The 55,786-nt window shown below is 72.6% G+C and carries 52 protein-coding genes and 2 pseudogenes (1 of these 54 cut by a window edge); 30 read left to right on the top strand and 24 right to left on the bottom strand.

Translation table 11 applies throughout. From position 1 onward, the window contains the following. The 3 genes in view from ACZ4VT_RS22490 to ACZ4VT_RS22480 are tightly spaced (at most 35 nt apart) and all read right to left on the bottom strand, a layout consistent with a single transcriptional unit that may run on beyond the window. Positions 1–147, bottom strand: partial view of a sensor histidine kinase gene (locus ACZ4VT_RS22490; protein WP_467952075.1) — the beginning only. Its footprint begins 1,275 nt before the window's first position; only the first 147 of its 1,422 coding nucleotides appear in the window; its start codon is at positions 145–147; the stop codon falls past the left edge of the window. Then, positions 144–887 (bottom strand): response regulator transcription factor, encoded by a 744-nt coding sequence (locus tag ACZ4VT_RS22485; RefSeq protein WP_467952074.1) that lies wholly within the window; start codon positions 885–887, stop codon positions 144–146. Before ACZ4VT_RS22485 ends, ACZ4VT_RS22490 begins: the two co-directional genes overlap by 4 nt. 35 nt (positions 888–922) lie before the next feature. Beyond that, positions 923–2,344, bottom strand: coding sequence for an MFS transporter (locus ACZ4VT_RS22480; RefSeq protein ID WP_467952198.1), 1,422 nt, complete (start codon positions 2,342–2,344; stop codon positions 923–925). A gap of 312 nt (positions 2,345–2,656) precedes the next feature. On the opposite strand from ACZ4VT_RS22480, the gene ACZ4VT_RS22475 reads away from it, so the two are divergent. Next, positions 2,657–4,000: a phytase gene (locus ACZ4VT_RS22475; protein WP_467952073.1), complete on the top strand. Its 1,344-nt coding sequence runs from the start codon at positions 2,657–2,659 to the stop codon at positions 3,998–4,000. Positions 4,001–4,215: 215 nt separating this feature from the next. Beyond that, the gene (locus tag ACZ4VT_RS22470; RefSeq protein WP_467952071.1) at positions 4,216–5,064 is read left to right on the top strand and encodes a PaaX family transcriptional regulator; all 849 of its coding nucleotides are present in this window, start codon (positions 4,216–4,218) and stop codon (positions 5,062–5,064) included. Between the two features lie 69 nt (positions 5,065–5,133). Here ACZ4VT_RS22470 and ACZ4VT_RS22465 read toward each other — a convergent pair whose 3' ends face one another. After that, positions 5,134–6,762 (bottom strand): carboxylesterase/lipase family protein, encoded by a 1,629-nt coding sequence (locus ACZ4VT_RS22465; RefSeq protein ID WP_467952069.1) that lies wholly within the window; start codon positions 6,760–6,762, stop codon positions 5,134–5,136. A 263-nt stretch (positions 6,763–7,025) separates the two neighbouring features. On the opposite strand from ACZ4VT_RS22465, the gene ACZ4VT_RS22460 reads away from it, so the two are divergent. The 7 genes from ACZ4VT_RS22460 to ACZ4VT_RS22430 all read left to right on the top strand — a co-directional run bounded on the left by ACZ4VT_RS22460 (position 7,026) and on the right by ACZ4VT_RS22430 (position 12,632). After that, the gene (locus ACZ4VT_RS22460) at positions 7,026–8,201 is read left to right on the top strand and encodes an ABC transporter substrate-binding protein (protein ID WP_467952067.1); all 1,176 of its coding nucleotides are present in this window, start codon (positions 7,026–7,028) and stop codon (positions 8,199–8,201) included. 1 nt (position 8,202) lies between these two features. Further along, entirely contained in the window at positions 8,203–9,081 is an 879-nt protein-coding gene (locus ACZ4VT_RS22455) for a branched-chain amino acid ABC transporter permease (RefSeq protein WP_467952065.1), read from the top strand. After that, a complete protein-coding gene (locus ACZ4VT_RS22450; protein WP_467952063.1) occupies positions 9,078–10,076 on the top strand; it encodes a branched-chain amino acid ABC transporter permease in 999 nt (332 codons plus the stop codon). Before ACZ4VT_RS22455 ends, ACZ4VT_RS22450 begins: the two co-directional genes overlap by 4 nt. Further along, a complete protein-coding gene (locus ACZ4VT_RS22445) occupies positions 10,073–10,864 on the top strand; it encodes an ABC transporter ATP-binding protein (RefSeq protein WP_467952061.1) in 792 nt (263 codons plus the stop codon). Before ACZ4VT_RS22450 ends, ACZ4VT_RS22445 begins: the two co-directional genes overlap by 4 nt. Beyond that, complete coding sequence (locus tag ACZ4VT_RS22440) at positions 10,861–11,571, top strand: ABC transporter ATP-binding protein (RefSeq protein WP_467952059.1); 711 nt, start codon at positions 10,861–10,863, stop codon at positions 11,569–11,571. Before ACZ4VT_RS22445 ends, ACZ4VT_RS22440 begins: the two co-directional genes overlap by 4 nt. A gap of 129 nt (positions 11,572–11,700) precedes the next feature. Continuing rightward, entirely contained in the window at positions 11,701–12,126 is a 426-nt protein-coding gene (locus ACZ4VT_RS22435; RefSeq protein WP_467952058.1) for a YjbQ family protein, read from the top strand. Between the two features lie 131 nt (positions 12,127–12,257). Next, the gene (locus ACZ4VT_RS22430) at positions 12,258–12,632 is read left to right on the top strand and encodes a hypothetical protein (RefSeq protein WP_467952056.1); all 375 of its coding nucleotides are present in this window, start codon (positions 12,258–12,260) and stop codon (positions 12,630–12,632) included. A 412-nt stretch (positions 12,633–13,044) separates the two neighbouring features. Here ACZ4VT_RS22430 and katG read toward each other — a convergent pair whose 3' ends face one another. Beyond that, entirely contained in the window at positions 13,045–15,276 is a 2,232-nt protein-coding gene (katG, locus tag ACZ4VT_RS22425; RefSeq protein ID WP_467952054.1) for a catalase/peroxidase HPI, read from the bottom strand. A gap of 300 nt (positions 15,277–15,576) precedes the next feature. Between katG and ACZ4VT_RS22420 the strand changes: the two genes are divergently transcribed. The 5 genes and pseudogenes from ACZ4VT_RS22420 to ACZ4VT_RS22400 all read left to right on the top strand — a co-directional run bounded on the left by ACZ4VT_RS22420 (position 15,577) and on the right by ACZ4VT_RS22400 (position 22,494). Next, a complete protein-coding gene (locus ACZ4VT_RS22420; RefSeq protein WP_467952052.1) occupies positions 15,577–15,999 on the top strand; it encodes a Fur family transcriptional regulator in 423 nt (140 codons plus the stop codon). Between the two features lie 97 nt (positions 16,000–16,096). Beyond that, positions 16,097–16,315, top strand: a pseudogene (locus ACZ4VT_RS22415) (plasmid stabilization protein); the annotation flags it as partial. A 44-nt stretch (positions 16,316–16,359) separates the two neighbouring features. Next, on the top strand, positions 16,360–16,851 hold the full coding sequence (locus ACZ4VT_RS22410) for a DUF6328 family protein (protein WP_467952050.1): 492 nt from the start codon (positions 16,360–16,362) through the stop codon (positions 16,849–16,851). A 206-nt stretch (positions 16,852–17,057) separates the two neighbouring features. Then, positions 17,058–20,999, top strand: a complete 3,942-nt coding sequence (locus tag ACZ4VT_RS22405) for a Pls/PosA family non-ribosomal peptide synthetase (protein ID WP_467952048.1) — start codon at positions 17,058–17,060, stop codon at positions 20,997–20,999. A gap of 91 nt (positions 21,000–21,090) precedes the next feature. Next, entirely contained in the window at positions 21,091–22,494 is a 1,404-nt protein-coding gene (locus tag ACZ4VT_RS22400; RefSeq protein ID WP_467952046.1) for a M1 family metallopeptidase, read from the top strand. Here the strand turns inward: ACZ4VT_RS22400 and ACZ4VT_RS22395 are convergent. Both ACZ4VT_RS22395 and ACZ4VT_RS22390 read right to left on the bottom strand, forming a co-directional pair. Then, positions 22,491–24,392, bottom strand: coding sequence for a serine/threonine-protein kinase (locus tag ACZ4VT_RS22395; protein WP_467952044.1), 1,902 nt, complete (start codon positions 24,390–24,392; stop codon positions 22,491–22,493). The genes ACZ4VT_RS22400 and ACZ4VT_RS22395 overlap by 4 nt on opposite strands. A gap of 100 nt (positions 24,393–24,492) precedes the next feature. Next, positions 24,493–25,449 (bottom strand): GlxA family transcriptional regulator, encoded by a 957-nt coding sequence (locus tag ACZ4VT_RS22390; protein ID WP_467952042.1) that lies wholly within the window; start codon positions 25,447–25,449, stop codon positions 24,493–24,495. A 109-nt stretch (positions 25,450–25,558) separates the two neighbouring features. Here ACZ4VT_RS22390 and ACZ4VT_RS22385 point away from each other — a divergent pair, with 109 nt between their 5' ends. The 4 genes from ACZ4VT_RS22385 (at position 25,559) to ACZ4VT_RS22370 (ending at position 31,635) form a co-directional block, all read left to right on the top strand. After that, positions 25,559–26,491, top strand: coding sequence for an NADP-dependent oxidoreductase (locus tag ACZ4VT_RS22385; RefSeq protein ID WP_467952040.1), 933 nt, complete (start codon positions 25,559–25,561; stop codon positions 26,489–26,491). A 52-nt stretch (positions 26,492–26,543) separates the two neighbouring features. Beyond that, positions 26,544–26,708: a hypothetical protein gene (locus ACZ4VT_RS22380; protein WP_467952039.1), complete on the top strand. Its 165-nt coding sequence runs from the start codon at positions 26,544–26,546 to the stop codon at positions 26,706–26,708. Between the two features lie 136 nt (positions 26,709–26,844). Beyond that, positions 26,845–28,752, top strand: coding sequence for a VanW family protein (locus tag ACZ4VT_RS22375; RefSeq protein ID WP_467952037.1), 1,908 nt, complete (start codon positions 26,845–26,847; stop codon positions 28,750–28,752). 243 nt (positions 28,753–28,995) lie between these two features. Continuing rightward, complete coding sequence (locus ACZ4VT_RS22370; RefSeq protein WP_467952036.1) at positions 28,996–31,635, top strand: SpoIIE family protein phosphatase; 2,640 nt, start codon at positions 28,996–28,998, stop codon at positions 31,633–31,635. Positions 31,636–31,647: 12 nt separating this feature from the next. Here ACZ4VT_RS22370 and ACZ4VT_RS22365 read toward each other — a convergent pair whose 3' ends face one another. After that, the gene (locus ACZ4VT_RS22365; RefSeq protein ID WP_467952034.1) at positions 31,648–31,914 is read right to left on the bottom strand and encodes a GNAT family N-acetyltransferase; all 267 of its coding nucleotides are present in this window, start codon (positions 31,912–31,914) and stop codon (positions 31,648–31,650) included. A gap of 27 nt (positions 31,915–31,941) precedes the next feature. Continuing rightward, positions 31,942–32,310, bottom strand: coding sequence for an antibiotic biosynthesis monooxygenase family protein (locus tag ACZ4VT_RS22360; protein ID WP_467952032.1), 369 nt, complete (start codon positions 32,308–32,310; stop codon positions 31,942–31,944). 146 nt (positions 32,311–32,456) lie between these two features. Between ACZ4VT_RS22360 and ACZ4VT_RS22355 the strand changes: the two genes are divergently transcribed. From ACZ4VT_RS22355 to ACZ4VT_RS22345, 3 genes are all read left to right on the top strand, one after another. Next, positions 32,457–33,476 carry an RNA ligase family protein gene (locus ACZ4VT_RS22355; RefSeq protein WP_467952030.1) on the top strand — a complete coding sequence of 340 codons (1,020 nt, stop codon included), beginning with the start codon at positions 32,457–32,459 and terminating at the stop codon, positions 33,474–33,476. Positions 33,477–33,496: 20 nt separating this feature from the next. Then, the gene (locus ACZ4VT_RS22350; RefSeq protein WP_467952028.1) at positions 33,497–34,000 is read left to right on the top strand and encodes a hypothetical protein; all 504 of its coding nucleotides are present in this window, start codon (positions 33,497–33,499) and stop codon (positions 33,998–34,000) included. Positions 34,001–34,347: 347 nt separating this feature from the next. Beyond that, positions 34,348–34,698, top strand: a complete 351-nt coding sequence (locus ACZ4VT_RS22345) for a hypothetical protein (RefSeq protein ID WP_467952027.1) — start codon at positions 34,348–34,350, stop codon at positions 34,696–34,698. A gap of 63 nt (positions 34,699–34,761) precedes the next feature. On the opposite strand, the gene ACZ4VT_RS22340 is transcribed toward ACZ4VT_RS22345, so the two are convergent. Then, complete coding sequence (locus ACZ4VT_RS22340; protein ID WP_467952025.1) at positions 34,762–35,259, bottom strand: hypothetical protein; 498 nt, start codon at positions 35,257–35,259, stop codon at positions 34,762–34,764. A gap of 140 nt (positions 35,260–35,399) precedes the next feature. On the opposite strand from ACZ4VT_RS22340, the gene ACZ4VT_RS22335 reads away from it, so the two are divergent. Continuing rightward, complete coding sequence (locus ACZ4VT_RS22335; protein ID WP_467952023.1) at positions 35,400–36,188, top strand: NADPH-dependent F420 reductase; 789 nt, start codon at positions 35,400–35,402, stop codon at positions 36,186–36,188. Positions 36,189–36,351: 163 nt separating this feature from the next. Here the strand turns inward: ACZ4VT_RS22335 and ACZ4VT_RS22330 are convergent, their stop codons facing one another. Both ACZ4VT_RS22330 and ACZ4VT_RS22325 read right to left on the bottom strand, forming a co-directional pair. Then, positions 36,352–36,825, bottom strand: coding sequence for a hypothetical protein (locus ACZ4VT_RS22330; protein WP_467952022.1), 474 nt, complete (start codon positions 36,823–36,825; stop codon positions 36,352–36,354). 194 nt (positions 36,826–37,019) lie between these two features. Beyond that, a complete protein-coding gene (locus ACZ4VT_RS22325; RefSeq protein ID WP_467952020.1) occupies positions 37,020–38,387 on the bottom strand; it encodes a pyridoxal phosphate-dependent decarboxylase family protein in 1,368 nt (455 codons plus the stop codon). A gap of 123 nt (positions 38,388–38,510) precedes the next feature. Here ACZ4VT_RS22325 and ACZ4VT_RS22320 point away from each other — a divergent pair, with 123 nt between their 5' ends. Together ACZ4VT_RS22320 and ACZ4VT_RS22315 are read left to right on the top strand one after the other, a co-directional pair. Next, a complete protein-coding gene (locus ACZ4VT_RS22320) occupies positions 38,511–39,044 on the top strand; it encodes a GNAT family N-acetyltransferase (protein WP_467952018.1) in 534 nt (177 codons plus the stop codon). 28 nt (positions 39,045–39,072) lie between these two features. Beyond that, entirely contained in the window at positions 39,073–39,645 is a 573-nt protein-coding gene (locus ACZ4VT_RS22315; RefSeq protein ID WP_467952016.1) for a GNAT family N-acetyltransferase, read from the top strand. 39 nt (positions 39,646–39,684) lie between these two features. Here ACZ4VT_RS22315 and ACZ4VT_RS22310 read toward each other — a convergent pair whose 3' ends face one another. The 11 genes and pseudogenes from ACZ4VT_RS22310 to ACZ4VT_RS22260 form a co-directional block, all read right to left on the bottom strand. Continuing rightward, positions 39,685–40,215: an EF-hand domain-containing protein gene (locus ACZ4VT_RS22310; RefSeq protein WP_467952014.1), complete on the bottom strand. Its 531-nt coding sequence runs from the start codon at positions 40,213–40,215 to the stop codon at positions 39,685–39,687. A 70-nt stretch (positions 40,216–40,285) separates the two neighbouring features. Continuing rightward, positions 40,286–40,588, bottom strand: a complete 303-nt coding sequence (locus ACZ4VT_RS22305; RefSeq protein WP_467952012.1) for a hypothetical protein — start codon at positions 40,586–40,588, stop codon at positions 40,286–40,288. Positions 40,589–40,720: 132 nt separating this feature from the next. After that, positions 40,721–40,882: a hypothetical protein gene (locus ACZ4VT_RS22300; RefSeq protein ID WP_467952011.1), complete on the bottom strand. Its 162-nt coding sequence runs from the start codon at positions 40,880–40,882 to the stop codon at positions 40,721–40,723. A gap of 55 nt (positions 40,883–40,937) precedes the next feature. Beyond that, on the bottom strand, positions 40,938–41,510 hold the full coding sequence (locus tag ACZ4VT_RS22295) for an NADPH-dependent FMN reductase (RefSeq protein WP_467952009.1): 573 nt from the start codon (positions 41,508–41,510) through the stop codon (positions 40,938–40,940). A 45-nt stretch (positions 41,511–41,555) separates the two neighbouring features. Continuing rightward, positions 41,556–43,103, bottom strand: a complete 1,548-nt coding sequence (locus ACZ4VT_RS22290; protein WP_467952008.1) for a serine/threonine-protein kinase — start codon at positions 43,101–43,103, stop codon at positions 41,556–41,558. 121 nt (positions 43,104–43,224) lie between these two features. After that, the gene (locus tag ACZ4VT_RS22285) at positions 43,225–43,518 is read right to left on the bottom strand and encodes a calcium-binding protein (RefSeq protein ID WP_467952196.1); all 294 of its coding nucleotides are present in this window, start codon (positions 43,516–43,518) and stop codon (positions 43,225–43,227) included. Next, the gene (locus ACZ4VT_RS22280; protein ID WP_467952006.1) at positions 43,491–43,850 is read right to left on the bottom strand and encodes a hypothetical protein; all 360 of its coding nucleotides are present in this window, start codon (positions 43,848–43,850) and stop codon (positions 43,491–43,493) included. The genes ACZ4VT_RS22285 and ACZ4VT_RS22280 overlap by 28 nt, the downstream gene beginning before the upstream one ends. A gap of 40 nt (positions 43,851–43,890) precedes the next feature. After that, positions 43,891–44,144 (bottom strand): annotated as a pseudogene (locus ACZ4VT_RS22275) (MarR family transcriptional regulator); the annotation flags it as partial. A gap of 80 nt (positions 44,145–44,224) precedes the next feature. Further along, positions 44,225–46,993 carry a glycoside hydrolase family 2 protein gene (locus ACZ4VT_RS22270; protein ID WP_467952194.1) on the bottom strand — a complete coding sequence of 923 codons (2,769 nt, stop codon included), beginning with the start codon at positions 46,991–46,993 and terminating at the stop codon, positions 44,225–44,227. Between the two features lie 245 nt (positions 46,994–47,238). Beyond that, on the bottom strand, positions 47,239–48,420 hold the full coding sequence (locus ACZ4VT_RS22265; protein ID WP_467952004.1) for a GDSL-type esterase/lipase family protein: 1,182 nt from the start codon (positions 48,418–48,420) through the stop codon (positions 47,239–47,241). Between the two features lie 71 nt (positions 48,421–48,491). Next, a complete protein-coding gene (locus ACZ4VT_RS22260; RefSeq protein ID WP_467952002.1) occupies positions 48,492–49,094 on the bottom strand; it encodes a TetR/AcrR family transcriptional regulator in 603 nt (200 codons plus the stop codon). 140 nt (positions 49,095–49,234) lie between these two features. Here ACZ4VT_RS22260 and ACZ4VT_RS22255 point away from each other — a divergent pair, with 140 nt between their 5' ends. The 5 genes from ACZ4VT_RS22255 to ACZ4VT_RS22235 all read left to right on the top strand — a co-directional run bounded on the left by ACZ4VT_RS22255 (position 49,235) and on the right by ACZ4VT_RS22235 (position 53,921). Continuing rightward, on the top strand, positions 49,235–50,077 hold the full coding sequence (locus ACZ4VT_RS22255) for a class I SAM-dependent methyltransferase (RefSeq protein WP_467951999.1): 843 nt from the start codon (positions 49,235–49,237) through the stop codon (positions 50,075–50,077). A 20-nt stretch (positions 50,078–50,097) separates the two neighbouring features. Then, on the top strand, positions 50,098–50,754 hold the full coding sequence (locus ACZ4VT_RS22250) for a nucleoside/nucleotide kinase family protein (RefSeq protein ID WP_467951997.1): 657 nt from the start codon (positions 50,098–50,100) through the stop codon (positions 50,752–50,754). A gap of 138 nt (positions 50,755–50,892) precedes the next feature. Then, on the top strand, positions 50,893–51,795 hold the full coding sequence (locus ACZ4VT_RS22245; RefSeq protein WP_467951995.1) for an arginase family protein: 903 nt from the start codon (positions 50,893–50,895) through the stop codon (positions 51,793–51,795). A gap of 109 nt (positions 51,796–51,904) precedes the next feature. Continuing rightward, positions 51,905–52,522 carry a flavodoxin family protein gene (locus ACZ4VT_RS22240; protein ID WP_467951993.1) on the top strand — a complete coding sequence of 206 codons (618 nt, stop codon included), beginning with the start codon at positions 51,905–51,907 and terminating at the stop codon, positions 52,520–52,522. A gap of 172 nt (positions 52,523–52,694) precedes the next feature. After that, a complete protein-coding gene (locus ACZ4VT_RS22235) occupies positions 52,695–53,921 on the top strand; it encodes a hypothetical protein (protein WP_467951991.1) in 1,227 nt (408 codons plus the stop codon). Between the two features lie 9 nt (positions 53,922–53,930). On the opposite strand, the gene ACZ4VT_RS22230 is transcribed toward ACZ4VT_RS22235, so the two are convergent. Beyond that, on the bottom strand, positions 53,931–54,896 hold the full coding sequence (locus tag ACZ4VT_RS22230) for a glycosyltransferase family 2 protein (RefSeq protein ID WP_467951990.1): 966 nt from the start codon (positions 54,894–54,896) through the stop codon (positions 53,931–53,933). A 166-nt stretch (positions 54,897–55,062) separates the two neighbouring features. Between ACZ4VT_RS22230 and ACZ4VT_RS22225 the strand changes: the two genes are divergently transcribed. Further along, positions 55,063–55,590: a hypothetical protein gene (locus tag ACZ4VT_RS22225; RefSeq protein ID WP_467951988.1), complete on the top strand. Its 528-nt coding sequence runs from the start codon at positions 55,063–55,065 to the stop codon at positions 55,588–55,590. Positions 55,591–55,786 lie beyond the last annotated feature (196 nt).

Below are 55,786 nucleotides of genomic sequence, written 5' to 3'. Positions count from 1 at the left end.
ATCGGCGAACCGTACGGCCTCCGAACGCCGTTGCAGCAGCAGGTGCTCGGTGCGGCCGCGCGCGTAGGCATCGGCCAGGGGAACGCAGAGCAGCAGCGCCGCGGCCCCCATGAGCACCATCAGCACGGCGAGGAGCCTGCGCCTCACCGCGCGCCGTCCCCTTGCGCGGGGGCGGTGGGGGAGCCGAGCTGGTAGCCGAACCCGCGGACCGTGCGGACCAGGTGGGAGCGGCCGGTCTTGGCGCGGATGCCCGCCACGTGCACGTCCAGGGAGCGGGAGGCGGCGAGGAAGACGTCCCCCCAGATCCGGTCCAGGATCACCTCGCGGGAATGGACCTCGTCGGGGCGGGCGGCGAGGAAGGCGAGGACATCGAACTCGCGCCGGGTCAGCCGTACTTCGACGCCGGCCACGGTGACGGTACGGCCCGCCAGGTCGACCTCGACGTCTCCGGTGCGCACGGGCCGGCCACCGAAGCCGCCGGCACCGCCGGGGTCGGCCGGGTGCGCGGGGTGGGCGCCCGAACGGCCGGACCGCGCGTCGGTGCGGCGGCGTACGGTGTCGATACGGGCCATCAGCTCGGCCATCCGGAACGGCTTGACCACGTAGTCGTCGGCGCCCGCCCGCAGCCCCTGCACGATGTCGCGTTCCTCGCAGCGCGCGGTCACCACGATCAGGGGCGCGTCGCAGACCGCCCGCAGCCGCCGCAGCAGTTCGAGCCCGTCGAGGTCGGGCAGGCCCAGGTCCAGCAGGACGAACCCGACCTCGTGCACGTACCGCAGGGCGTCCAGGGCGCGGCCCACCCGGCGCACCGTGTGCCCGCGTTGGGCGAGGGCGGTGCCGAGGGCCCGTGCCATCCGGTCGTCGTCCTCGACGAGAAGCGCGTGCATAGACAGTTCCCTCGCGACCTGTGACCCCGGTCGGCTCAGCTTACGGGAGCCGCGGCCGGACGCTCCGGTGCTTCACCGGAGCCGGCACCACCACCGGCACCACCACCGGCACCGCCACCGGCACCTGAAACGACGCCGGCGTCGGACTCGGCCTCGGCGCGGCTGAGCGCGGCGTTGCGGGTGTCCGGCATCAGGACGTACGTCACCAGGGAGACGAGGGCGCACCCGGAGACGTACCAGAAGAACGTCTTCTCGTGGCCGCTGTTCTTGAACCACAGCGCCACGTACTCCGCCGTGCCGCCGAAGAGCGCGTTGGCGATCGCGTACGGCAGCGCCACGCCCAGGGCGCGCACCCGGGTCGGGAACAGCTCCGCCTTCACCGCGGCGTTGATCGAGGTGTACCCGGTGATGATCACGAGGGCCAGCAGGGACAGGCCCAGCGCGGACCAGTAGGAGGACGCCGACCCGAGGGCGGTCATGATCGGGTACGTGCCCACGGTGCAGCCCACGGCGAAGGTGATCAGCAGCGGGCGGCGGCCGATCCGGTCGGACAGCATCCCGGCGAAGGGCTGCAGCACGGCGAAGAGCGTCAGAGCGGTGAAGCTGACCAGGGTGGCGGTCGTCTTCGGCATGCCCGCGCTGCCGACCAGGTACTTGGTGAGGTAGGTGGTGTACGTGTAGTAGGCCACGGTGCCGCCGAGGGTGAGCGCCATGACCAGACCGGCCTGCCGCCGGTAGAGCCACAGGGCCTTCAGCGTGCCGCGGGTGCTGTCGTCGTGGGCGTCCTCGCCCGCCGACTCCTCCTTGAAGGCGTCGGTCTCCTGGAGCCGGCGCCGCAGCCAGAAGACGACCACCGCGAACAACGCCCCGAGGACGAAGGGGATCCGCCACCCCCAGCTCTCCAACTGTGCGGTGGTGAGGGTGTGCTGCATCGTGATCAGGATGCCCAGGCCGAGCAGCTGGCCGCAGGTCATCGACACGTACTGGAAGGAGGAGCCGAGGCCGCGCCGGTCGCGGGCCGAGGCCTCGGTCAGGTAGGTGGCGCTGGCCGCGTACTCGCCGCCGATGCTCATCCCCTGGAGCAGGCGCGCGAGCAGCAGCACCAGAGCGCCGAAGTAGCCGGCCTGCCCGTAGGTCGGGGCCACCGCGATCAGCAGGGCGGCCACCGACATCATCGTGACGGTGAGGGTGAGGGCGCTCTTGCGGCCGTGCCGGTCGGCGGCGCGGCCGAGGATCCACCCGCCGACGGGGCGCATCAGGAAGCCGACGGCGAAGATGCCCGCCGTGTTCATCAGCTGCGTGGTCGGATTGTCGCCGGGGAAGAAGGAGTCGGCGAAGTAGATCGCGAAGCTGGCGTAGACGAACCAGTCGTACCACTCGACGAGATTGCCGAGCGACCCGCCGATCAGGGCGAGACGGCGCTTCTTGCGCTCGTCCCCGGGTGGTGAAGCGGGCATGACGGCGGACGCGGGCATGGCGGCTCCTGACGGATGTCCCCGAGGGGAGAGGGAGAAATGCCCCGGTGGCGGGGAAGTGTCCCGAGCATGCGTCGGCCGTTGTACCCGGACAAGCTCCGGCACGCAGATCTAACGTTCCGCTAAGAAAGCCGCCCGGCTGCGGGGATTTCACAGCTCGGTCATGTGCACGTCATGTCCGCTCCATGGCGGCCACTCGCGGGTGGACCACGGTGGTGGCGCCGGCCCAGGAGCACCCCCAGGGGTTCGCACCGCGGCCAGGCCCCCCACCCCATACGATGAGCAGGAGGCAGGATGAGCGTGATCAGGAGAAGGCGGACACCGGTCGTGGCAGTGGCGACCCTCGTGGCCCTGGGAGTGGTCGCCGGGCCGGCGCACGCCCGCGGTGACCACGGCGCGCCGCCGTCGCTGCCCCAGGTGCAGGCCTCCCTGGAGACGCCCTCCCTGTTCGACGACGAGGCCGGCGGCAACGCGAACGCCGACGACCCCGCGATCTGGCGCAACGAGAAGGACCCGAACCGCAGTCTGGTCATCGCCACCGCCAAGGAGGGCGGCCTGCGCGTGTACGACCTGGACGGACGCCAGGTGCAGTCGCTGCCGGCCCCGCCGCCGCCGCGGGACGGCGACGCACCCGGGCGCTTCAACAACGTCGACCTGATCACCGGGCTCCGCTTCCCCGGCGGCGGCCGCCACGACGTGGCCGTCGTCTCCGACCGGGGCCGCGACCAGCTGCGCGTCTACCGGATCGATCCCCGCCGGCCCTCGGCCCCGCTGGTCGACGTCACCGACGAGTCGGCGGCCCCGCGGGTCTTCTCCGCCGACCAGGACGAGGTCAACGACCAGCGCACCGTCTACGGCCTGGCCGCGTACACCGACCGCCGCAACGGCCGCTCCTTCGCCGTCACCAGCCGGCGCCACGCCACCGCCCTCGCCCTCGCCGAACTCCTGCCCAACGCGCAGGGGAAGGTCGGCTACCGCACCGTCCGCACCACCTCGCTGCCGTCCTCCTTCACCCTCCCCGACGGGAAGGCGTGGACCCCGTGCGGTGAACCGGGCGAACTCCCGCAGCTCGAGGGCATGGTCATCGATCCGGACACCGGTGACCTGTACGCGGGCCAGGAGGACGTCGGCATCTGGAAGCTCGACGCCGACCTGCGTTCCCCCGCCCGCCTGATCGAGAAGGTCCGCTCCTTCGGGGTGCCCGGCACCTGGAATCCCGGCACCGAGGAATGCGACGCGGGCGCCGACCCCGGCTTCGGCGGCCGGCACGTCTCCGCCGACGTGGAGGGCCTGACCATCTGGCGCGACCCCGAGCACCCCGGCCACGGCGGCTACCTGCTCGCCTCCAGCCAGGGCGACGACACCTTCGCCGTCTTCGAGCGCGAGCGCGGCAACGCGTACGTCCGCAGCTTCCGCATCGCGGCGGGCACCCGGCCCGGCGCGCCCGACGGGTCCCAGGAGTGCGACGGCGCCGCCGTCACCAGCGCGCCGCTGGGCACGAAGTTCCCGAACGGCCTGCTGGTCGTCCAGGACGGCGCCAACACCCCCGGGACCACAGGTCCCGACGGGGAGGCCCGCACCGACACCGACTTCAAGTTCGTGGACCTCGGCCGCCTCGAACGGGCCGCGCGCCTCTGACCCCCGAGCCTCGCCCGGGCCCGGCCGCCTCCCCGAGGCGCGCCGGGCCCGGCAAGGGCGGGACAGGGCGGGACAGGGCGGGACAGGGCGGGACAGGGCGGGACAGGGCGGGACAGGGCGGGAGAGGGCGGGAGAGGGCGGGAGGGGCCGGGACTGGACGCCGCCCCGTTCGCGCGGCTCGGTAGGATCGCGACCGCATACGACGGAAGGCGATCATGGCGGACAGTCCCCTCAGGCCCAGCTCGTTGATCAACACGGTCTACGGGGCGTTCCTGCGACGCCTCGGAGGCTGGATCTCCGTAGCCGACCTGGTCACCCTGATGTCCGAACTGGACGTCGACGGCCCGGCGGCGCGCTCGGCGATCTCCCGGCTCAAGAAGAAGGGCGTCCTCGAACCGGAACGCCGCGGCGCCACCGGGTACCGGCTCAGCCCGGCCGCCCAGCCCGTCTTCGACGAGGGCGACCGCCGCATCTTCGGCAGCCTGGAACCGGCGAAGCTGAGCGACGGCTGGGCCATGGCCGTCTTCTCCGTGCCGGAGTCCGAGCGGTCGTACCGCTACCAGCTGCGCACCCGGCTGACCTGGCTGGGCTTCGGCAACATCGCCCCCGGTGTGTGGCTGGCACCCGGCCGCCTGCTCGGCGACGCCCGCGACATGCTCGTCCGCCTCGGACTCAGCGACTACGTACACCTCTTCGCGGCCGACTACGCCGCCTTCAGCGAGCTGCCCGAGACCGTCAGCTCCTGGTGGGACTTCCCCGCGATCGAGGAGCAGTACGCCGGCTTCACCCAGGCCTACGGACCCCTCGCCGCGCAGCTGACCGAGCAGCGCGAGATCGACGGCGCCGAGGCCTTCCGCGCCTACGTCCCGATGCTCACCCAGTGGCGCCGCCTGCCCTACCTCGACCCGGGTCTGCCCGCCGAGCTGCTCCCCGCCGACTGGAACGCCGTCGCCGCACGGCAGATCTTCCAGCAGCTGAACGACGTACTGGCCACGCCCGGGCTGCGCCACGTACAGGAGGTCACCGGCCTGGCGGAGGAGCCCCCCGGTCCCGGAACGCTCTAGTGCCCCGCCGCATGCGACCTCCCGGCCGGGTCCTGCTCCGGGAGACCGCTCGGCCCGGGCTCGCGCCGTTCAGCGCCCGGCCGGCTGGTGCAGGCGCCGCCAGTATCCGGCGAGGTCGTCCACGGCCGAGGTGACCGAGTCCAGCCGCATCGTGGTGCGCGAACCCCGTTCGTAGCGCGCCCACTTCGGCATGGGGGCGTGGTGGGGGTCGCCGGTGCGGATGAAGGAGATCCAGGACGCGTGCATGGTCGAGGCCAGCCCGTCACGGACCCGGGGGTTCAGCCCCGCCAGGAACGGCGCCTGCGACCACTTGTCGAAGTTGTCGAACACGAACGGCAGCTCCAGGCAGTGCGCCGCCCGCAGTTGGCCGTCGTAGGCGGGCGTCGGCAGGTCGAACTGGTACGCCCAGACCGGCCGCCCCCGGGCCGCCCGCCGCTCCGCCAGCGACACGGCCGGCATGCGGAACAGGTCGTCGCCGACCAGGTCCATGAGCACGTCGAGCGGGCGGGCACCCGGCCGGGCCTCCTCGTACGCGGTGTAGGCCTCGCCCGCCCGCGCTCCGAAGGTGTTCCGCACCCTCGCGAGCACCTGGTCCTTGGTCACGTCGGCGTAGGCCCGGTTGAGCGCGAAGGAGAGGTTGGCCTCCTCCCGGGTCCAGCCGATGAGGACCTCGATGTCCGCCCCGGGGCCGCTGAGCAGCAGGTCGGCCGGGTTGCGGTCCAGCGTCCCCTCGTCGATCACCGGCAGGTAGGGGGTCGACCAGTACCCCCACTGCTCGGTGCGCCCGAACATCTCGAAGGTGGCGGCGACCAGCTGGGGCCAGGGCACGGCGCGCGCGGCGGCCACGTCCCGCACCTTGAGGATCTCGAGATAGGCGGCGCTGCGCTGGAGCGACTCCGCCCGGGTGGGGATCTGCAGCCCGAGCGGCGGACTCTGCAGGATGGCCCGCCGGAACAGCGGGCGGCCGGCGGGCCGGGCGCCGGCGAGCGCCGCCACCGAGAAGGCGCCGCCGGACTGCCCGGCGAGGGTGATGTTGTCCGGGTCGCCGCCGAACCTCGCGATGTTGTCCCGTACCCAGCGCAGCGCCGCGAGCTGGTCGGTGAACCAGAAGTTTCCGCCGGCGCCGTCCTCGCCGAAGTAGAGGTATCCCAGCGGTCCCAGACGGTAGTTGAGGGTCACGACGACGAGATCGCCGTCGCGGGCGAAGGTATCGCCGGAGTAGTTGGGCAGTGAACCCGAACCGGAGATGAAGCCGCCGCCGTGGATCCAGACCAGCACGGGGCGCCTGGCGGCATCGGCCGCGGGGGTCCAGACGTTGAGCGTGAGGCAGTCCTCGCTGAACGGCGGCGCGCCGTGGTTGCCGAGCGGCCCGGCGGCCCCTTCCTGGTAGGGCTGTGGTGCGCTCGGGCCGAAGGCGGTCGCCTCGCGCGTCCCCTGCCATGCGGGGTGCGGCTGCGCGGGCCGCCATCGGAGGGCGCCGACGGGGGGCGCCGCGTAGGGCACGCCCTTGAACACGGCGAGCCCGCCCTCGATGACTCCGCGCAGCCGGCCCGCGGGCAGCTCCACGACGGGCGAGGGCTCGTTCGCCCGGGGCGCGGCCTGCGCCGGGTGGCCGCCCGGGAGGCCGGAGAGGAATGCGGCGCCGGCCAACACCCCGCTGTTCCTGAGGACTTTGCGCCGCGATGGATCGTCGGTCATGGTGCTTCACTCCTGACGTATCGGGGGCCCCGCTGCCGTGAGTGGCATGGCGTGAAAATGACGAGGGTCAGTGCTACGGCATACCGGAGACCCGGGTCAAGGGCTGCGGTGCATCCGCCGTACATATCTTGCGAACTATTGACGTGCGTCGCTGAAGCGCGATAGACACGTGTCACCTCCCCCACCCCGCCGTCCCTTCCCGCACCCCATCGGCACCATCCGGTCCGCCAGGGCCGGGCCGGGTCACAACGTACGGAGTCCCCATGGCAGGTCGGTTTCGCCCCGCAGGTCTGATCACCGCCGTCACCGGCCTCTTGCTGGCCACGGCATGCGGCGGCGCCAGCCTCGGCAACGGCGAAGGCAACAAGCAGAGCGGGCCCGTGAAGATCGGGCTCCTGGTCCCGCAGTCCGGGACCTACAAGGCGCTCGGCGACGACATGAAGCAGGGCTTCGAGCTCTACATCGCCCAGCACGGCGGCAAGCTCGGCGGCCGCGAGGTCCAGATCGTGGTCGCCGACGAGGGGGAGACCGCCGACTCCGGCAAGGCGGCGGCCGAGAAGCTCGTCAAGCAGGACCGGGTGCTCGCGGTCAGCGGGGTGGTCAGCTCGGCCACCATCAACGGGGTCAAGGACCTCTTCGAGACCAGCAAGGTCCCGCTCGTCGGCTCCAACGCCTCACCGACGACCCTGACCGGCACCCAGTACGTCTGGCGCACCTCCTACGTCAACGACGAGCCGGGCAGGGCCCTGGGCAAGTACGTCGCCGAGAAGGCCGGCGGCCCGGTCTTCCTCGTCGCCGCGGGCTACCAGGCGGGCAAGGACGAGATCGAGGGCTTCAAGTCCACCTTCCTCCCCGCCGGCGGCAAGATCGCGGGGGAGGAGGTCTACACCCCGTTCCCGGCCACCAAGAACTTCCAGCCCTACCTCGCGCAGATCGAGAACTCCGGCGCCAAGGCCGTCTTCTGCTTCTACGCCGGCGGCGCGGCCGTCGACTTCGTGAAGCAGTACCGGGACTTCGGACTGGCCGGCAGGATCCCGCTCTACGCGCCCGGCTTCCTCACCGAGGGCGGCGTACTGAAGGGCCAGGGAGAGGCGGCCGACGGCATCCTCACCGCGCTCAACTACAGCGCCGACCTGGACAACGCCGCCAACAAGCAGTTCGCGCCGGCCTACCGCACCGCCTACGGGGCCGACCCGACCACCTACGCGATGGCCTCCTGGGACGCGGCGCAGGTCCTCGACAAGGCGATCAGGGCGGCCGGTGGCGCCGTGACCCCGGAAACGGTCAACGCCGCCATCGCCACGGTGGGGGACATCGACAGCCCGCGCGGCACCTGGCGGTTCAACAGCGGCGGCACCCCCGAGCAGCCCTGGTACCTGCGCGAGGTCCGGCAGGGTGCCAACACCGTCGCCGGCGACCTCGGCCGACTGGGCGGCTGACATGGGCGGATGGCTGGACGGCAACGTCGTCAGCGTCGTCGACGGAATCGCCTTCGGACTGCTGCTGTTCACGATCGCGGTGGGCCTCTCCCTGGTCTTCGGCATGATGGACGTCCTCAACCTGGCGCACGGCACGCTCTACCTCGCGGGCGCCTACACCGCCTACGCGCTCTCCGACGGGACCCTGCCGGGCCTCCTCCTCGCCCTGGCGGCCGGGGCCCTGGTGGGCGCCCTCGGGGGAGCGGCGCTGACGGCGCTCACCCAGCCGCTGGCCCGGCGCGGACACCTGGACCAGGCCGTGCTCACGCTCGGCATCACCTTCATCGTCGCCGACCTCCTCGCCGCCGCCTTCGGCGGCGAGGTGCTCCCCACCGATCCGCCGACCTCGCTCCGCGGGACGGTGGACCTCCTCGGCCATACCTATCCCGTGTACCGGCTCGTGTTCATCGGCGTCGCCGCCTGCCTCGCGACCGTCGTGTACCTCGTCTTCGAACGCAGCTCGCTCGGAGCCCTGGTCAGGGCCACCGTCGCGGACCGGGACATGGTCCGCGCCCAGGGCGTCGACATCCGCAAGGTGCTCTACGGGGTCTTCGCGTCCGGCGCGGCCCTGGCAGCGGTCGGCGGAGTCCTCGGCGCCCCCATCCTGGGACCCGGACCGGGCGTCGACGAGAGCGTGCTCGTCCTCTCGCTCGTCGTCGTGGTCGTCGGCGGTCTCGGCTCCGTGCGCGGCGCACTCGCCGGCGCCCTGCTCATCGGCCAGGTCCAGACGCTCGGCGTGGCCCTGCTCCCGGAGTACGCGCCCTTCCTCCTCTTCGGCACCATGCTCCTGGTACTCGTCGTCCGCCCGCACGGCCTGGTCGCGTCGGCGGTGCGCACATGAGCCACTCCGCAAGGTCGACGTCCGGTTCGGCACGGCCGGGCTCCACCACCCGGCGACTGCTGGTCACCGCCGTGGTCACCGCACTCGCCCTGGCCCCCTTCCTCCTCGGCTCGTACGCCATCGGCACCCTCTCCCGGGTCCTGGTCTTCGCCCTGCTCGCCCTGAGCGTGAACCTGCTCACCGGCCTGACCGGACTGCCGACCCTCGGCCAGTCCGCGTACTTCGGCGTCGGCGCCTACACGGGGGCGATCGTCGCGACCCGGCTCACCGGCATCGGCGCACTCCAACTCCTCATCGCCGCGGCCGTCTCCGCGCTGGTGGCCGTGCCGACCGGATGGCTCGCGGTGCGGGCCCGCGGCGTGGTGTTCCTGATGCTGACGCTGGCCGTCGGCGAGATCGCGTACAGCGCCGCGGTCAACTGGAAGACGCTCACCAACGGCAGCGACGGCATGTCCGGCATCCCGCCCGTCGTCCCGCTGCCCGGCATGCCCGCGCTGGAGCTCGACGGACTGGTCTACTTCTACGTGCTGGCCGTGTTCCTGCTGCTCTTCGCGGCCGTCAGCCGGCTCGGCTCCACCCCCTTCGCCCTCGCCCTGCGCGGAATCCGCGACAACGAGGCCCGCATGAAGGCCATCGGCTACCCCACCCGGCGGTACGCCCTGACCGTCTACTGCGGCTCCGCGGCGCTGGCCGGCGCCGCCGGGTCGCTGTGGGTCTCCGTACAGCGGTTCGTCTCGCCCGGCGACGCCGGATTCGAGATCGCGTCCCTGGCGCTGCTGGCCGTCGTCATCGGCGGCTCGGGCTCGATGTGGGGGACCTGCGCCGCGGCCGCGCTGATCTGGACCACCCGCGACCACCTCGGGAACCTGGAGGCCGTCGCCGGGCGCGGGCCACTGCTGCTCGGGCTGCTCTTCGTCATCGCCGTCTACACACTGCCCCGCGGGCTGGCCGGCGTACGGCTCCCGTCGAGGCCGACCCGGAAGAGGACGGCGTGACCGATCCCGCACCCGAACTCCTGCGACTGAGCGGAGTCTCGAAGCACTTCGGCTCCTTCCGAGCCGTGGACGACGTGGGCTTCACCGTGCGCGCCGGCGCGCGCCACGCCGTCATCGGCCCGAACGGCGCCGGCAAGTCCACTCTCTTCGGCCTCGTCTCCGGCACCCTGGCCGCCACGGCCGGATCCCTGCTCCTCGACGGACGGGACGTGACCCGGCTGCCCGTGCACCGACGCGTCGGACTCGGCATCGCCGCGACCTTCCAGCACTCCAGCCTCTTCCTGCCGGAGACCGTGCTGGAGAACGTCCTGCTCGCCGCGTTGCGCCGGGCCGGGACCGGGGCAGGAGCCGGAGCCGGAACGGGGCCCGGCGGCCGGCGGAAGGCCGGAGCCCGGGCCGCCGCGACCGCGCGGGCGCGCACGCTGCTGGAGCGCGTCGGCCTCCCCACCCGGCACGACGTGCCGGCGGCGGAGCTCTCGCACGGTGAACGGCGGCAGCTGGAGGTCGCCGTGGCCCTCGCCACCGAACCGCGGCTGCTGCTTCTCGACGAGCCGGCCGCCGGCATGTCGCCGGCGGAGACGGAGCGGCTCACCCGGCTGATCGCGGCCCTGCCCGACGAGGTGACCGTACTCCTCATCGAACACGACCTCGACATGGTCTTCGAACTCGCCGACACCGTGACCGTCATGCACCTCGGCAACCACCTCACCACCGGCTCCCCGGACGAGGTACGGGCCTCCGCCGAGGTCCAGAGCGCCTACCTGGGCACCACGGAGGTCTCCACGTGAAACCGTTCTTCAGCGTGCGCGGCCTGCGCTCCGGCTACGCCGGCGGCGTCGTCCTGGGCGGCGTCGACCTCGACCTCGAAGCGGGCGGGACCCTCGCCGTCCTCGGGCGCAACGGGGTCGGGAAGACCACCCTCATCTCGACCGTCATGGGATTCGTCCGGCCCTACGGGGGCAGCGTCGAGCTCGACGGCCGGGAGATCGGCGGCTCCCGGGTGGACGTGATCGCCCGCGCCGGGGTGGGCGTCGTCCCGCAGGGACGCCGGGTGTTCGCACCGCTGACCGTGGCGGAGCACCTCGCGATCGCCGCGCCACGGCGCCGCGTGCGGGGGCCGTGGACCCGGGCGCGCATCCTCGACCTGCTGCCGAGGCTGGGGGAGCGGCTGGGGCACCGCGGCGACCAGCTCTCCGGCGGCGAACAGCAGATGCTCGCCATCGCCCGGGCCCTGTTGGGCAATCCGCGGCTGCTGCTCCTCGACGAACCGTCCGACGGACTCGCCCCCGCGATCGTCGCGCAGGTGGGCGAGGTGATCCGCGAGGTGAGCGCGCAGGGCATGACGGTCGTCCTCGTCGAGCAGAACCTGGGGCTCGCCCTGTCCGCCGCACAGCAGGTGGCCGTCATGCAGAAGGGCCGCATCGTGCACCGCGCGGCCGCGGCCGACTTCGCCTCCCGCCCCGATGACCGGCGGCGTCTGCTGGGCGTCGACTGACACCGGAAGGACTCACCGACGGCTTCCCCTCCCGACCGCGTCCCCTGTGATCATCGTAGGGGCCCGGCCGGGCGGCCGACACCGCCGTGGCTGCACGGCTGCGGGGAGCCGCGGCGTGAGGATGGGGCCATGGCCGACACCTTCGCTTCGCGCACCATCGACGTGACGACCGGGGACCGGGAGACGGTCCACGACCTGACCGCTGCCTGTGCAGCCTTCCTCGCGGAAGTGGCACGGGGGCAGTGCGGACTGCTGAACCTCTTCACGCCCCATGCGACCGCCGGGCTCGCCGTCATCGAGACGGGAGCGGGCAGCGACGACGACCTTCTGACGGCCCTGGGGTCCCTCCTGCCCGCGGACGACCGCTGGCTCCACCGGCACGGATCCCCCGGCCACGGGCGGGACCACGTACTGCCCGCGATCGTCCCGCCCCACGCGACGCTGCCGGTGATCGACGGAACGCTCGCGCTGGGCACCTGGCAGTCCGTCACCCTGGTGGACACCAACCGGGACAACCCCCGGCGCCAGGTCCGGCTGTCCTTCCTCGGTTGCTGAAGGAGCGTCAGAGTCGGGGCTCAGGGGTGAAGACGTCACCATCATGACAGGTCAGACGGCATTTTCGTAGGACCAAGGGCACAGCCGGATTGTCTTGTTCGGACCCCTGTGCGGCTTTGAGAATCACCGTCATGACTCACACAGCACACCCCAGTCACGACGCGGTACTCCGAGCCCGGGTGGCCCTCCTCGGATCACAGGCGCTGCCGATCCGGCAGGAGGTCGCCGCCTACCGCGTGCTCGCCCAGGTGAGTCCGCTGGCGTATCTGCCCCTGTTGACCCGGGCGCTGTACGAATACAGCCGCCTGGAGTTCGCCGCTCTGCCCGAGACGGCCCTGGCCCTGCGCGCGGAGGCCGTCTCCGCCGCCCGCCGCATGTACTCCATGGAGCCCGGCCGGGCAGACCTGCTCGTCGGCGCGCTCATCCGCTACAAGAGTCAGCTGACACGCATGGGCCGCGAGGGGGAACTCGACGCCGTGGAACGGGAGATCGCCCGACTGGCGTGACTGCCGTGGGCCGCCGTGTCCGCGCACACGTGGACCGCCGTGCGGCGGGGCGTCGGTCACCAACGCCAGGTGAGGGCTTCGCCCTCCCTGACCGCGGACCAGCGCCGCGCCGCGTGGTCGAGTGCGGCCGAGGCCAGGGCGGTGCCGGTCGTCGAGGGGGCCGCGGCCGAGCCCCCGGCCGTCCGTGGACGGGCCCGACCAGACGCGGTAGGCCCAGTTGACGCAGAGCTCGGCCCGCATGACCGCGTCACCCTTGCGCCGCAGCACCTTCAGTCCCGACCGGCGGTGGCGGGTCGGACCGACCGGTTCGAACCCCTCGAAGGTGGCGCCTTGGAAGATCATTTCCAAAGGATCGCCTCCCCGTGGGTCCGGGCCGGCCGGCCGGAGTGGGCCGGCCGGCCCGGACGTCGGGTCACACGAGGTCGAAGCGGTCCAGCTTCATCACCTTGTCCCACGCGGCGACGAAGTCCTTCACGAACTTCGCCTTCGCGTCGTCGCTCGCGTAGACCTCCGCGAGCGCGCGCAGCTCAGAGTTCGACCCGAAGACCAGGTCGGCACGGGTGCCGGTCCACTTGACGGCGCCGGTGGCGGCGTCACGGCCCTCGAAGGTGCTCTCGTCCCCGGCCGTCGCCTTCCACGTCGTGCCCAGGTCCAGCAGGTTGACGAAGAAGTCGTTGGTCAGGGACCCGGGGGAGGTGGTGAAGACGCCGTGCGAGCTCTGCTGGTGGTTCGCGCCCAGTACGCGCAGGCCACCGACCAGGACGGTCAGCTCGGGCGCGCTGAGGTTCAGCAGGTTCGCCCGGTCGAGCAGCAGGTACTCGGCCGGCAGCCGGTTGCCCTTCCCCAGGTAGTTGCGGAACCCGTCGGCGGTCGGCTCCAGCGCGGCGAACGAGTCCACGTCCGTCTGCTCCTGGGCCGCGTCCGCGCGGCCCGGCGCGAAGGGCACCTCGACGTCGAAGCCGGCGTCCCTGGCGCCCTGTTCGACGGCGGCCGCACCGGCGAGCACGATCAGGTCGGCGAGCGAGATCCGCTTGCCGCCGGACTGGGCGGCGTTGAAGGACTCCTGGATCCCCGTCAGCGCGCGCAGCACCGTCGCCAGCTGGTCGGGTTCGTTGACCTCCCACCCGCTCTGCGGCTGGAGCCGGATGCGCGCGCCGTTGGCACCGCCGCGCTTGTCGCTCCCGCGGAAGGACGAGGCGGAGGCCCATGCCGTGGACACGAGCTGGGACACCGTCAGGTCGGAGGCGAGGACCTGCTGCTTGAGGGAGGCGATGTCGGCGGCGTCGACGAGCTCGTGCGTCACGGGCGGGAGCGGGTCCTGCCACAGCAGCGTCTCGGCCGGGACCTCCGGGCCGAGGTAGCGCACGACCGGGCCCATGTCGCGGTGGGTCAGCTTGTACCAGGCACGGGCGAAGGCGTCCGCGAACTCGGCGGGGTTCTCCAGGAAGCGCCGGGAGATCTGCTCGTAGGCCGGGTCGATCCGCAGCGAGAGGTCGGTCGTCAGCATCGTCGGAGCGTGGCTCTTGGACGCGTCGTGGGCGTCGGGCACGGTGCCCGCGCCCGCCCCGTCCTTCGGCCGCCACTGGTGGGCGCCGGCGGGGCTCTTGAACAGCTCCCACTCATAGCCGAAGAGGATCTCGAAGAAGCTGTTGTCCCAGGTGATCGGGGTGTTCGTCCAGATGCCCTCCAGACCGCTGGTGATCGCGTCGGCGCCCTTGCCGGTGCCGAAGGAGTTCGCCCAGCCGAGGCCCTGCTGCTCGATCGAGGCGGCCTCGGGGTCCGCGCCGACGCTCTCCGCCGGGCCCGCGCCGTGGGTCTTGCCGAAGGTGTGGCCGCCCGCGATGAGGGCGACCGTCTCCTCGTCGTTCATCGCCATCCGGCGGAACGTCTCACGGATGTCGCGCGCGGCGGCCAGCGGGTCCGGAGTTCCGTTCGGGCCCTCCGGGTTGACGTAGATGAGACCCATCTGGACCGCGCCGAGCGGGTTCTCCAGCTCGCGGTCGCCGGTGTAGCGCTCGTCGTCGAGCCAGGTGGTCTCGGGACCCCAGTAGACGTCCTCGTCGGGCTCCCAGACGTCCGCGCGCCCGCCGCCGAAGCCGAAGGTCTCGAAGCCCATCTGCTCCAGGGCCACGTTGCCGGTCAGGATCATGAGGTCGGCCCACGACAGGCTCTGGCCGTACTTCTTCTTGACCGGCCACAGCAGTCGGCGGGCCTTGTCGAGGTTGCCGTTGTCCGGCCAGCTGTTGAGCGGGGCGAAGCGCTGCTGGCCGGCTCCCGCGCCGCCGCGGCCGTCGCTGATGCGGTACGTGCCGGCGCTGTGCCAGGCCATCCGGATCATGAAGGGGCCGTAGTGGCCGAAGTCGGCGGGCCACCAGTCCTGCGAGGTGGTCAGCACCTCCGCGATGTCCCGCTTCACGGCCGGGAGATCGAGAGCCTTGAACGCCTCGGCGTAGTCGAAGTCCTCGCCGAGCGGGTTGGCGACGGCGGGGTTCTTGGCGAGGATCTTCAGGTTGAGCCGTTCCGGCCACCACTGACGGTTTCCGCCGCCCTGCGTCGGATGAGGGGCGCGCTCATGGGCGACAGGGCAGCCACCGCCCCCCTCCGACTTGGCGTCTACGACGATTGCATCATGGTTCTCAGACATGGGAATCCTTCCGTACCAGGCGGATCACGGTGTTCAGGAACTGAATGCGAGGGAACTGACGGGGAGATGAGCCCCGTCCACGGTCTCGGCCTCGTCGGTCGGATCGACGCCGAGGCGGTCACCGTCCCGGACGGTGGCACCTGCCGCTCTGGAGTCGTCCTGTCTCTTGGCTATCCATCAAACCGATCCTACGATGGACGGAATCCAAGTCAAGAAGTAGACCAAGCCCATATTGAGTCGGATCCCCGATGTCGGCCGGCAGACCTCGGGCACCGTCGAACCTGAAACAGGTGAGCCGATATGAGTGACCTGCTGAGGCGGCTGCGCGGGCGTGGCTGGCGAATGACGTCCCAGCGGCGCGTGGTCGCGGAGGTCCTCGACGGAGACCACGTGCACCTCACGGCCGACGAGGTGCACGCCCGGGCGGCGGAGCGGCTGCCGGAGATCTCCCGGGCCACCGTCTACAACGCCCTGGGCGAGCTGGTCGCCCTCGGCGAGGTCGCGGAGGTCACCACCGACGGCCGGGCCAAGCGCTACGACCCCAACGCGCACCACCCGCACCAGCACCTGGTGTGCTCCGGCTGTGGCCTGATCCGCGACGTCCACCCGACCGGCAGCCCCCTGGCCGGCCTCCCGGCGGAGGAACGCTTCGGTTTCACGGTGTCCGGGGTCGAGGTCACCTACCGCGGCCTGTGCCCGGCCTGCGCCCAGGCCTGGGAGTGAGCGGGCGCCGAGCGGGTAGGCGCCGCACACCGGGCTTCGACCAAGGAGGCACCATGCCCCGCAGTTTCACCCAGATCGCGGCCAGGGCGGTCAACCCAGGGCGGTCAACAAGGAACGCGCCCGCGCCGGCGAGTCCAAGACGGCGAGCAAGACGTCGCTGCAGGACATGTCCTCCGCCAGGCGGGGCGGGCAGCGCTCCCACAGCGGCGCGCAGGGGCCGACCTACGACCAGCTCTACGAGGAGGCCAAGCGCCGCAACCTGCACGGCCGCTCCTCCATGGACAAGGCCGAACTCAAGCGCAAACTGGGTCATTGAACCGTAAGCCGCCGGCCCGTCGGCCGCCGACCCGTGGAGGCACCATGGGCACCATGCCGGAAGCCCCCGACGGAAGAAACGAGAGCGGGGAAGAACGCGCGGACCGGCAGTGGCAGGAGCTGATCCAGGAGATCCGCGTCGCCCAGACGGGCGTGCAGATCCTCTTCGGTTTCCTGTTGACGGTCGTGTTCACCCCCCTCTTCCACGAACTTCCGCAGACCGACAAGACCATCTACATCGTCACCGTCGTGCTCGGCTCGCTGGCGACCGGCGCGCTCATCGGGCCCGTCGCCTTCCACCGCGTCGTCTCCGGCCGGCGCATCAAGCCCAAGGCCGTGGCCTGGGCCTCGCGCCTCACCTTCGCCGGACTCGTCCTGCTGCTGGCCACCTGCACCGCGGCCCTCTTCCTGGTCCTGCGGGTCGCCACGCACGACGCGCTCGTGCCCTGGCTGGTGGCGGGCGTGCTGGCCTGGTACCTCCTGTGCTGGTTTGCTCTCCCGCTGTGGGCGCGGATCCGGTACACCGCGGAGCACTGAGCGGCAGGCCCATTCCTGACCCGTTCACGACCCGTTCACCACGGTGCGGCGCCATCGTTCCTTCCCGGCCACACGTCAGGCTTCAAGAAGAAAACCCTTGATGCCGCACTAGACTGGTGGGTTGTTTGGCGCTGGAACGGAACAACCCGGGCAGACCTGGGCTCCGCCGGCGACCCGGGACGTCCGGGAACGAGACGCGAGGGCCGATGGCTGCAACACCTGAGCACGGTGAACTCACTCTGCTCGACGGCGAGGACGCGTACGGGAGCGCGAGCGGCGACGCGCGCGAGGACGCGAGCGGGGAGTCCGGCAAGTCCGCCAGGTTCTCCGCCGGACCCGCCGCGCCGACGCGCACCCTCGTCGACATCTTCGAATCCTCCGTACGGGCGTACCCCGACGAGCTCGCCCTGGACGACGGCACCACCCGCTTGACCTACCGGGCGCTGGCCTCCGAGGTCGAGCGCCGCCGCCGCGCCCTCGCGGCCGCCGGGGTGGGCCGCGGCGACCGGGTCGGCGTCCGCGTGCCGTCCGGGACCAACGAGCTGTACGCGGGCATCCTCGCCGTGCTCGCCGCGGGCGCCGCCTACGTCCCGGTCGACGCCGAGGACCCCGACGAGCGCGCCGAACTGGTCTTCGGCGAGGCCGGCGTCAGGGCGGTGCTGGGCGCCGGAGGGCGCCTCGACCCCACCGGCCTCGCGGACGCCGCCGTGTCCGCCGCGCGGCCCGGCCCCGAGCACGACGCGTGGATCATCTTCACCTCCGGCTCCACCGGCAAGCCCAAGGGCGTCGCCGTCAGCCACCGCAGCGCCGCCGCCTTCGTCGACGCCGAGGCCGCGCTGTTCCTCACCGAGGAGCCGATCGGGCCCGGCGACCGCGTCATGGCCGGTCTGTCCGTCGCCTTCGACGCGTCCTGCGAGGAGATGTGGCTCGCCTGGCGCTACGGAGCGTGCCTCGTGCCCGTCCCGCGCTCCCAGGTCCGCAGCGGCGCCGACCTGGGCCCCTGGCTGGCCGACCAGGAGATCACCGTGGTCTCCACCGTGCCGACCCTGGCCGCGCTCTGGGAGCCCGAGACCCTCAACGAGGTCCGGCTGCTGATCTTCGGCGGTGAGGCCTGCCCGCCCGAGCTCACCCAGCGCCTGGTCACCGAGGGCCGCGAGGTCTGGAACACCTACGGCCCCACCGAGGCCACCGTCGTCGCCTGCGCCGCCCTCCTCACCGGCGAGGAACCCATCAGGATCGGCCTGCCCCTCGCCGGCTGGGAACTGGCCGTGGTCGACGAGTCCGGCGAGCCGGTGCCGATGGGCGGCAGCGGCCAGCTCGTCATCGGCGGCGTCGGCCTCGCCCGCTACCTCGACCCTACGATGGACGCCGAGAAGTACGCCCCGCTGGAGTCCCTCGGCTGGCAGCGCGCCTACCGCAGCGGCGACCTCGTCCGCGCCGAACCGGAAGGCCTGGTCTTCCTCGGCCGCGCCGACGAGCAGATCAAGCTCGGCGGCCGCCGGATCGAGCTGGGCGAGGTGGACGCCGCCCTTCAGGCCCTGCCCGGCGTCGCCGGCGCGGCCGCGGCCGTCCGCACCGCCCGCAGCGGCAACCAGCTCCTCGTCGGCTACCTCGTCACCCAGGACGGCTGGGACCACGCGGCCGCGGTGGAGCGGCTGCGCTCCGAGCTGCCCGCGGCCCTCGTACCGCTGCTCGCACCGGTCGACGAGCTGCCCACCCGCACCTCCGGCAAGGTGGACCGCGACGCGCTGCCCTGGCCCCTGCCCGAACTGCAGACCACCGGCCCCGCCGAGCAGCTCTACGGCACCGAGGCCTGGCTCGCCGAGCAGTGGAGCGAGACCCTCGGCGTGGCCGTCAACAGCGCCGCGGACGACTTCTTCGCGATCGGCGGCAGCAGCCTCGCCGCCGCCCAGCTCACCACCCGGCTGCGCACCCGCTACCCGCGTGCCGCCGTCCTCGACATCTACCAGCAGCCCGTCCTGCGCAAGCTGGCCCGCCGCCTGGAGAAGTCCGTACAGGACGACGACGCGGCCCGGGTCATCGCGCCCGTCCCGCTGCGGTCCAAGGTGGTGCAGTCACTGCTGCTGCTCCCGCTGTACACCCTGGTCGGGCTGCGCTGGACCGTGGCGCTGCTGGCCCTGGGCAACGTACTGCACCTGTTCGGCGCGTACCCCTGGGCGCCCACCGCGTCCTGGTGGCTCGTCGCCGCCGGAGCCGCGCTGCTCTACAGCCCGCCCGGCCGCCTCGCGATCGCCGCCGGCGGCGCCCGCCTGCTGCTGCGCGGCGTCAAGGCGGGCCGCTACCCGCGCGGCGGAAGCGTGCACCTCAGGCTGTGGACCGCCGAGCGGCTGGCCGAGTACGTCGGCGCGACCTCACTCACCGGCTCCTGGCTGGAACGCTACGGGCGGGCCCTCGGCGCCAAGATCGGCCCCGAGGTGGACCTGCACTCCCTGCCCCCGGTCACCGGCATGCTCAAACTCGGCCGCGGCTGCGCCGTGGAGTCCGAGGTGGACCTCTCCGGTCACTGGCTGGACGGGGACCGGCTGGAGATCGGCCAGGTGAAGGTCGGCGCCGGCGCGGTCGTCGGCACCCGCAGCATCCTCTTCCCCGGCGCCCGGGTCGGCAAGCGGGCCGAGGTGGCCCCCGGCTCCGCCGTGGTCGGCCAGATCACCACCGGCCAACGCTGGGCCGGAGCGCCCGCCGGCAAGCTCGGCAAGGCCAAGCGCAACTGGCCCAAGGAACGCCCGCCCCGCTCGGTCCACTGGCGGGCCATGTACGGAGCGACCGGCTTCTGCCTCACGGCCCTGCCCGTGCTCGCCACCGTGCCCGCCCTGCTCGTGGTGAGCCGTTTCGTGCCCGCCGACGCCGGCCTCGTCCAGGCCCTGCGCGGAGCGCTGATCGCCGTCGTCCCCGGGGCGCTCGCCTTCGGATTCGCCTACGCCCTGCTGCTGCTGGTCTCCGTACGGCTGCTCAGCCTCGGCCTGCGCACGGGCAACCATCCGACGCACAGCAGGGTCGGCTGGCAGGCCTGGACGGTCACCCAGCTGATGGACCTGTCCCGGGAGACGCTCTTCCCGCTGTACGCGGGGCTGATCACCCCCGTGTGGCTGCGACTGCTCGGCATGAAGATCGGCCGGGGCGCGGAGGTGTCCACCGTCCTCGCGCTGCCCAGCCTCACCACCGTGGGCGAAGGCGCCTTCCTCGCCGACGACACCCTGACCGCCCCCTACGAACTGGGCGGCGGCTGGGTACGCATCGGACACTCCGAGATCGGCCGCCGGGCCTTCCTCGGCAACTCCGGAATGACCGCCCCCGGCCGCACCGTGCCGGACGACGGGCTGGTCGGAGTGCTGTCCGCCACCCCGAAGAAGGCCAAGAAGGGCAGCTCGTACCTGGGCCTGCCGCCGGTCAGGCTGCCGCGCTCCGCCGCCGACGCCGACCAGAGCCGGACCTACGACCCGCCCGCGCACCTGCTGTGGGCGCGCGGGCTGGTGGAGCTGTGCCGGCTCGTCCCCGTCTTCTGCTCGGCCGCGCTGGCCGTCCTGACCGTGGCGGCGCTCTGCGCGCTGATCACGGCGACAGGGCTGGGCATCTGGGGCACCGCCCTGCTGTCCGGAGCGGTCCTGCTGGCCGCCGGGGTGGCCGCCTGCGCGGTCTCGGTCGCCGCGAAGTGGCTGCTGGTGGGCCGCCACCGGGCGGGCGAGCACCCGCTGTGGAGCGCGTTCGTATGGCGCAACGAACTGGCCGACACCTTCGTCGAGGTACTGGCCGTGCCGTGGCTGGCCGGATCCGTGCCCGGCACCCCGCTGCTGGCCCTGTGGCTGCGCGCGCTCGGGGCCCGCATCGGCCGCGGCGTGTGGTGCGAGAGCTACTGGCTGCCCGAGATGGACCTGGTCGTCCTGGGTGACGCGGTCAGCGTGAACCGCGGCTGTGTGTTGCAGACGCACCTCTTCCACGACCGGATCTTGAGGACGGATACTGTGGTCCTCCGCGAGGGCGCCACCCTGGGCCCGGGCGGAATCGTCCTGCCCGGCAGCACGGTCGGGGCCCGCAGCACGCTGGGTCCCGCCTCTCTCGTGATGGCCGGGGAATCCGTCCCCGCCGACACCCGCTGGCTGGGCAATCCGATCGAGGCATGGCGGTCCTGAAAGGGCCGTCCCTGCGGTGGCCGGAAGCGGAAGCGGCGGCAGCGGGACACCAGCACGTCGTACGAGCACAGCGCAGGGAGCGGAAGCGGCAGTGAGCGGCCAGAAGACAGAGGTGTCGGACCCGTACTTTCCGGCCAACGGCGACTCCCGTTACCGAGTGCACCGGTACGAACTCGCTCTGGAATACCGTCCCGGCCCCAACCGGCTGGCCGGGACGGCCCGGCTCAGCGCCATCGCCGGGCGGGCACCGCTCACCGAGTTCCACCTCAATCTGGCCGAGTTCAGAATAGGACGCGTCCTCGTCAACGGCCGGGCGCCGCACTACGCGCACCGCGGCGGCAAACTCCGCATCCGGCCGGCCAAGCCGCTGCCCGCCGGTGCCGCCTTCACCGTGGAGGTGCACTGGGCGGGCAACCCCAAGCCGGTCCGCAGCCCCTGGGGCGGACTCGGCTGGGAGGAACTGACCGACGGCGCGCTCGTGGCCAGCCAGCCGGTCGGCGCCCCCTCCTGGTACCCGTGCAACGACCGGCCCGCCGACAAGGCCTCGTACCAGATCTCCGTCAACACGCCCTCCGCCTACACCGTGGTGGCCGGCGGCCGGCTGCTCACCCGGACCACCAGGGCCAGCACCACCACCTGGGTGTACGAGCAGTCCGCGCCGACCTCCAGCTACCTCGTCGGACTGTCCATCGGCATGCACCAGACGGTGCTGCTCGGCGACCCCGGGCTCGGCGGGGTCCCGCAGAGCGCGCACGTGCCCGCACACCTGCTGCCGAAGTTCTCCCGCGACTTCGCCCGGCAGCCGGCGATGATGCAGCTGTTCGAGGAACTGTTCGGGCCCTACCCCTTCGGTGAGTACACGGTCGTCGTCGCCGACGAGGAACTGGACGTACCGGTCGAGGCCCAGGGCCTCTCCCTGTTCGGCACCAACCACGTCGACGGCGCGCGCGGCTCGGAACGCCTCATCGCCCACGAGCTCGCGCACCAGTGGTTCGGCAACAGCGTGACCATCGCCGACTGGCGGCACATCTGGCTGAACGAGGGCTTCGCGAAGTACGCCGAGTGGCTCTGGTCCGAGCGCTCCGGCGGGCGCACCGCGCACGAGCTGGCGGTCACCGCACACCGGCTGCTGGCCACGCGCACGCAGGACCTGCGGCTGGCCGACCCGGGCCGCAAGCTGATGTTCGACGACCGCCTGTACCAGCGCGGGGGCCTCGCCGTGCACGCGATCCGCTGCGCCCTGGGCGACGGCGCGTTCTTCCGCATGCTGCGCGACTGGCTCACCGTTCACCGCAACGGGGTGGTGACCACCGCCGGCTTCACCTGCCACGCGGCCCGCTACACCGCCGAGCCCCTGGACGACCTGTTCTCGGCCTGGCTCTACGAGCCCGCACTCCCGCCGCTGCCCTCCCCGTCGATACCGGCGAAGCCCGGCTACCCGCCGACGAACGGCGGCCCCGGCAAGGGCCGGGGCCGCGGCCGAACCTCGGCCTAGCTCTGCCTCGTCCAGCGCTGGGAGGCCTCGCCGCCGCAGGACTTCGTCACGAGGCCGCTGGCCATGCCCAGGTCGAGGCAGCCGCCGCCGAGATCGCTGCGGAGGGTGCCGTTCGCACCCGTGCGCCAGATCCGGCCGATGTCCTGGGCGCAGTCGCCCACGAAGACGGCCTGGCCGAGGCCGTTGGAGTACAGGCACTGGCCGCTCTGCTGGTTGACGAGCTTGAAGCCGCCGTCCGACCTGCCCTGCACGGTCCAGCGGGCGGACCCGTCCGAGCACTCGCCGAAGTCCGAGGCGCCGAACACCTGGGTGACGCACTTGCTGTTGTTGCCGTTGCGGTAGCGGTAGGTGCCGGACGCGGGGGGTGCCGGAGGGGCCGGCTCCGTGGGGGCCGTGGACGTGCCGCCACCGGAGGGGCGCGTACTGCCGGCGCCGCCCGCGTTCGCGGAGTTGCCGGCTCCGGCCGAGCCGCCCGAGCCGCCCGGACCGGTCTGGGCGCCGCCGCCCTGGCCGGGACCGCCGCCCTGGCCGGCGCCCGCGGCGGCCGCGTTCGGCGGGACGCCGCCCGCCCCGCCCTGCGCCTGGGCCGGGTCCGGGGCCGGTGACTGCGCGGGTGACGCCGACGCCGCCGGGCTGCCGCCCGCCGCCGCCGGCGGGGACGGGTCGGCCGGCGCCGTGACCGAGGTCTGCGGGGTGTTCCGTGCATCGGCCTGCGGCGAGCCCGTGTGCGGCAGGTACTGGATGGCGAGCGTCGTGCCGCCCGCGACCACGACGACGGGGAAGACGGCCAGCAGGACGCGGGTGCGGCGGCGCCGTTCGGGCCGTTCAGGGCGGGACGCGGCGGGTGGGGGCGCGGGCCCCGGATCCTCCGGTGCCTTCTCGGATCCCTTGCCCGGTGCCGGTGCCCGTGCCGCCGGTTCCGTATCGGTATCCGGGTCCGGCTCCTCACCCGCGAGCGGGAGCGTCGGTACGTCGACCTCCTGCACGTTCGCGGCGAAGGCGGCCCGCTCGGTCAGCCGCTCGGCGATGGCCGCCGGCCACAGCGGCTCCGTGAACGGACCGTGCCGTGCGGCGCGTTCGAGGAGCTCGGCCGCGGTGGGGCGGGCGTCGGGATCCTTCTCCAGGCAGGCCGTGACGAGGTCGGCGAGTTCCGGTGCCGCCTCCCGCAACGGATCCAGGTCGGGCTCCTCGTGGACGATGCGGTACAGCACGCCGTGTCCCGACTCGTCGCCGAAGGGCGGCCGGCCGCACGCCGCGTACGCGAGGACCGAGCCCAGCGCGAAGACGTCGGTGGCACCGCTCAACCGCCGTCGGCCCGAGGCCTGTTCGGGAGCCATGTAGGCGGGCGTGCCCACCACCATGCCGGTCCGGGTCAGCTGGCTCTGTTCCGCGGCGCGGGCGACGCCGAAGTCGATCAGCGTGAGACCGCCGAGCGTCAGCATGACGTTGGACGGCTTGAGGTCCCGGTGCACCATGTCCAGCGCGTGCACCGACGCCAGGCCCGCCGCCGCCTCCCGCAGCAGCAGCCACAGCACGTCCGCGGGCAGCGGGCCGCCGTGCAGCGCGATGGCCTCCCGCAGGGTGAGCCCGGGGATGTAAGCGGTGGCGAACCACGGCGGGCTCGCGGTGCGGTCGCTGGCGAGCAGCGGCGCGGTGGCCTCCGCGGGCAGCCGGGAGAGGTTGTCCAGCTCGTGCCCGAAACGCCGCAGGAAGTCCTCGTCCTCGCCGACGACCGAGGACAGCAGCTGCTTGACGGCGACGTACCGGCCCTCTCGGACCCCGAGGTACACCCTCCCCATGCCTCCGGCGCCGAGCCGGCCCGCCAGCGGAATGGCCCCGATCCGGCGTGGATCCCCCGCCTCCAGAGGCTCGGCTCCGCTCCCCGTCAGCTCTAACACGTCTGCCCCGCTCGAATGAGGATGAGTTTCCGGAAATCTAACCCGATGATCTGCCATCGGCAACGCGCCTGGCTGAGCGCCGACTTGCCGCGCCCACCCGTCAGCCGACGCGGAACGCCTGCCGGTAGGCGGTGGGGGAGACCCCGATGCTCTGGGCCAGGTGCCGGCGCAGGGAAGCCGCCGTGCCGAAGCCCGCACGGGCGGCCACGTGATCGACGGACAGGTCGGTGGTCTCCAGCAGCCGGCGGGCGTGCTCGACCCGCTGCTGGGCGAGCCACTGGCCGGGCGGCATGCCCACCTCCTCGCCGAAACGCCTGCAGAACGTCCGTACGCTCATCCCGGCGTGGCCGGCGAGTTCGGCCAGCACGAGCGGCCGGTGCAGCTCCCGCAGGGCCCACTCGCGGGTGGCGGCCGTCGTCGCGGCCGTCGGCTCCGGTACCGGGCGCTCGATGTACTGGGCCTGGCCGCCCTCCCGCCAGGGCGGTACGACGCACAACCGGGCCACCCTGTTGGCGATCTCGCTGCCGTGGTCGCGGCGCACCAGGTGCAGGCACAGGTCGACCCCGGCCGCGACGCCCGCCGCGGTGAGGATCCGGCCGTTGTCCACGAAGAGCACGTTCGCGTCGACCTGCACCTGCGGGAAGGCCTGTTGGAAGCTTCCGGCCTCGTTCCAGTGCGTGGTGGCGGCGTGCCCGTCGAGGAGGCCGGCCGAGGCCAGCACGTAAGAGGCGGTGCAGATGGACACGATGCGGGCGCCGGCCGGCAAGAGGGCGAGGGCCTCGGCCAGTTCGTCGGGCAGCCAGTCCCGGATCTCCTCCGTGCCGCAGGTGAACGGCGGGATGACGAGCGTGTCCGCCGTCCGCAGCGCCTCGCTCCCGTGGGTCACGGTGATGGCGAAGTCGGCGCTGGTGGTCACCGGGCCGCCGTCGAGGCCGCAGGTGACGACCTCGTAGAGCGGTGTGCCGTCGAGCGCGGCCGCGGTGCCGAAGATGCGTACGGGAATGCTGAGTTCGAAGGGGTAGACGCCTTCGAGGGCCAGGACGACGACACGATGCATGGCAAGATCCTTCCACATCGTGGCAGCCTTGCCACTCGTTGCGGTCCGCCGCATTGGCGAGCCTTGATCCAAGAGGGCCGCAGGGGCCCGGCGAAGTGAGGCGAACACGATGCGTGCGATCGGTCAGGACGAGTTCGGCGGGCCCGAGGTGCTCCGGGTGGTCGAGGTGGAGCGCCCGTCGCCCGGGCCGGCCGAGGTGCTGGTACGGGTGCACGCGGCCGGGGTCAACCCGACCGACTCCTGGCACCGCGCCACCGGAGGCCTCGCCGGCGCCGTGATCCGCCTCGGCTGGGACGTCTCGGGCGTGGTCGAGGCGGTCGGCCTGGGGGTGACCACCCTGGCGCCGGGCGACGAGGTCTTCGGCATGCCGCGCCACCCGCTGCCCGCCGGCACCTACGCCGAGTACGTCACCTCCCCGGCCCGGCACCTGGCCCGCAAGCCCGCCGCACTGACCCACGAACAGGCCGCCGCGCTGCCGCTGGCCGGACTGACCGCCTGGCAGGCCCTGGTGGACACCGCCGACGTCCGCCCGGGGCAGCGCGTACTGATCCACGCGGCGGCGGGCGGGGTCGGCCACCTCGCCGTGCAGATCGCCAAGGCGCGCGGCGCCCACGTCATCGGCACCGCCCGCGCCGCCAAGCACGAGTTCCTCCGCTCGCTCGGAGCCGACGAACTCGTCGACTACACCGAAGCCGACTTCGAGACGGCCGTGGAACCGGTGGATGTGGTCGTCGACGCGATCGGTGGCGCCTATGGACCGCGCTCCCTGCGCGCCCTGCGCCCCGACGGCATCCTGGTCGCGCTCGCCTCCCCGGCCGAGGCGCGACTGGCGGACACCGCGCGCCCGCTCGGACTGCGCGCCGCCTTCATGGCCGTGGAAGCCGACCAGGCGGGCATGCGGGAGATCGCCGCACTCGCCGGAGCCGGGCTGCTGCGTCCCGCACTCGACACCGTCCTCCCGCTCGCGGACGCGGCCAAGGCCCACGAGCTCGCCGACAGCCGCCGCACGACCGGCAAGATCGTGCTCTCCGTCACCGACTGACGGGCCCGACCGCGCGATGGACCGCCCCGACCGACCCGGAAGGGGTACCGCGATGACCCCTTTCGTCCTCGTACCCGGCGCCTGGCACGGCGCGTGCGTCTGCGCGCACACGGCCACCAGGCCCACCCCCCGGCCGGCGTCGACGGGGTACGAGCGGCCGCCGAAGGATCTGCAGACCGCCGTTCCCGGTCACGCGGCCCCGCTGAGCAAGGCGTGACGCACATCGTGAGAACTATTACATTCACCCCAGAATCACCCATTTGGCGTGGATCATTGCTTCCCGGAACTGTCGTCGATGGGTCGCTTGTGGGGCCCGCGCCACCTGCTCGACCGGTCGGCGCCGTGGGAGAGACATGGGACGCCTGGGCAACTGGACCTCCAACCGACGTATCACCCTGCCGCTGGCAGGCGGCGCCGTCGTACTCGGACTCGGCGGCGGCCTCTACGTCACCGGGCTCGTGGCCGGCGGTGACATCGACCAGGGCACGAGCGTCCTGGGAGTGGACATCGGCGGCATGAGCCGGGCGCAGGCGCAGCGCAAGCTGACCCACGAGCTCGGGCCCGCCGCCGCGGCCCCGGTCGCCATGAAGATCGGCGACCGCGTGGAGAAGGCCGACCCCGCCACGCTCGGGCTCTCGCTCGACACCACCGAGACCGTCGGTCACGCCGTCCGGACGGGATACGGCCCGGCCACCGTCATCGGCCGGCTCTTCGCCTCCGGCGACCGCGAGGTCCAGCCGGTGATCCGGATGAACGAGCAGACCGCCCGGGCCGCGGTCGACCGCATCGGCGCGGCCACCGGCCAGCAGGCCCGCGACGGGTCGATCACGTTCGAGGAGGGCGCGGCGAAGGCCGTCGCCCCGCAGCAGGGCGTCACCCTCGTCGAGGACCAGGCCCTCGACACGCTCCGTACGGCCTACCTGCGACCGGCCGCCGGCCCCGTCGTGATGCCCGTCGAGCGCACCCAGCCCCGCATCGGCAGCGAGGAGACGGGACGGGCCATGCGCCAGTTCGCACAGCCCGCGATGTCCGGGCCCGTCAACCTCACCGTCGCCGGCCAGCGGCTGTCCATAGCCCCCGGCGTCCTCGGCGAGCACCTGAAGATGCGGGCCGACGCCCAGGGCCGTCTCGTGCCGGCCCTCGACTCCAAGGGCCTGCTCGCCGACCCCGCCGTGGCCCGCCCGATCGGGGCGGTCACCTCGGCCCCGCGCGACGCCGTGCCCCGTCTCGACGCGGCCGGCCGGGTGGTCATCGGCGATCCGGGCCGCGAGGGCCGGCAGGTGACGGAGGCGGCGCTCGGCAAGGCCGTGCTGCCCCTGCTGACCCGCTCGGGCGACGCCCGCAGCGGCGAGCTCGCCACTGTGGCCGTCCAGCCGGAGCTCTCCGCCGCGGAGGCGCGGCGCCTCGGCATCAAGGAGAAGGTCTCCTCCTTCACCGTCGAGTTCCCGGCCGCCCCGTACCGCACGACCAACATCGGCCGCGCCGTGGAGCTGATCAACGGCTCCGTCGTCATGCCAGGGGAGGAGTGGAGCTTCAACCGTACGGTCGGCGAGCGCACCCCCGAGAACGGCTTCGTCGACGGCATCATGATCAACGACGGCCAGTACGTGAAATCGCCCGGCGGAGGCGTCTCGGCGGTCGCCACCACCATGTACAACGCGGTGTTCTTCGCGGGCGTCAAGCCCGTCGAGCACGGCGCCCACTCCTTCTACATCGAGCGGTACCCCGAGGGCCGGGAGGCCACCGTCGCCTGGGGCACCCTCGACCTGCGCTGGGTCAACGACTCGGGCCACCCCCTGTACATCCAGGCCCGGTCCACCGACAGCTCGCTGACCATCTCCCTCCTCGGCACGAAGAAGTACGACGAGATACGCGCGACCAAGGGGCCGCGCACGAACATCACCCCGCCCGCCAAGCGGACGGGCAGCGGGCCGGCGTGCGAGGTCCAGACCCCGCTCGAGGGCTTCGACGTGGCCGTCGGCCGTGTCTTCGTCCAGGGCGGCAAGGAGGTCAGGCACGAGGAGTTCCAGACCCACTACACGCCGCGCGACGAGGTGACCTGCACGCCGGAGGCCTCGCCGACCCCAGGCGCGTCGCAGGCACCGGGCGCCTCACCGGCACCGGAAGTCTCACCGGCACCGGAAGTCTCACCGGCACCGGGAGCCTCACCGGCACCGGGAACCCAGCCGGCCGAGCAGACCCCCGAGCCCCGGCGGACCGCCGGGATCGCCCAGGCCGCGCAGGCGCCGCGTACCCCGTAGGCCCCGTCCGTCGCGGCCGCGGGCGGCCCGCCGGCCCCCGGCGGAACCCCGTCGCACTGACCGGTCGTCCAGGACCAGGTGTGACAGATCCGGCGCGCGCCGTGCGCGATGGGAGCCATGGCGGCCCGGAAGTGCTACAACTGGGTTCGTGACCATTCCTCGCCACCCGTGCCGGGCACGTCGGTGCGGTCACCGCTAGGCAACAGAACCAGGAGCGTCGCCGGACAGGTATTCGTCCTCCAGGTGGCGATCGTGGTGTTGCTCGCTGCCGGGTCACTGCTGGCCCTCGTACTCCAGTCGCGCCACGACATCGACCGGGAGGCGCGCAACCGCTCGGTGTCCGTGGCCGAGACCTTCGCGCACTCCCTGGGTCTTGAGGACGCGCTGAAGACGTCCGACCCGTCCGAGGTCCTGCAACCCCGTGCCGAAGAGACGCGCAAGGCCGCCGGCGTGGACTTCATCGTCGTGATGGACACCAACGGCATCCGCTACAGCCACCCCCAGCCCGATCGCATCGGGAAACGGTTCGTCGGCACGATCGAGCCCTCCCTCGCCGGCAAGGTCCACACCGAAAGCGTGCAGGGTCCCCTCGGCAAGGAGATCCAGGCCATCGTTCCGGTCAAGGACCAGGACGGCAAGGTCGTCGCCCTGGTCTCGGCCGGCCTGACCGTGAAGAACGTGACCGGCGTCGTCGACCGCCAGCTCCCCGTCATCCTCCTGGCCATCGCCACCGGCCTGGCCCTGGCGACCGTCGGCACGGCCCTGATCAGCAGACGTCTGCGCCGCCAGACCCACGGGCTCGGCACGCAGGAGATGACCCGCATGTACGAGCACCACGACGCGGTGCTCCACGCCGTCCGCGAGGGGGTGCTGATCACCGACGGTGAAGGACGGTTGCTGCTGGCGAACGACGAGGCCAAACGGCTCCTCGGGCTGCCGGAGGATGCCGACGGACGCCACATCGCGGACGTACCCGGACTGGACCGCCGGATGGGGGACCTGCTGCTCTCCGGCCGGACGGCCACCGACGAGGTACTGGAGAGCGGGGACCGGCTGCTCGTGGTCAACCAGCGGCCCACCCACCCCCGGGGCCGGCCGGAGGGCAGCGCGGTCACGATCCGCGACTCCACCGAGATGCGGGTCCTGACCGCACGGGCCGAGACCGCTCGCAGGCGCCTCAAGCTGCTCTACGACGCGGGCGGCGACGTCGGCACCAGCCTCGACGTGGTGCGGACGGCCGAGGAGCTCGCCGCCGTCGCCGTCCCCCGGTTCGCGGACTACGTCACCGTCGACCTGGCGGATCAGGTCCTCGACGGCGACGAACCCGCCCCGGGAGCCGACATGCGGCGTACGGCGGTCAGCGGCATCCGGTCCGACCATCCCCTCTACCCCGTCGGCCGGCTGATCGACTTCCTGCCGTCCACCCCGCAGGCGCGCGGCTACGGCACCGGCCGGGCGGAACTGGTGACCGACCTGGCCGACGCGCCGGGCTGGCAGGCCCAGGACCCGCCCCGCGCGCAGGCCATCGTCGAGTACGGGATCCACTCGCTCATCGCTGCCCCCCTCATGGCCCGCGGCGTCGTCCTCGGCGTGGTCAACTTCTGGCGGTCGGAGAAGAAGGAGCCCTTCGACGAGGACGAGCTGTCGCTGGCCGAGGAACTCGTCGCCCGCGCCGCCGTCAGCATGGACAACGCCCGCCGCTACACGCGCGAGCACGCCCTCGCCGTGACCCTCCAGCGCAGCCTGCTGCCGCGCGCCCTGCCCGAGCAGAGCGCCATGGACGTGGCGCACTTCTACCTGCCCGCGCAGTCCGGCGTGGGCGGCGACTGGTTCGACGTGATCCCGCTCCCGGGCGGCCGGGTCGCGCTGGTCGTCGGCGACGTCGTCGGACACGGCCTGCACGCCGCCGCCACCATGGGGCGGCTGCGCACGGCGGTGCACAACTTCTCCTCCCTCGACCTGCCGCCCGACGAGATCCTCGCCCGGCTCGACGACCTCGTACAGCGCATCGACCACGACCGCGACGGGGACGGCGACACGAACGGCGGGGGCGGGATCATGGGCGCCACCTGCCTGTACGCCATCTACGACCCGGTGTCCCAGCGCTGCACGGTGGCACGGGCGGGGCACCTGCCGCCCTTGGTCGTCGCCCCCGACGGCACGACGGAGATCGTGGAACTGCCGGCCGGACCCCCGCTGGGGCTCGGCGGCATGCCGTTCGAGACCGCGGAACTGGACCTGGAGGAGGGCAGCCAGCTCGTCCTCTACACGGACGGTCTGATCGAGGAGCGGACCCGCGACATCGGCGAGGGGCTGGAGCTGCTGCGGGCGGCTCTCAGCCACCCTGACCGGGACCCGCAGGACAGCTGCCGGGCCGTGCTCGACATGCTGCTGCCGCCCCGGCCGACCGACGACGTGGCGCTGCTCATCGCGCGGACGCGGACCCTCGGCCCGGACCGGGTCACGCAGTGGAACGTACCGTTCGAACCGAGCGCGGTCGGCGCCATGCGCAGTGTCGCGGCGAAGAAGCTCGACGAGTGGGGCCTGTCCGAACTCGGCTTCGCCACGGAACTGATCCTCAGCGAACTGATCACCAACGCCCTGCGGCACGGCAGCGAGCCGGTCCGCGTCCGGCTCCTCCACGACCACACCCTGACCTGTGAGGTGTGGGACGGCAGCAGCACGGCCCCCCACCTGCGGTACGCCGCCACCACGGACGAGGGCGGCCGCGGCCTGTTCCTGGTCGCCCAGCTCAGCGAACACTGGGGCACGCGCTACACCCCCGAGGGCAAGGTCATCTGGGCGGAACTGCTCCTCCCGGGCACCCCGGGCGGCGCCGACCCACCCGCCCTCGCGGCCTTCCTGGACGTGGACCCCCTGTGAGCCCCTGCGCGCTCAGAGCCGGCGCCGGTAGCGCAGCTCCGTGAGAGCGACCTCGTCGTAGACGTCGTCCCGGGTCGTGCCATCGGCTCGATAGCCGGCCCGCTCGTAGAAGCGCCGGGCCCCTTGGTTGTCATGCAGCACCCACAGGGCCGACGTCTCGAACCCCTGGCCCTCCATCCTGGAGTGGGCCTCATCGAGGAGCCTCCGGCCGATGCCCTGGCCGATCTGGTCGGGTGAGACGTACAGGCGTAGACCTCTCGCATCAGCCTCGACCGTCATCGCGTCCAAAGTCTCCCACGAGGGCGCCTACCGGCTCGCGCCCGTCCCCGCCGACGGGTACCAGCCGAGTGAGTCGTGTTCGGGCCCCGGTCTCGGTTCCGGTTCCGGTTCGGCGAGCAGGTCGTCGACGATCTGCAGCCGGGTCTCCGGGAAGCGCTCCGCCATCGCCTCCAGCATCATGGCCAGCCCCTGCGGGTCGGGCGCCGAACACCGTTCACGCGTCTCCTCGTCGGGCCAGCGGGCGTACGCCACCCAGGTGCCGTCGTCCGCCCGGTGCAGCCGCGACCCGTACGAGCCGCACCGCGCGTGGATGGCGGCCGTCACCCGGTGCCAGCCGTCGGCGAACTGCCGCTCCAGGCCCGGGCGGAGCCGCCACCGGTAGATCACAGCGAACACGTCTGGATTCCCCTTCCGGGCAGGTCGGTTGTCGTGATCACCCTAGAAGGCGCCGACCAGGCGCGTTGCCGCCGGGGACCCCTTCCCGGACCGGCCGCCGCGGAAATCCCGTGCTCCGTCCCCGCCGTGCTCGCTACCATCGCGCGGTGCACCCCGAACCCCGCTCCTGGTCCCCGTATCCGAAGATCCCCGCGAACCGCCGCCTGGGCGAGGTCAGCGGACGGAACTGGGTCGCCCACGAGAAGGTCCACGGCGCCAACTTCGCCGTCGTGTGCGACGAGTCGGGCGCGCGTCCGGCCAAGCGGCGCGAGCTCCTCGCCGATGCCGGGCTGGACGAGTTCTTCGGCGTCGGCCGGATCTGGCCCGCCCTGGCGGTCGCGGCGATCCGCTGCGCCCAGGCCCTGCGTGTGGACTGCGGGGCCCCGGCCACGGCGGTCGTGACCCTCTACGGCGAACTCGCGGGCGGCCGCTACCCGCACCCCGACGTACCGCCGACACCGGGCGCGCAGCCCGTACAGACCGGCGTCTGGTACGCCCCCGACCTGCTGTGGCTGCCCTTCGACGCGACCGTCGCAGACGGGCAAGGGGAGGGGGACGGGGACGGCCTGCGCTGGGTCGCCGACCGGACGCTGCGCACGGCGGCGGACGCGGCCGACCTGGTCTGCGTTCCGCTGCTGGCCGAAGGCCCGATCGCCCGGCTCCAGGAACTGCCCGTGGTCTTCCCCACCCGGCTGCCCGGCCTGCTGGGCCTGCCCGCCCTGCCGGACAACCTCGCGGAAGGCCTGGTCGTCAAGCCCGCCGGGGAAACCCGGGAGTCCGGGCGGCCCATGGCCAAGTTCAAGCAGTCCGCCTTCGCCGAGGACGAACGGTTCGACGGCTCGCGCCCCTACAAGGCGCCCGCGGACGGCGCGGCCGGTGTCCCCGGCTGGCTGCTCGCGCACGGCACCGGCCTGCTCACCCCGGCCCGGGCCGCGTCGGCCGTGAGCAAGCTGGGACCCCGTACGCCGCCGGGAGACCTGGCGGCCGAGATAGCCCGGGACGCCACCGAGGACGTCGCGGAGGCCCTGGGCGGACTGGACGGGGCGACGCGGCGCGCGCTGGAGGACTCCCTGCACGCCGGAGCCCTGTCCCTCGCCCGCTTCGACGCGGCCGACCGCCGTCTCTGAGCACTGTGCATACTGCTGGCATGAAGTCCCCGCCCGCTCAGCGCATCCACCTGATGATCACCTTCGTCCTGGTGACGTGCGGTGCGGTCGGCGGAGCCTGCCTCGGTCTGCTCCTGTCCGGCCGGCTGATGGCCCTGGTCTGCGCGAGCGCGGCCGGCCTGGGCGCGGGCGCGGGGGCGTACCTCTCCCGCCGCCAGGTCTTCGCGTTCCTCCAGCCCGAGCGCGAGGAGGCCGTTCCGTCGGACGGCTACGCGGAGGGACTCTCCGACGCGACCCTCGTCTGCATCGCGACGTACCAGGCCGCCGTCTTCCCCCTGACCCCCGACGGGGTGAGCGAAGCCGAGCGCACGGCCCGCCGCACGATGGCCTACCGGATCGCCGCCTACGAGGGCCTGCCGCACCCGGTGCAGACCTCGGCGGCCGCCGCCCTCGAAGCCATCGACGAGGGCCTGGACGCGAAGCGGGCCGAGAGCGCGATGAAGGCGCTGTCCCTCACCGTCTACGACAACCGCCGCGGCCGCTGACCGCACCGGCGCCGCGGAACGCGGGGGCGGTGACCGGACGGGCCCAACCAGGCGTCCGGTCCCGCCGGCCGGGGGAGGAGCCGAGGGCCCGGGGAGTGATGGACTTCCCCGGACCCTCGTGCCGCTGACGCCGCGGGGGACGCGGTGGTGTATCTGCGACAGATAGAGAAACGATTCACCGTCGCCCTGGTTACGCATCGGCCCCGACGAATCCCTCGCGCGGGTGTGTCCCACCCGCCATCCGCCGCCGCGTTCATCCGGTCGGCCGAGCAGCGGAAGCCACGCGCGCCCCGCCGGGCCACGCTGTGTGCAAGGACCGCCACCACCGCACAGACGAGGACCGCACCATGTCCCACAGGCGACGTTTCAGCATCCTCGCGGGGGCCGCAGCGCTGCTGCTGACGGCCACCGCCTGCTCGGGCCTGGGTCGGGGAACCGTCGGCATGCTCACCTTCCGCGGCCACGACTCGCCGGTCGAGCTGAGCTACTCCAACACCCCGGTCACGGGCTGCCACAAGATCGCCATCCCCAGGGGCGCCACCCACGTCGAGAACAACACCCTTGTCGACATCGTGCTGTACCGGACCGAGAACTGTAAGAAGACCGACCGGGCCGACGGCATCTACGTGGCCACCACCCTCTCGAACGTGACGGCCCCCGAAAGCCTGCCCTGGCGCAGCTTCAGCGTCATCCACTGAGGGCGGGGGCCGCGTCGTCGCCGGTATCCGGCTTCCGCGACGAGCGGCCCCCGCGTCCGCCGGTCAGTCCCCGATGGACACGATCTTCCGGGTGGCGAGGTCGGCCTGGACGTGGACCTTCGTCGTGGCGCCGCCGCCCCACGTCAGGGTGACCGTGGCGTTGGTCTTGCCCATGCCGCTGCCGGTGGAGGCGACCTTCCACTGCAGCGGCACGTTCTGCGCGCGGAGCACGCCGTCCGCGTGGTTCGTCTCCTCCCACTGCCGCAGCTGCGCCCGGAGCGGCTCCGAGAGGTACAAGGCGCGCAGCCGGTCCGCGGTCTGCCCGTCGCCGTCGTAGACCGCGTCGATGTAGGAGCCGTAGAAGTCGGCGATGCGGGTGAAGGCCGCCTCGGGGCTGCCCGAGACGGACGGCAACGCCGCGGCCGCCGGGGCCTGCTGCGGCGTGGACCCGTCGGGGGAGGCGGAAGCGGAGGTGGAGGTGGTGGTCACGAAGGCGAGGGTGAGTACGGCGGCGCCCGCGAGGGTGAGGGAGGCGGTTCGCTTGGCTGAGGGCTTGGACATCGGCTGAGCCTTTCCCCGTGCTGAGTGGCTGAACGGACCGACGCACCCCTGAGCCCACCCGGTTCTCGGAATGCGAGAAATGGCCGAAAGGTCACGCCGGCGGACGCGTCGGGCATGCCCCAGGCGGCCCCGCGCGCCGCTTGGCCCTCCTGCCGCGGCGCGATCCCGTCGCTCTTGCGGGTGGCAGCGGTCCAGGGCCGGAATGCCGCGCCGGCGCCGGAAGTTGGCACGAGCGCGACACTGACCCAGCAGGCACAGGAGAGCTCATGAAGATCGGCATCATCGGCGCGGGCAACATCGGCGGCAACCTCACCCGCCGGCTCACGGCCCTCGGGCACGACGTCTCCGTGGCGAACTCACGTGGCCCCGCCACCCTGTCGGCCCTCGCGGAGGAGACCGGCGCCACCCCCGTGACCGTGGCGGAAGCCGCGCGCGGAGCCGAGATCGTCGTGGTCACCATCCCCTTCAAGAACGTGCCGGACCTGCCCGCCGGCCTCTTCGAGGAGGCGGCCCAGGGCTTCACCGTCATCGATACCGGCAACTACTACCCGCAGCAGCGCGACGGCCGGATCGCCGGCGTCGAGGACGAGGGCCTGACCGAGAGCCGCTGGACCGAGCGGCAGCTCGGACACCCCGTCATCAAGGCCTTCAACGGCACCTACGCGCAGGACATCCTCGACCGGCACCGCCCGGCCGGGGCGCCCGACCGGATCGCCCTGCCCGTCGCGGGCGACGACGAGGCGGGGAAGAAGGCCGTCCGCGCCCTCATCGAGGAGCTCGGCTTCGACACCGTGGACGCCGGAGGCATCGACGACTCCTGGCGCCAGCAGCCCGAGACCCCCGTGTACGGACTGCGCGAGGGCGTCGACGGGGTCACCAAGGCCCTCGCCGAAGCCTCCCCGGTCCGCCCCGAGGGCTTCCGGGGCTGACCGCCGGCCTTCCGGGGCTGACCGCCGGCCTCCCGGCGCCCCTGCGCCGCGCCCGCCTCGCCGCCGCACGCGCCGAGGCGGGCCGGCCGGCCCCCGAAGTTCGCCGACGGGGTGACCCCCACCCGCCTGACCCACCGCCAGGGGGAGACACCCGGGCCGCTGTTCAGCAGTCCATCGAGGATCCGTCCAGCGCGGACTCCACGGCCACGAGGACTTCCCCGGGCCCTGCGGACCCCACCCGGAGCAGGGCCGGCTCGCCCGCCACGTCCTTTCGGAAACACATGCCCGAGACGCTCCGGAACCGCTCCGGCGCCTTCGCCCGCGTGCCGACCGCTTTCCATCCGTCCGCCGTCGCGGTGTCCCAGTAGTGGGTGATCAGCGGCTGGACGTCTCCGCCGTGGGTGTACACGCTGTTCGCGGTCATCCAGGGGTCCCCACTGTCGTCCATGCACTCCGCACCGGTCCGCTCCGCCACGGGGGCCGTCCCGGCCGCGGCGGCAGGTGCCGCGGCGGAGACCCGCGCCAGCCGCTCCCGTGCGCCGGGCTCCTCGCACGCGCCTTCCGAGCCATAGAAGAGCAGGTAGAACGAACCGGCCAGCAGGCCGAGGCCGGACACGCAGCCAAGGGTGATGGTCACGCCCAGGATCAGGCCGCGGCGCGGGGAACGTACCGGAATCACGGTGTCGCGTCTCTTCTCTGTCCGACCGCTGCAACCGCGGTCCCGGAGGATCATCAGATCGTCGTACGAGCGAGGAGATGCTAGACGCGTGCCCACACCCGCGTGCGGGAGGGGTGGCACGCGGCCGGGGTCGCGGCACTGTGGCCTGCGGATCAGGGGCCGGCGGACGCTCGCCGGATCGCGTCGAGCGCGCGCGTCACATCCCCGTCGGTCGTCGACCAGTTGCTCACCGAGATCCGCATGATGCGCCGGCCGTGCCAGGTGGAGCCGCTGATCCACGCCGTGCCGTCGTCGAGCAGCCGGGCGAGCACCCGTTCCGTACGCTCGTCGCCGCCGAACTCGGCGCAGACCTGCGTGAACACCACGTCGTTGAGGACACTCGCGCCGTCGATCGCGGCGATGCCTTCGGCGAACGCGCAGGCGTGACGGCACAGTCGGTCGACGAGGTCGGCCACCCCCGACCGGCCGAGGGATCTGAGCGCGGCCCACACGGTGAAGGCCCGCCCGCGCCGGGAGAGTTCGGGGACCTTGTCGGCGGGGTCCCCGTTTTCGTGCTGGATGAGGTAGTCGCCGCTCACCCCCATCGCGGCCCGCAGTGCCAGCGGGTCGCGCACGATGGCGAGCCCGCAGTCGTAGGGGACGTTCAGGGTCTTGTGGGCGTCCGTCGCCCAGGAGTCGGCGTCCGCGCAGCCCTCCGTCAGGTGCGCGTGGCGCGGGGAGGCGGCCGCCCACAGCCCGAAGGCACCGTCCACGTGCACCCATGCCTCCGCCTCGCGAGCGGCCCGGATCGTTTCTGGGAAGGGATCGAAGGCTCCGGAGTGGATGTCTCCGGCCTGGAGGACCACGATCGTGGGGCCCCGGCCGCCGTCCGCGAGGAGGTCCCGCAGGGCCTCTGGCTCCATGCGCCCCTGCCCGTCCGCCCGCACCGGCTCGGGCCTGCCGAGACCCAGGTAGCGCAGCGCCAGGTCGACGGCCATGTGCCGGTCCTCGCCGGCGACGACGCGTACGGGCGGCCCGCCCGCGAGTCCGTCGCGGGCCACGTCCCAGCCCGCGCTCCGCAGCACCGCGTCACGCCCGGCGGCGAGGCAGGTGAAGTTCGCCATCGTGGCACCCGTGGTGAAGCCGACCGCGCTGTCACCGGGCAGGCCGAGCAGCCCAAGCAGCCACGTGGCGGCGATGTCCTCCGCCGCGGTGTACGCGGGCGAGACGGCGCGCATCACGCAGTTCTGGTCCCAGGCGCTGACCAGCCAGTCCGTGGCGAGCGCGGCCGGTTCGGTGCCCCCGATCACGAACCCGTAGAAACGGCCGCTCGGGAACGCGGTCAGCCCCGGCTCGCAGGCCGTGGCCAGCAGATCGACGACGTCGGCGGGATTGCCGGGACCCTCGGGGAGTTCGGCTCCGAGCGCGCGCACGATCTCGTCGACCGAAGCGCGTGCGGGAACCCGGCGGTCGGACAGGCTGGCCAGCCAGCGGACGGCATGGTCGTGTGCTCGTCGCAGCGCCGCCTCGCGCGCGTCCATACCTCGGACTATGGGACAGGTGCCGCCGCCTCGCAAGCCGGTCCCGCGGAGCCCCGCATGATCATCACCACATCGACGGCCGCGGCCTGGCCGGACGAGGGCCGAGAACGCGATCATGGTCGGATGACCGATCGTGGCTCCTTGCCCCATCCGACCGCAGTGCGCCTCGCGCGCTACACGAAGACCGAGCAGGCCGAGATCCTCGGCGACGGCCCGGACCCGTTCGGCGTGGCGGAAGCCGGCCTCACGTGGCTCCCCAAGGAGGACCATTTCGGTGTCCGGCAGGGCGACCGCCTCGTGGCCCATGCCGGTCTGCTGAGACTGCCCGTGTCGATCGGTGGCGTGGACACCGCGTTCATGGGCGTCGGCGGGGTGGCCGTCGCGCCCGACGTACGGGGACGTGGACTGGCCCGGGTGGTCCTGACGGCCGCTCTCGACCACGCCCGGACGACGGGACTTCACCACGCCCTCCTCTTCTGCCGACAGCCCCTCGTCCCCCTGTACGAACGGCTCGGCTGGCGAACGCTCGACGAGGACGTCCACGTCGAACAGCCGGGTGGGACCGTGACGATGCCGCTGCGGACCATGACGACCCCCTTGCGGGCCGACGCGTGCCGGCTCGACGGACCGGTACACCTGCGCTCCCTCCCCATGTGAGCTCGGTGCACCGTGCCATGGTGGTGTCATGACCATTGAAGTTCGCCCGGCTTCGGACTTCGCGGACGTCCGCGCTCTGCTCGGCCCGAAGTCGGCCGGGGCCAACGTCTGCTGGTGCCTGAGCTACCGGATCCCGTCCAAGCTCAACAACGAGCTGCGCGGACCGGCCCGCGGTGAGTACGTCGCCCGGCTGTGCGGCACGCGGCCCCCTCCGGGGGTGATCGCCTACGACGGCGACGAGCCCGTCGGCTGGGCCGCGGTGGCGCCGCGCTCGGACACCTCCTTCGCGCGCAGCCGGACGATCCCGCACGTCGATGACCTGCCGGTCTGGTCGCTGTGGTGCATCCGGGTCCGCCCCGGCCACCGGAAGCAGGGCATCTCGCACGCCCTCATCGCCGGCGCGGTCGCGTTCGCCCGTACCCACGGCGCGCCCGCCGTCGAGGCGTACCCCCTCGACAACGGTGACGCCAAGGTCGACATGACGATGGCGTACGCCGGGATCCGGAAGAACTTCGAACGCGCCGGGTTCACACACGCCGCGGACACGACCTCGGTGCTGGCCGGGCACCCCCGCGTCCTGATGCGTCTCGACCTGCGCTGACCGCGCGGCGCCGAGCGGCGGTGCCTGACAGGTGAAGGTTCAGCTCGGCCGGTACAGCAGCGCGCCCAAGCCGTGCCGGTGCGCCGCGCCGCTGAATTCGTTCCAGCTGATCGCGCCGTCCCCGTCCGAGTCGATCAGCGCGAACGAGGCCTCCGCCGTCTCGGCCGAGACCCCCTTGAGCCCCCGCCACACCACGAACTCGTGACGGCTCATCAGCCCGTCCCCGTCGCGGTCGGCCACATTGAACTGGGCGTGCAGCGCGGCCATCACCTCCGGCGACCCCGCGGGCCTGCCGGCGTCCGAGGCCGGAAGGGAGCCGACCCACTCCCGGTACTCCTCCCGCGTGATCCGCCCGTCGTGATCGCGGTCGACGAGCTCGGCCTGCCGCTGCCACAGCGCCAGGTTCGCCTCGATCAGGGCGCGTCCCTTGGGTGAACTCGGCCCCATGCCGTACGACTGGAGCACCTGATCCGCACTCGCCCGGTAGTCGTCCGCGGAAAGGATGCCGTCACCGTTCGTGTCGAGCCGATCGAAGATCAGGTCGGCCACTGTCACCCTGTCGGTACCCATGCGGCGAGCCTAGGCCGAGCCCCTTCGCGTACCGGCGGATTGCCGCGCCCGGGGGCGTGTCATGCCGGAGTCAGCACAGCGCCGCCAGGGCGGTCCGCACCAGGCGGCAGGGTTCCTCGTCCCGCACGATGTCGCCGCCGTAGCGGCGCTCCGAGACGGTGACCTCCGCCGGCGAGGGCGCGGCCGCCGCGGCCGGCCGGCCGATCGCGCCGAGGGCGGAGACGACCCGGAGGACGAGCGGCCCCGCCCGGTGCTCCGCCAGCGGGTGCAGCTCGGGGAGCAGGGTCGCCACCGCCGTCTCGGCGTCCCCCGTCAGCCGCCACCAGGGCTCGGCCGCGCCGACCCGGGCCCACCTGCCGAGGCTGCCGAGCAACGGCCTCAGGGCGTCGGCGTACCCGGCCGCGAGCGGGCCCGGCTCGGTCAGGTGGACAGGACCGGCCGGGCCGGCACGCTCCGGGATCGCCCCGGGATCGCCCAGGCGAAGGCGTCGAGCGCCGGCCCCGGGTCACCCGTGACGCGCCAGTACGCCCACGCCGCAGTCTGTACGCCGTACGGCGACGACGAGCCCCGGAGGGTCCGACCAGCGCAGCCTGTGGGGGTCCTCCTCCTGCCCCTCGCGCACCTCCTCCAGGACGTGCCAGGGCGTCTCGGTCCCCGATCCACTCATGATCGGCAGCCTGGTACGGACGCGTCCGGGCCTCAGGCGCCGTGGCGGGCGGCCCTCACGAGGCCTCGCTCCACACCGTGTCGCGCTCACGCGCCGTACGGAGGGCGCCGGCCCACCAGACCAGGTCGTCGAGCATCGTCACGGCCGCCTTCTCGGCCGCCCCGGTGTCGTGGGGCCGGCCGGCCTCGTCGAACGGGAACTGGTGGAAGCTGACCGTCTCGCGGATCGTGGCCGCGGCCAGCTCGGCGAAGACCAGGCGCAGTTGCTCGACGGCGCGCAAGCCGCCCGACAGCCCGCCGTAGGACACGAAACCGACCGGCTTGCGCGCCCAGACGCGCCCGGCGATGTCGATCGCCTGCTTCAGCGATGCCGGGAAGGAGTGGTTGTACTCGGGGGTGAGCAGCACGTAGGCGTCCGCCTCGGCGAGGCGCTGGACGAAGGCCCGGCCGCGCGGCGCGAGGTCACTGGTCCAGTGCGCCGGGAGGTCGGCGTCGACCAGGTCGATGACGGTGAACTCGATGTCGGCGCGGGCGGTGGCGACGGCTTCGAACCAGCGGGCGACCGTCGGGCCGAACCGGCCTTCCCGGGTGCTGCCGACAACGAGTGCGATACGCAGTGGAGTAGTCATGAGCACAGGTTTACGACCTCAAGTTCGCTTGAGGTCAACTCCGGTTCACCGGCGGCGGGTCAGCGCCCCGGGCGCGCCGGCCGATTGAGCCCCCTCCGACTCCAGCGTCAGCCGGTCCTGCTCCGCCATGGTCAGCACGTAGAGGTTGCCCTTGGGGCAGTCGAAGGTGGCCGTCTGGTCGGTCGGGTGGCTGGTCACGGCCTCGAAGACCGCGCTGTCCTGGCGGACCTGGCGCAGTTGGAGGGCTTCGGTGCACCCGAGGTTCCGTCCCGTCGCGAGCTCCTTGCGGTCGCTGACCTGCCGGCCCACGAGTTCGCCCACGGCTGCGGCGTGCAGCGTGACCGTGACGGAGAACTCGCCGGCCCGCGCCCGGGTGATGCCGTCCGCCTCCGGGGTTCCGGGGCCGACGCCGGACCACGTACCGACCCACGACGCCGGCAGCGACGGAGCGGAGGAGGACGGTGTGGGCGAGGTGGCAGGAGGCGAGGCCTTGTCGCCGTCACCGCCCCGCGGAAGCAGGACCGTCAGCGTGACGACCGCGGCGAGGACGGCCGCGCCGGCGGCCGCGGTGGTCACACGGGGTCTACGGGATACCCACCCGCCGACGCGCCCGACGGGAGCGGGGGAGGGGGAGGGGAAGGGCGGCGGCAGGGGAGTGTCCGGGGCCGTGGCGGGCGGCTGTGGCGCGGCGAGGAGCCGGCGGAGTTCGGCTTCCCGGCGGCCGACCTCCGCCACCAGGGCCGCGGGCACCGCCCCGCTCCAGCCGTCCTGCCCCTCCTCGGCGCCGCCGAGCCGCTCCCGCAGCTCCGCGGCGGTCGGTCGCAGGTCCGGGTCCTTGGCCAGACACTCCCGCACGAGCGGAAGAAGTACGTCCGGTACGCCGTCGAGCAGCGGCTCGTCGTGCACGATGCGGTACAGGAGGGCCGGCAGCTCCAGCTCCTCGCCGCCGGTCACGAACGGGCACCGCCCGGTGGCCGCGTACACGAGGACGGCGGCGAGGGAGAACACGTCGGCGGGCGCCGAGGCCACGGATCCGGTCGCCTGCTCCGGCGCGAGGAACCCGGGCGTGCCGATGACGGCACCGGTCTGCGTGTAGCGGGGGTCGCGGACCGCGCGGGCGATGCCGAAGTCGATGAGGAAGGGCCGCTCCCGGCCCAGCAGCACGTTCGCGGGCTTGATGTCACGGTGGACCACCCCCGCCGCCCGTACGGAGACGAGCGCGGCCGACAGCTCCCGGGCCAGGGACCGCACGGACGGTGCCGGCAGCGGCCCGTACCGGTGCACCCAGTCGCCCAGCGAAGGCGCGGCGACGTACTCCGTCGCCAGCCACTGCGGGGACGCGCCCGGCGGGCTGAAGTCCACCACCGAGACCGTCCACGCGCTGCGCACGCGGTCGTTGGTGCGTATCTCCCGGTCGAACCGTTCGGCGAAGTCCGGCTGCAGGCTCAGGTCCCGGTGCACGGTCTTCAGGGCCAGCGGCCGCCCTGAGGCGGTGCGGGCCAGGAACACCTCGCCCATTCCGCCCGCGCCGAGCCGGGCCAGCAGGCGGTACCCCCCGATCTCCGGCGGGTCACCGGGCAGCAAAGACTCCACCAACTCCACCTGCTTCCATGACCATTGCCGGCCCGTCCCGCACGGACCACTCGCTGGGTCACCCTAGAGGACGGGCCCCTTCGGAGCCTGCTCGGTCCGGACGAGAGCCGGAAGGGACGGACTACGGGCAGCTCAGGCGGCTGTCGCCCGGGTCGGTCGTGCAGGTGTCGGCGCCGGGGCCGCTGTTGGCGGTGTCGTTCCCGGAGACGGAGTCGGCCGTGTTGAGCCGGTCGTCGCCGTAGGAGCCGGTCAGTGTGTCGTTTTCGGGGCCGCCGTTCAGGGTGTCGTTTCCGAAGCCACCGTCGGCGTTGTCGTTTCCGGGGCCGCCGTACACGGTGTCGTTGCCGTAGCCGGGCCTGATGACGTCGTTGCCGCTGACGGCGCAGATCACGTCGTTGCCGAAGCCGCCGGCCAGGTTGTCGGCGGCGCTGGTGCCGACGATCGCGCACCGCGCGCGTTGTTGACCGTACTGGCCGCCCTCGCGGTGTTGTCGGCGGGCACCAGGTCGGTCTGCGCGGCGCCGGCGGTGGCCGTGTCGGACAGAGTGCCCGTGGACCGGGGCTCGGCGACCACCTGCACCGTGGCCCTGGCTCCCGGGGCGAGGGAGCCCAGAGCGCAGTTGGTGCCGGTGGCGGTCGTGGTGCAGCTGCCCTGGCTGGGCGTGGCGGCCAGGAGGGAGCCCGGTCCGGTGAGGGTGTCGGCCAGTGTGACCCCGGTGGCCGTCGTCGTGGTGCTCGTCTTGGTCACCGTCACGGTGTAGGCGGCCTGGTCGCCGAGGCTGACGACGGTTGGCGACCATCGTGCGCAACGCCTTGAGCGCGGCCGCGTACTCCTCGTCGCTGACGCCCTAATGGACCACGGCGCGCACCTCGGTGACCAGCCCGCGCAGCCGCACCCGGGCAGCCTGCCCGGCATCCGTGAGCCGCAGGCGCTGTTCGGCGTCGATGCGAAGCCGGCCCCGGTGGAGCAAGGATCGATGACCCGGGCGATCTCGTGCGGCCCGTCCGCGAGGGCGGTCAGGTGGGCGGAGACGTCCTCACGACGCTACACCCCGGTGCGCAGGGTGCCGGTTCACCGCTGCATGTGCAGGTACCGGGCCACCTCGAACCATTCAACTAGCCCTACGGCAGGCGGCGTTGGGGGGCCGCGATCGTGGTCGTCGGTGTGTTCCAGCCGGAGACGCGCAGTCGTGGTGCGGAGCCGCGCAGGGCCGCGGTCCGGTAGGTGGCGGTCAGTGTCGCCGACTCGCCCGGCCAGAGGCTGATCTGGTTGTCGCTCCACCGCACCGGCAGTACCGGATTGCCGTCCGCGCCGACGAGGTGGACGTCGGTGAGCAGGGCCGGGGTGGTGCCCGCGCCCGTGTGGCGTACGGTCACCGTCGTCGTGGACGTTCCCGCACCGTCCTCCGTCGTCGTCGGGGCGGCCGCGGTGACCGCCGCCTGCGGCATCGAGTTCAGCCCCCGGAGGTCGGCGTAGGACGTGGTCGGTGTGTAATACCAGTCGCTGTTGTCGTAGTCGAGGACGTCCGGCCGGGTGGAGAGCCAGTAGACGTTCCGGCTCACCTCGCGTCCGGCGCCATCGGTCAGCAGCAGCCGCGCCAGGTACGTGGTGGACAGACCCGGGACCGACTCCGGCTCCGGGACCGTGAGCGCGGTGCGGCTCGCCCCGTCGCCGGCGACGCTCAGGCCGGTCACCGTGCGGTCGTACCGCTGCGCGCCGTCCGGGGTGAAGAGCGACACCCGCGCCGTCAGGCCGGAGGCCGTGGACGTCCGGTTGTTGACGACCGACACCGAGCGGTTGTCGTACCCGTACTGGACGTGCAGCGGCTCGTTCGCCTTCTTCGCACCGAAGTAGGCGCCGCCCTGGTCGAGGAAGCGGTCCACCAACTGCCAGTGCAGGGAGGTCCAACCGCTGTTGAACATCCAGTAGATGACCCCGGTCGACGGTTCGGAGGCGTCCTTGGCGTTGCGCCCGTAGGCCTCGAACTGGGCGCGCACGTTCTCGTACTGGGCGAGCTGCGCCTTGCGCACGTAGTCGGCGAGGCCGGTCGGGGCGCCGTAGCGGCCGGCCAGCGCGGCGTTGTACAGCCCCAGGGTGGCGAACGTGCGCGAGGGGGAGCGGTGGTACTGGGCGGCGGACGGGTTCTTCCACAGGGTTTCCAGCTCGGCCGGCGACATCATGCGGCGCAGCGTGTCGAAGGTCGGTACGTCCGGGCCGGCGCTGGTCTCGGAGTTGAAGCCGGTGGCGCCGCCCTCCCGCTTCCCGTACCAGTAGCCGGGCGGCACCCAGTCGTACGGTCCCGTCATTTTCATGCCGGAGCGCCCGGTGATCGGGGCGGATGCGTTGGAGGCCGCCGGGACCACGGGGGCCGTCCAGTCGGCGGCCCGCAGCGCGTCGACGTAGCCCCGCTCGATCTCCTCGTTCGGCGCGAAGTCACTGCCGATCAGGAAGGAGATCACGCTGGGGTGATGGCGGAGCCGGGCCGCCTCGGCGGCCATGGAGGCCCGGGCGACGGGGTAGTCGGGATCGTCCCATTCCTCCCCGGCCTCGGTTCCGTTGACCTCGCCCTCCCACTTGCTGCAGCACTCCCAGCCGGGCAGTGTCAGGATCCCGTACCGGTCGGCGAGGTCGAAGAACTCGTCGGGCTCGATGTGCCCTTCCAGGCGAAGGGTGTTCAGGCCCAGGTCGAGGGCGTACTTCAGCCGGTCCTCGACGTAGGTGCGGTCCCAGCGCAGGAACTCGTCCGGGGACCAGCCGGCTCCCCTGATCAGCAGCGGGCGGCCGTTGACGCGGTACTGCCGGTCCCCGTCGGCGTTCAGCGGGGCCTGTACGTCGCGGATGCCGAAGGTCTGGCGCGCGGTGTCGGAGGGCGCGCCGTTCACGGTCGCGGTCAGGTCGAGGTCGTACAGCGGCTGTTCGCCCATCGCGGCGGGCCACCACACGCGGGGCGCGCCGAGCCGGAGCGCCGGGTGGTCGGCGGGGGAGAAGGTCAGGGTCCGCGTCTCGTGCGGGGCCAGGGTGACGGTCCGGCTGACGGCGGCCGGACCCGCGGTGCCGGACACCGTGGTGGTGACGGTGGCGGCCGAGTCGTTGCGCACCTGGGCCTTCACGGTCAGGTCGGCGGTGGCCATCGACGGCATGGCCAGGGCCGTCACCACGTGTGCGTCGCGCAGGGCGACCGGCCCGCCGCGGCGCAGGGTGACGTCGCGGACGAGGCCCATGTTCTCGTCGGGCGGCGGCTGGAGCCAGTCGAGCCAGCTCATGGTGAGCCGCTTCCGCGGATCGTTGGGCTGGATCCGGAAGGCGACCGTGTTGGTGCCCTCCTTGATCAGATCGGTCACGTCGAACTCGTGCCGGGTGTACGCGCCGGCGACGTCGGCCGCGGTGGCGATCCGCCGGCCGTTGACGTACACGTCGGCGGCGGAGATGACCCCGCTGAAGTCCAGATGGGTACGGGCCGTCGTGTCGGTGACGGTGAAATCGGAGCGGTACCACCAGGGCACGTCGAAGTCCGCGGCCGGCATCCGCTGCTGCTGGGTGGAGTAGAAGGGGTCGGGATACACGCCCGCGGCGAGCAGCGCCGCGAGGACGGTGGATCGTGCGCCGGCCGGATACCACCCCGTCGCCGGGTATCCGGGGCTGGAGACGGTGGCCGCCGAGTCGGTGACCTCCGCCGTCGAGCGGATGGCGTACCCGGCCAGGGCCGTTGTGCTGCCGGGGGCGGACGCGACGGTGGTGACCGCGGGGACTGCGACCGCGGGGCCTGCGACCGCGGGGCCTGCGACCGCGGGGCCTGCGACCGCGGGGACTGCGGCGACCGCCGGGCCCTGCCGTCCCGCCCCCGGCCCGGCCGCCGAGCCCGGGGTGGCAGTCGGCTGTGGAGCTGCCATGGACGGGCCGGCGGCGAGGGCGAGGGCCAGGCCGAGTGCGGCGAGGCCGAGGCGGTGGAACACGGGGCCTCCCGCGGGCCGGGGGAGAGGGACCTGATGGGACGTTCCCCTGGGGTATACCGGCATTCACCTCGGCGGACGGGGACGCCACGCCAGATGTGGTCCGACTGCGCCGCCGCCCTCGCCCCCGCCCCCGCGCTCGCCGCCGCCCTCGCCCTTGCCGTCGTCGCCGCAGCCCGGCCCGGTCACCCGCTGGTCGTGAACGGGCCGCCGGAGGCGAAGGCGAGCGCGGCGAAGCGCTCGCCCATGCGATGGTGCGTCGCGGCGTCCGGGTGGAGCTGGTCGGGCAGCGGCAGCTCGGCGAAGTCCGCCTCGCCGTAGAGGGCCCGGCCGTCCAGGTAGTGCAGGTGGGGGTCCTCGGTCGCCCGCTGCCGCACGATCCGGGCGAGTTCGTCCCGGATGACGCCCAGGGTCAGCTTTCCGGCCGCCCGTTCCGCGGGGTCGCCCGTGGCCCGGAAGCGGATCCGGCCGGCCTTCAGCTCCTCGAAGTCCGGGGCGCTGGGGCCGGGCGTGTCCTCGTGGATGGGGCAGAGGATGGGCGAGACGACCAGGAGCGGAACGATGGGGTGGCCCTCGCGGACGGTGTCGAGGAAGCCGTGCACCGCCGGGCCGAACGCGCGCAGCCGCATCACGTCGGTGTTGACGAGGTTGATGCCGATCTTGATGCTGATCAGGTCGGCGGGGGTGTCACGCAGCGCCCGGGCGGTGAACGGGTCGAGCAGCGCGCTGCCGCCCAGACCGAGGTTGGTCAGCTCCACACCGCCGAGGGACCCGGCCACGGCCGGCCAGGTCGCGCTGGGGCTCGCGGCGTCGGAGCCGTGGCTGATCGAGCTGCCGTGGTGGACCCACCGCGCGCGGCCCCCGTCCGGCACGGGTTCGACGGGTGCATCGGTGCGCAAGGCGACCAGCTCGGTCGTCTCGTTGTACGGCAGCCAGATCTCCACGTCCTTGTCGCGGTCGGGGAGACCGGCGAACCGGACGGTGCCGACCGGGCCGGTGCGGGTCTCCGCGGAGCCGGTGGCCATGTCCACCGTCAGCAGGTTGCCGCCGGTGACGCAGGCCTGACCGGCAGGCTGTCCGTCGACGAGGAGGTCGTAGACGCCGTCGGGACGGGGCGGGGCGCCCAGGTAGGCACGCTTGGTGCGCAGCGCGTCCAGCTCGATGACGGTGGCACGGGTGCGCAGGACCACGCGTACGCCGGAGGGCTGGGCCTCGGCCATGGCCAGTTGACCGTCGGTGTTCTGGGCGCGGGCCCGGGCGGGCAGCCGGTGCGGCAGCACGCCGTGGGCGGTCCGCTCCAGGTCGAGGGCGCCGCGCAGGAGGTCGGCGGTGATGGGGGTGGTGGTCCAGTGGGGTGCGGTACTCACGGTTCCAGCCTGTTGATCTGGGTGTTCTGGGTGGCCTGAGTGGCCTGAGTGGCCTGAGTGGACCAGGCGGTCTAGGTGGTCGGGGTGTTCGGCCCCGGTGCGACGGCGGACGCGGGCCAGTTCCGCAGCAGGGCGTCGAGGGCGTCGAGGACCCGCGACCAGGATTCCTGTGCGTCGGGGGCGCTGTGGCTGAAGCTCCCGCCCAGCTCCAGGCTGACGTAGCCGTGGAAGACGCTGCCCAGGAGCCGGACGGCGTGGGTCTGGTCGGGTTCCGTCAGGTCGTAGCCGCGCAGGATCGCCCGGGTCATCTGTGCGTGCCTGACGCCCGCGCTGGCGGCCGCGTCCTGCGGGCTGAGCCTCAGCTGGGCCGCGGCGTAGCGGCCGGGGTGCTCCTTGGCGTAGTCGCGGTAGACGTTCGCGAACGCGGTCAGGGCGTCCTTGCCGGCCCGTCCCGCGAGGGCCGCGGCCACCCGGTCGGCGAGTTCCGCCAGGGCGAGGAGGGCGATCCGGGTCTTGAGGTCCCGGGAGTTCTTCACGTGCGAGTACAGGCTCGCCACCTTGACGTCGAAGTGCCGGGCGAGCGCCGAGACGGTCACCTGGTCGAAGCCGACCTCGTCGGCAAGGTCCGCCCCTGCCCGGGTCAGTCGTTCCGCGGTCAGTCCTACGCGTGCCATAGTCATTTCTCCCGTTCACCTATAACCATTATTGAGTTACCTAAAGCTTTTAGGCAACCAGGCATGCGGGTGTGTGGCGTACGGCTACAGCGTCCCCGCGCGGGCGAGCCCGCCGTAGCCGATCGAGGGACAATCGGGCCATGACCGGCCAAGAGCTGTCATCGGACCGCACCGGCTCCCCGGGCGAGGGGCGCTACGGCGAGCGGGTCTTCCGCCCCGACGAGGGAGGCGAGGGCGACAGGATCGACCTCGGAGCCCTCACCTACGACGCGACGACCCTGGCCCGGCTGAAGCTGCTGGGCGCGGGCCCGGGCTGGAACTGCCTGGACGTGGGCGCCGGAACCGGCACGGTGGCGCGCCGCCTGCTGGACGAAGCGGGCGTCGAGACGGTCCTCGCCGTGGACCGCGACGTACGGTTCCTCGCGGCGCGCCCCGTACCCGGACTGACGGTGCTGCAGGAGGACGTCACCTCCGACGACTTCGCCCCGGGCCTCTTCCACCTGGTCCACGCCCGGTTCGTACTCATGCACCTGCCGTCCCCGCAGCACATGGTCGCCAAGCTGAGCGGGCTGCTCGCCCCCGGCGGCGTGCTGGTCGTCAGCGACGCGGTCGACCTGACCACCGCCTCGGCGCCCGTCACCCCGTACACCCGCGCGATGCGGGCCATGTGGGAGGGACTGCGCGACAGCATCGGCACCGACGTGTCACGCGTCCCCGGCCATCCCGAGTTGCTGCGCGAGGCCGGGCTGGAGTCCGTCGCGGCCGAGATCCACGTGCCGCCGCTCCTGCCGGGCAGCGCGATCAGCAGGTTCTGGGCGCAGACCTGGGAGAGGGCGCGGGAAGCCATGGTCGGCACCGGCATCGTCGACGACGGACAGCTCGACGAAGCCGTGCGCTCCCTGGATTCCCCCCGGTGCACCGGTCTCTCACCGGGCATGCTCACGGCCTGGGGGTGGAAGGGCGGGGCGCCCCCGGCCGCGTGATCCTCGGGCAGGATGTGCGGATGCAGGTGCAGACGACCAGGGAGCTGGTACTGAGGGCGGCCGGGCTGGCCGGGCCGGCGGCGGGAGGGACCGGGCCGGCCGTACGGGGCGGCCGACGGCTCCTGGGCATCGCCGGGCCACCGGGGGCCGGAAAGTCGACGCTGGCCGCCCGGCTCGCCGAAGCGCTCGGGCCGGAGACGGCCGTGGTGGTCCCGATGGACGGGTTCCACCTCGCACAGGCCGAGCTGACCCGGGTGGGGCTGGCCGACCGCAAGGGCGCCCCGGACACCTTCGACGTGGCGGGGTACGTCTCGCTGCTGCGCCGCCTGCGCGCGTCCGACGGGGCCACGGTGTACGCACCCGCCTTCGACCGTTCCCTGGAGGAGCCGATCGCCGGCAGCATCCCCGTGCCCCCGGCCGTACCGCTGGTGATCACCGAGGGGAATTACCTGCTGCACGACGCGGGGGAGTGGGCGGCGGTACGACCGCTGCTGGACGAGGCCTGGTACCTCGCCCCGGACGAGGACCTGCGCGTCCGGCGCCTGGTCGACCGGCACGTGCGCCACGGCAAGGAGCCGGCGTACGCACGTGAGTGGGTGACCCGCTCGGACGAGGCGAACGCCCGCCTCGTCGCCCCGGGCCGACACCGCGCCGACCTCGTCCTCGACACCGGCTGAGGACGACGCCGAAGCCGGCGCACGGGGGCCGTCTCTTCCGGCGGCTGCCGGCCCGGCCTGGCTCGTCACGGCCCGGCCCGGCTCGGCAGGGCCCGGCCCGGCTCGGCAGGGCGCACCCTCGTACGGGATCATGGTTCCGTGCGCGAAATCGCGATCATCGAGGCACCGTCCGTGCTCGGGCTGCGCCCGTCCGGCGTCCAGCACCTGCCCGCGGCGCTGCTCGCAGCCGGTCTGGCGGACCACCCCGGCACGGTGCACGCCGGCCGGGTCGAGCCACCGGCGTACGACCCGCGACGGGACCCCGACACCCAGGTCCTCAACCCCGCCGGCATCGCCCGGTACTCCGTCCGGCTGGCCGACGCCGTCGGCGCCGTCCTCGACGACGGCCGCTTTCCCGTCGTCCTCGGCGGCGACTGCACCATCCTGCTCGGCAACCTCCTCGCCCTGCGCCGCCGAGGCCGCTACGGCCTGCTGTTCCTCGACGGCCACACCGACTTCTATCAGCCCTCGGCGGAGCCGACCGGCGAGGCGGCCTCGATGGAACTCGCCCTCGCCACCGGCCGCGGCCCCCGGCTGCTCACCGACCTCGAAGGCCGCGGGCCCCTGCTGCGCGACGAGGACGTCGTCGCCTTCGGATTCCGCGACTCCGCCGAGTCCCGCGAGGCCGGGATGCAGCCGCTGCCGCGCCGACTCCATGCCATCGACCTCGACGCCGTGCGCGCGGCCGGCGCCGCCACCGCCGCGCGCGCCGCCATCAGCCGCCTCACGCACGACGAGAGCGCCGGCTACTGGGTCCACCTCGACGTCGACGTCCTCGACGACGCGGTCATGCCCGCCGTCGACTACCGCATCCCCGGCGGGCTCACCTGGTCGGAGCTGGAGAGCGTACTGGGCACGGCCCTGGCCGACGAACGGGCCGCCGGCCTCGACGTCACGATCTTCAACCCCGGCCTCGACCCCGACGGGACCATCGCGGCCCGGCTCACCGCATGCCTGCGCCGAGGACTGGCGGCGCGGACCGGGACCGGTCACACGCCGTGAGCCGGCTTCGACTCGTACACCTGTCGGAATAGCCGTGCGGTTCGGGGGCGTTGGAGGTGAAGATCGCAGCCGTTGCCCCGTACGCGGGGGTCGAAGAACCGGAGCAGACATGCAGACCGAGACGCCCCGTGGCGCAGACCGCTCGTTCCTGTTCGTCCTCGGCAGCTCCCGCGCGGACGGCAACACCGAGATGCTCGCGCGGGCAGCGGCCGAACAACTGCCCGCCGAAGTACCGCGGCGCTGGGTGGACCTGGCCAAGCTGCCTCTGCCCGATTTCGAGGACGGGCGGCACGAAAGCGAGTTCCGGACCGTCGACGAGAACGAGGAACTGCTGCGCCGGGCCACCCTGGAGGCCACGGACATCGTCATCGCCTCGCCCCTGTACTGGTACTCGCTCTCCGCGCAGACCAAGCGCTACCTCGACTACTGGTCGGGCTGGCTGACGGCGCCCGGCTCGGAATTCAAGCAGCGGATGGCGGGCCGGACCCTGTGGGGCGTGACGGTCATGGCCGACCGCGACGAGGTGGTCGCCGAGGGCCTGGTGGCGAGCCTCAACAACTCGGCGGCCTACATGCGAATGCGGTTCGGCGGGGTGCTGTTCGGCAACGGGTCGGGCCCCGGTCAGGTGAAGAACGACGAACGCGCGATGGTCCGCGCCAAGACGTTCTTCCACGGCGAGACCCCGCTCGCCCGCTTCCCGTTCGAGGAGGAGCCCGCGGGCCGGTAGCGCCGTGCGGCCGTCCGGACCCGTGGGGGCCCAGGCGGCCGCAGCCCGGCTCGGCCGGAGGAGTACTTCCGGGTGCGGCTCCGCGAGGCGTTCGCCACACTGATCGTGCAGCACGGCACCGTACGGGCTGGACGACGGACCGCGGAGCTGGAGATGATCGGCACGGTGCCTGATGCCTGACCCGGCAGTGGTGGAACCGGCCCGGCCGGCGCGCCGCGATGGGCGCCATGGCCTGCTGCCGCCCGTCGTCGCATGGCTGATCGCGAACCTCGTCACCTGGACGGTCGCGAAGGCATCGATTGCCGGCGACGGATCCCAGGTGGCGTATTGGTCCACAGGCGGCCGCAGCCGCTGGGATTCCGCCCACTACCTTTCCATCGCCAAGACCGGCTACGAGATGTTCTGGTGCCGGGATCGGTACCCGAACTTCCGCGATGTCATGTGCGGAAACGTCGCCTGGTTTCCCGGGTACCCCATGTCGGTCCGGGCGGTTTCCGCCACCGGACTTTCCCATGAACTGTCCGCCGTGATCGTCACCGAAGTGTCCCTGCTCGGCATGTTCGCCGTCTTGTGGTGGTTGCTCGGCGCCCGGCTCACCTGGGCCACGGGCCTCACCCTGGCCATCGGTACGGTATTTCCAGGCGGCATCTACCTCCATGCCGTGTTCCCCCTCGCCACCGGAACGCTGGCGCTGCTCGTCTGCGTCGCCGGAGTGAAGCGTGGCTCCTGGATCGTCGCCGCCGCCGGCGGTTTCGTGGCGGCCTCCTGTTATCCCGTAGGCGCTGTCGCCGTCGGAATGCTGCTGTTGAGCGCGTTCTTCGCCTGGCGAAGGGACACGTGGCCGATTCGGCTCGCGAAGGCCGGGCTGTCGGCAGCCCTCGCCGGCTGTGGCGTGCTCTGGTCCAAATGGCTGATGTGGCAGGACACGGGCCACTGGGACGCGTACGAGATCCTCCAGGAATCCAGTTACGGGCAAGGAGGCCTGCACCAGCCGTTCGCCGCGATGGCGGACGCCTACGCCTTCCCCTTCCGTGACTGGTACACGCCCAAGGGACACCTGCCGTGGCTGGTGGAGCACGGTCTCGCCGCGCACAGGACCCAGCTCTGGCTGAACGTCGTCTTCGCGCTGCTCGTACTGGCGGCGGCCGCCGTTCTCCTCATCCGTCACCGTGCACTTGAAGTCGAGGAATGGGCCGCCCTGACCTTGACGGTGGCCGTCTTCCTGGTGCCGTTCTTCGCGGGCGCGGAAATGTCGTGGTACCGAAATCACGCGCAGATGTTCGTCGGGCTCGTCCTGGTCAGGCGCATGTCCCTGTTCGTCCAGGTGCCCCTGCTGGTGCTCTGCGCGGTCCAGTACGCCCTTTTGGGTGCGATGTTCTTCTCAGGGGTGCTCGTATAGGCCAGCGGCCTACCGCTGTTCCTCGTCTGTGTCGCGGGCGACGTAATAGGTGGGACGGGCCTGGACGGTCGTGTAGATGCGGGCCACGTACTCGCCGAGCATTCCCACGCAGAAGAGCTGAACGGCGCCGAAGAACAGGATCGTGATGATCAATGAGGTCCATCCGGGCAGGGTGCTGCCCGTGGCGTAGACGACGAGGGTCCACGTCAGGAACCCCAGGCAGACGACGAGGCTGAAAGCCCCGAGCGCCGTGGCCAGGCGCAGCGGGGCCGCCGAGAAGCTGGTGATGCTGTCCAAGGCCAGGAGGACCATTTTGTGCAGCGGGTATTTGGTGGTGCCCGCCACCCGCTCCGCGCGCTGATAGGTGACCTGACCGCTGGGGAACCCGAGCCAGGGGATGAGCAGGCGGTAGATCTGCTGCTGCTCGGGGAGCGTTCTGAGGGTCTCCACCACCGGGCGGGTCAGCAGGCGGAAGTCGCCGGCCTGGGCGGGCACGTGGGAGCCGGCCAGGCGGCGCATGAGCCAGTAGTAGGCGGCGGCGGTCCGGCGTTTGAAGCCGGTGTCGGTGGAGCGGTCCATACGGACGCCGTAGACGACGTCCAGACCGTCCGCCCGGGCCAGGGCGAGCATGTCGGGAATGACTTCCGGCGGGTCCTGGAGGTCCGCGTCCATGCTGATCACGTACGCGCCTCGGGCGCGGTGCAGTCCGGCCGTGAGGGCCGCCTGGTGGCCGCTGTTGCGCCGTAGGGCCACGATGCGCAGCTGGGGCCAGACGGTGCGCAGCTCTTCCAGCAGACGGGGGGTCTTGTCGGTCGAGCCGTCGTCGACGGCGAGGACCTCGTACGGTTCGTCGCACCCGTCCAGGACCGGCCGGAGCCGCGCCACCAGAACAGGCAGGGCCTCCTCCTCGTTGAAGATGGGCACCACGATCGACAGAGAGACCGATCCCCTGTGTGGGTCATGCACAGCACTCATGATGCGCGAACCGCCTGGAGGCGGCACGTTGAGACGCCCGAGTGCCGCTGCTCCGCTCTGCCCTCGGCGTGGGCTCGGACAAGGCATCCGGTGTCCGCTGTTAGGGTGACGTGTGCCCGTCAAGGCGGGCTCTTTTCGGTCACTGACATTTTCAACGGGGTTGAACGTGAAGCTTCGCCATGTCCGCGCGATCGCCGTCTTCGGCATCGCGATCGTCGCACTCACCGGAGCCCGTGGCTCCCACGGCGCCAGCTGCGGCGGCAGCAGCCACAGCTCGAGCTCCAGCAGCTCCAGCGGAGGCACCACCGGTGGTGGCAACGGCAGCGACAGCAGCAGCACCAGCGGCAGCAGCACCTCCGGCGGCACCTCCGTCACCGGCGGTTCCAGCAGCAAGAACAAGGCCGAACGCGACATCAGGATCGACAGCTGCAAGCTGGACGACGCGGGCAAGAACCTGGTCGCCCGGCTCACCGTCACCAACAGCGGTTCGGTGGACTACACCTACAACATCACCATGAAGTTCAGCGGGGACACCACGTCGACCGCGACCTCCGCCCAGGCCAGGGTGAGCGCGCTCACCGTCAAGGCGGGTGCGTCCGCACAGGCCGAGGCCAAGACCGCGTACACCGGGAAGGGCGACGGCAGCGAGTACAAGAAGTGCTCCGTCGACACCGCGACCAAGAGCGCCCTCTGACACAGCGTCCGGGCGGGGGGGGGGGGGGGGGGGGGGGCGGGCGGGGGGGGGGGGGGGAGGGGGGGTTGGGGGGGGGGGGGGGGGGGGGGGGGGGGGGGGGGTGGGGGGGGGAGGAGGGGGGGGGGGGGGGGGGGGGGGGGAGGGGGGGGGGGGGGGAGGGGGGGAGGGGGGGGGGGGGGGGGTAGGATGGCTTGAA

Source organism: Streptomyces sp. NPDC029164, from assembly GCF_055563995.1.
This window is presented reverse-complemented; position numbering and strand designations above follow the sequence as displayed.

What these genes read in the sequence shown, in the direction of transcription:
- ACZ4VT_RS22485 (WP_467952074.1), bottom strand. Translation starts at nt 887, where the DNA reads ATGCACGCGCTTCTCGTCGAGGACGACGACCGGATGGCACGGGCCCTC.
- ACZ4VT_RS22480 (WP_467952198.1), bottom strand. Translation starts at nt 2,344, where the DNA reads ATGCCCGCTTCACCACCCGGGGACGAGCGCAAGAAGCGCCGTCTCGCC.
- ACZ4VT_RS22475 (WP_467952073.1), top strand. Translation starts at nt 2,657, where the DNA reads ATGAGCGTGATCAGGAGAAGGCGGACACCGGTCGTGGCAGTGGCGACC.
- ACZ4VT_RS22470 (WP_467952071.1), top strand. Translation starts at nt 4,216, where the DNA reads ATGGCGGACAGTCCCCTCAGGCCCAGCTCGTTGATCAACACGGTCTAC.
- ACZ4VT_RS22465 (WP_467952069.1), bottom strand. Translation starts at nt 6,762, where the DNA reads ATGACCGACGATCCATCGCGGCGCAAAGTCCTCAGGAACAGCGGGGTG.
- ACZ4VT_RS22460 (WP_467952067.1), top strand. Translation starts at nt 7,026, where the DNA reads ATGGCAGGTCGGTTTCGCCCCGCAGGTCTGATCACCGCCGTCACCGGC.
- ACZ4VT_RS22455 (WP_467952065.1), top strand. Translation starts at nt 8,203, where the DNA reads ATGGGCGGATGGCTGGACGGCAACGTCGTCAGCGTCGTCGACGGAATC.
- ACZ4VT_RS22450 (WP_467952063.1), top strand. Translation starts at nt 9,078, where the DNA reads ATGAGCCACTCCGCAAGGTCGACGTCCGGTTCGGCACGGCCGGGCTCC.
- ACZ4VT_RS22435 (WP_467952058.1), top strand. Translation starts at nt 11,701, where the DNA reads ATGGCCGACACCTTCGCTTCGCGCACCATCGACGTGACGACCGGGGAC.
- ACZ4VT_RS22430 (WP_467952056.1), top strand. Translation starts at nt 12,258, where the DNA reads ATGACTCACACAGCACACCCCAGTCACGACGCGGTACTCCGAGCCCGG.
- katG (WP_467952054.1), bottom strand. Translation starts at nt 15,276, where the DNA reads ATGTCTGAGAACCATGATGCAATCGTCGTAGACGCCAAGTCGGAGGGG.
- ACZ4VT_RS22420 (WP_467952052.1), top strand. Translation starts at nt 15,577, where the DNA reads ATGAGTGACCTGCTGAGGCGGCTGCGCGGGCGTGGCTGGCGAATGACG.
- ACZ4VT_RS22410 (WP_467952050.1), top strand. Translation starts at nt 16,360, where the DNA reads ATGGGCACCATGCCGGAAGCCCCCGACGGAAGAAACGAGAGCGGGGAA.
- ACZ4VT_RS22405 (WP_467952048.1), top strand. Translation starts at nt 17,058, where the DNA reads ATGGCTGCAACACCTGAGCACGGTGAACTCACTCTGCTCGACGGCGAG.
- ACZ4VT_RS22390 (WP_467952042.1), bottom strand. Translation starts at nt 25,449, where the DNA reads ATGCATCGTGTCGTCGTCCTGGCCCTCGAAGGCGTCTACCCCTTCGAA.
- ACZ4VT_RS22385 (WP_467952040.1), top strand. Translation starts at nt 25,559, where the DNA reads ATGCGTGCGATCGGTCAGGACGAGTTCGGCGGGCCCGAGGTGCTCCGG.
- ACZ4VT_RS22380 (WP_467952039.1), top strand. Translation starts at nt 26,544, where the DNA reads ATGACCCCTTTCGTCCTCGTACCCGGCGCCTGGCACGGCGCGTGCGTC.
- ACZ4VT_RS22375 (WP_467952037.1), top strand. Translation starts at nt 26,845, where the DNA reads ATGGGACGCCTGGGCAACTGGACCTCCAACCGACGTATCACCCTGCCG.
- ACZ4VT_RS22365 (WP_467952034.1), bottom strand. Translation starts at nt 31,914, where the DNA reads ATGACGGTCGAGGCTGATGCGAGAGGTCTACGCCTGTACGTCTCACCC.
- ACZ4VT_RS22350 (WP_467952028.1), top strand. Translation starts at nt 33,497, where the DNA reads ATGAAGTCCCCGCCCGCTCAGCGCATCCACCTGATGATCACCTTCGTC.
- ACZ4VT_RS22345 (WP_467952027.1), top strand. Translation starts at nt 34,348, where the DNA reads ATGTCCCACAGGCGACGTTTCAGCATCCTCGCGGGGGCCGCAGCGCTG.
- ACZ4VT_RS22340 (WP_467952025.1), bottom strand. Translation starts at nt 35,259, where the DNA reads ATGTCCAAGCCCTCAGCCAAGCGAACCGCCTCCCTCACCCTCGCGGGC.
- ACZ4VT_RS22325 (WP_467952020.1), bottom strand. Translation starts at nt 38,387, where the DNA reads ATGGACGCGCGCGAGGCGGCGCTGCGACGAGCACACGACCATGCCGTC.
- ACZ4VT_RS22320 (WP_467952018.1), top strand. Translation starts at nt 38,511, where the DNA reads ATGACCGATCGTGGCTCCTTGCCCCATCCGACCGCAGTGCGCCTCGCG.
- ACZ4VT_RS22315 (WP_467952016.1), top strand. Translation starts at nt 39,073, where the DNA reads ATGACCATTGAAGTTCGCCCGGCTTCGGACTTCGCGGACGTCCGCGCT.
- ACZ4VT_RS22310 (WP_467952014.1), bottom strand. Translation starts at nt 40,215, where the DNA reads ATGGGTACCGACAGGGTGACAGTGGCCGACCTGATCTTCGATCGGCTC.
- ACZ4VT_RS22300 (WP_467952011.1), bottom strand. Translation starts at nt 40,882, where the DNA reads ATGAGTGGATCGGGGACCGAGACGCCCTGGCACGTCCTGGAGGAGGTG.
- ACZ4VT_RS22295 (WP_467952009.1), bottom strand. Translation starts at nt 41,510, where the DNA reads ATGACTACTCCACTGCGTATCGCACTCGTTGTCGGCAGCACCCGGGAA.
- ACZ4VT_RS22270 (WP_467952194.1), bottom strand. Translation starts at nt 46,993, where the DNA reads ATGGCAGCTCCACAGCCGACTGCCACCCCGGGCTCGGCGGCCGGGCCG.
- ACZ4VT_RS22260 (WP_467952002.1), bottom strand. Translation starts at nt 49,094, where the DNA reads ATGGCACGCGTAGGACTGACCGCGGAACGACTGACCCGGGCAGGGGCG.
- ACZ4VT_RS22255 (WP_467951999.1), top strand. Translation starts at nt 49,235, where the DNA reads ATGACCGGCCAAGAGCTGTCATCGGACCGCACCGGCTCCCCGGGCGAG.
- ACZ4VT_RS22250 (WP_467951997.1), top strand. Translation starts at nt 50,098, where the DNA reads ATGCAGGTGCAGACGACCAGGGAGCTGGTACTGAGGGCGGCCGGGCTG.
- ACZ4VT_RS22240 (WP_467951993.1), top strand. Translation starts at nt 51,905, where the DNA reads ATGCAGACCGAGACGCCCCGTGGCGCAGACCGCTCGTTCCTGTTCGTC.
- ACZ4VT_RS22235 (WP_467951991.1), top strand. Translation starts at nt 52,695, where the DNA reads ATGCCTGACCCGGCAGTGGTGGAACCGGCCCGGCCGGCGCGCCGCGAT.
- ACZ4VT_RS22230 (WP_467951990.1), bottom strand. Translation starts at nt 54,896, where the DNA reads ATGAGTGCTGTGCATGACCCACACAGGGGATCGGTCTCTCTGTCGATC.